40 protein-coding genes and 1 tRNA gene (1 of these 41 only partly in view) are annotated in these 45,375 nt (G+C 65.2%); 21 read left to right on the plus strand and 20 right to left on the minus strand.

The features are described from left to right. Nucleotides 1-201, plus strand: the 3' portion of a protein-coding gene (locus tag AC0L3A_RS07055; protein WP_473253907.1) for a hypothetical protein. 627 nt of this gene lie to the left of the window's left edge; the window shows 201 of its 828 coding nt (coding positions 628-828); its start codon lies off the left edge, out of view; the stop codon is at nucleotides 199-201. 101 nt (nucleotides 202-302) lie between these two features. Further along, complete coding sequence (locus tag AC0L3A_RS07060) at nucleotides 303-899, plus strand: glutathione S-transferase family protein (protein ID WP_007598352.1); 597 nt, start codon at nucleotides 303-305, stop codon at nucleotides 897-899. Here AC0L3A_RS07060 and fabI read toward each other — a convergent pair. The 3 genes from fabI to fabA form a co-directional block, all read right to left on the minus strand. Further along, on the minus strand, nucleotides 896-1,696 hold the full coding sequence (gene fabI, locus AC0L3A_RS07065; protein ID WP_007598353.1) for an enoyl-ACP reductase FabI: 801 nt from the start codon (nucleotides 1,694-1,696) through the stop codon (nucleotides 896-898). The genes AC0L3A_RS07060 and fabI overlap by 4 nt on opposite strands. Before the next feature lie 156 nt (nucleotides 1,697-1,852). Further along, nucleotides 1,853-3,076: a beta-ketoacyl-ACP synthase I gene (fabB, locus tag AC0L3A_RS07070; protein ID WP_007598354.1), complete on the minus strand. Its 1,224-nt coding sequence runs from the start codon at nucleotides 3,074-3,076 to the stop codon at nucleotides 1,853-1,855. Between the two features lie 39 nt (nucleotides 3,077-3,115). Continuing rightward, nucleotides 3,116-3,637, minus strand: a complete 522-nt coding sequence (gene fabA / locus AC0L3A_RS07075) for a bifunctional 3-hydroxydecanoyl-ACP dehydratase/trans-2-decenoyl-ACP isomerase (RefSeq protein ID WP_007598355.1) — start codon at nucleotides 3,635-3,637, stop codon at nucleotides 3,116-3,118. 354 nt (nucleotides 3,638-3,991) lie between these two features. Here fabA and irrA point away from each other — a divergent pair, with 354 nt between their 5' ends. Then, the gene (gene irrA, locus AC0L3A_RS07080; RefSeq protein ID WP_007598357.1) at nucleotides 3,992-4,483 is read left to right on the plus strand and encodes an iron response transcriptional regulator IrrA; all 492 of its coding nucleotides are present in this window, start codon (nucleotides 3,992-3,994) and stop codon (nucleotides 4,481-4,483) included. A gap of 152 nt (nucleotides 4,484-4,635) precedes the next feature. Here the strand turns inward: irrA and AC0L3A_RS07085 are convergent, their stop codons facing one another. Beyond that, nucleotides 4,636-5,166 carry an SH3 domain-containing protein gene (locus tag AC0L3A_RS07085; RefSeq protein WP_007598358.1) on the minus strand — a complete coding sequence of 177 codons (531 nt, stop codon included), beginning with the start codon at nucleotides 5,164-5,166 and terminating at the stop codon, nucleotides 4,636-4,638. Nucleotides 5,167-5,493: 327 nt separating this feature from the next. On the opposite strand from AC0L3A_RS07085, the gene AC0L3A_RS07090 reads away from it, so the two are divergent. Continuing rightward, nucleotides 5,494-6,495 carry a 2-hydroxyacid dehydrogenase gene (locus tag AC0L3A_RS07090; RefSeq protein ID WP_007598360.1) on the plus strand — a complete coding sequence of 334 codons (1,002 nt, stop codon included), beginning with the start codon at nucleotides 5,494-5,496 and terminating at the stop codon, nucleotides 6,493-6,495. 140 nt (nucleotides 6,496-6,635) lie between these two features. Here AC0L3A_RS07090 and AC0L3A_RS07095 read toward each other — a convergent pair whose 3' ends face one another. Then, entirely contained in the window at nucleotides 6,636-7,544 is a 909-nt protein-coding gene (locus tag AC0L3A_RS07095) for a LysR family transcriptional regulator (protein WP_007598362.1), read from the minus strand. Between the two features lie 115 nt (nucleotides 7,545-7,659). On the opposite strand from AC0L3A_RS07095, the gene AC0L3A_RS07100 reads away from it, so the two are divergent. Then, nucleotides 7,660-8,667, plus strand: a complete 1,008-nt coding sequence (locus tag AC0L3A_RS07100) for an aldo/keto reductase (RefSeq protein WP_007598364.1) — start codon at nucleotides 7,660-7,662, stop codon at nucleotides 8,665-8,667. Nucleotides 8,668-8,676: 9 nt separating this feature from the next. On the opposite strand, the gene AC0L3A_RS07105 is transcribed toward AC0L3A_RS07100, so the two are convergent. Continuing rightward, entirely contained in the window at nucleotides 8,677-9,480 is an 804-nt protein-coding gene (locus AC0L3A_RS07105; protein ID WP_007598366.1) for a HesA/MoeB/ThiF family protein, read from the minus strand. 250 nt (nucleotides 9,481-9,730) lie between these two features. Between AC0L3A_RS07105 and AC0L3A_RS07110 the strand changes: the two genes are divergently transcribed. Further along, complete coding sequence (locus AC0L3A_RS07110) at nucleotides 9,731-11,089, plus strand: serine protease (RefSeq protein ID WP_473253910.1); 1,359 nt, start codon at nucleotides 9,731-9,733, stop codon at nucleotides 11,087-11,089. 280 nt (nucleotides 11,090-11,369) lie between these two features. Continuing rightward, nucleotides 11,370-12,113: a ParA family protein gene (locus tag AC0L3A_RS07115; RefSeq protein ID WP_007598370.1), complete on the plus strand. Its 744-nt coding sequence runs from the start codon at nucleotides 11,370-11,372 to the stop codon at nucleotides 12,111-12,113. A 191-nt stretch (nucleotides 12,114-12,304) separates the two neighbouring features. Here AC0L3A_RS07115 and AC0L3A_RS07120 read toward each other — a convergent pair whose 3' ends face one another. Continuing rightward, nucleotides 12,305-12,874 carry a GNAT family N-acetyltransferase gene (locus AC0L3A_RS07120; RefSeq protein ID WP_007598372.1) on the minus strand — a complete coding sequence of 190 codons (570 nt, stop codon included), beginning with the start codon at nucleotides 12,872-12,874 and terminating at the stop codon, nucleotides 12,305-12,307. A 6-nt stretch (nucleotides 12,875-12,880) separates the two neighbouring features. Beyond that, nucleotides 12,881-13,762, minus strand: coding sequence for a bifunctional DNA-formamidopyrimidine glycosylase/DNA-(apurinic or apyrimidinic site) lyase (gene mutM, locus AC0L3A_RS07125; protein ID WP_007598373.1), 882 nt, complete (start codon nucleotides 13,760-13,762; stop codon nucleotides 12,881-12,883). 81 nt (nucleotides 13,763-13,843) lie between these two features. Between mutM and ubiE the strand changes: the two genes are divergently transcribed. From ubiE to AC0L3A_RS07185, 12 genes are all read left to right on the plus strand, one after another. Next, a complete protein-coding gene (gene ubiE, locus AC0L3A_RS07130; RefSeq protein WP_007598374.1) occupies nucleotides 13,844-14,605 on the plus strand; it encodes a bifunctional demethylmenaquinone methyltransferase/2-methoxy-6-polyprenyl-1,4-benzoquinol methylase UbiE in 762 nt (253 codons plus the stop codon). Next, a complete protein-coding gene (ubiB, locus tag AC0L3A_RS07135; RefSeq protein ID WP_473253911.1) occupies nucleotides 14,602-16,176 on the plus strand; it encodes a 2-polyprenylphenol 6-hydroxylase in 1,575 nt (524 codons plus the stop codon). Before ubiE ends, ubiB begins: the two co-directional genes overlap by 4 nt. Nucleotides 16,177-16,232: 56 nt before the next feature. Then, nucleotides 16,233-17,696 carry a bifunctional phosphopantothenoylcysteine decarboxylase/phosphopantothenate--cysteine ligase CoaBC gene (gene coaBC, locus AC0L3A_RS07140; protein ID WP_007598388.1) on the plus strand — a complete coding sequence of 488 codons (1,464 nt, stop codon included), beginning with the start codon at nucleotides 16,233-16,235 and terminating at the stop codon, nucleotides 17,694-17,696. Then, the gene (dut, locus tag AC0L3A_RS07145) at nucleotides 17,693-18,151 is read left to right on the plus strand and encodes a dUTP diphosphatase (protein WP_007598390.1); all 459 of its coding nucleotides are present in this window, start codon (nucleotides 17,693-17,695) and stop codon (nucleotides 18,149-18,151) included. Before coaBC ends, dut begins: the two co-directional genes overlap by 4 nt. 376 nt (nucleotides 18,152-18,527) lie before the next feature. Beyond that, complete coding sequence (locus AC0L3A_RS07150) at nucleotides 18,528-21,032, plus strand: sensor histidine kinase (protein WP_007598392.1); 2,505 nt, start codon at nucleotides 18,528-18,530, stop codon at nucleotides 21,030-21,032. Continuing rightward, nucleotides 21,029-22,561 carry a bifunctional tRNA (adenosine(37)-N6)-threonylcarbamoyltransferase complex ATPase subunit type 1 TsaE/phosphotransferase gene (locus tag AC0L3A_RS07155; RefSeq protein WP_007598393.1) on the plus strand — a complete coding sequence of 511 codons (1,533 nt, stop codon included), beginning with the start codon at nucleotides 21,029-21,031 and terminating at the stop codon, nucleotides 22,559-22,561. The genes AC0L3A_RS07150 and AC0L3A_RS07155 overlap by 4 nt, the downstream gene beginning before the upstream one ends. Nucleotides 22,562-22,690: 129 nt before the next feature. Further along, nucleotides 22,691-23,008 (plus strand): PilZ domain-containing protein, encoded by a 318-nt coding sequence (locus tag AC0L3A_RS07160; protein ID WP_007598394.1) that lies wholly within the window; start codon nucleotides 22,691-22,693, stop codon nucleotides 23,006-23,008. 124 nt (nucleotides 23,009-23,132) lie between these two features. Beyond that, a complete protein-coding gene (locus tag AC0L3A_RS07165) occupies nucleotides 23,133-23,855 on the plus strand; it encodes a nucleotidyltransferase family protein (RefSeq protein ID WP_007598395.1) in 723 nt (240 codons plus the stop codon). Nucleotides 23,856-24,074: 219 nt separating this feature from the next. Then, nucleotides 24,075-27,221, plus strand: a complete 3,147-nt coding sequence (addB, locus tag AC0L3A_RS07170; protein WP_007598396.1) for a double-strand break repair protein AddB — start codon at nucleotides 24,075-24,077, stop codon at nucleotides 27,219-27,221. Next, complete coding sequence (gene addA, locus AC0L3A_RS07175) at nucleotides 27,215-30,724, plus strand: double-strand break repair helicase AddA (RefSeq protein WP_007598397.1); 3,510 nt, start codon at nucleotides 27,215-27,217, stop codon at nucleotides 30,722-30,724. Before addB ends, addA begins: the two co-directional genes overlap by 7 nt. 63 nt (nucleotides 30,725-30,787) lie before the next feature. Further along, on the plus strand, nucleotides 30,788-31,108 hold the full coding sequence (trxA, locus tag AC0L3A_RS07180; protein WP_007598398.1) for a thioredoxin: 321 nt from the start codon (nucleotides 30,788-30,790) through the stop codon (nucleotides 31,106-31,108). A 145-nt stretch (nucleotides 31,109-31,253) separates the two neighbouring features. Beyond that, on the plus strand, nucleotides 31,254-32,267 hold the full coding sequence (locus AC0L3A_RS07185; protein WP_007598399.1) for an ATP-dependent DNA ligase: 1,014 nt from the start codon (nucleotides 31,254-31,256) through the stop codon (nucleotides 32,265-32,267). Between the two features lie 101 nt (nucleotides 32,268-32,368). Here AC0L3A_RS07185 and AC0L3A_RS07190 read toward each other — a convergent pair whose 3' ends face one another. The 12 genes from AC0L3A_RS07190 to aroA form a co-directional block, all read right to left on the minus strand. Next, the gene (locus tag AC0L3A_RS07190; protein ID WP_007598400.1) at nucleotides 32,369-33,109 is read right to left on the minus strand and encodes a metallophosphoesterase family protein; all 741 of its coding nucleotides are present in this window, start codon (nucleotides 33,107-33,109) and stop codon (nucleotides 32,369-32,371) included. Nucleotides 33,110-33,211: 102 nt separating this feature from the next. After that, the gene (locus tag AC0L3A_RS07195) at nucleotides 33,212-34,555 is read right to left on the minus strand and encodes a bifunctional folylpolyglutamate synthase/dihydrofolate synthase (protein ID WP_007598401.1); all 1,344 of its coding nucleotides are present in this window, start codon (nucleotides 34,553-34,555) and stop codon (nucleotides 33,212-33,214) included. Next, on the minus strand, nucleotides 34,552-35,493 hold the full coding sequence (gene accD / locus AC0L3A_RS07200) for an acetyl-CoA carboxylase, carboxyltransferase subunit beta (RefSeq protein ID WP_007598402.1): 942 nt from the start codon (nucleotides 35,491-35,493) through the stop codon (nucleotides 34,552-34,554). The genes AC0L3A_RS07195 and accD overlap by 4 nt, the downstream gene beginning before the upstream one ends. A 137-nt stretch (nucleotides 35,494-35,630) precedes the next feature. Continuing rightward, a complete protein-coding gene (gene trpA / locus AC0L3A_RS07205; RefSeq protein ID WP_007598403.1) occupies nucleotides 35,631-36,467 on the minus strand; it encodes a tryptophan synthase subunit alpha in 837 nt (278 codons plus the stop codon). Further along, complete coding sequence (trpB, locus tag AC0L3A_RS07210; RefSeq protein ID WP_007598404.1) at nucleotides 36,464-37,681, minus strand: tryptophan synthase subunit beta; 1,218 nt, start codon at nucleotides 37,679-37,681, stop codon at nucleotides 36,464-36,466. Before trpB ends, trpA begins: the two co-directional genes overlap by 4 nt. Next, entirely contained in the window at nucleotides 37,678-38,349 is a 672-nt protein-coding gene (locus AC0L3A_RS07215) for a phosphoribosylanthranilate isomerase (RefSeq protein WP_007598405.1), read from the minus strand. The genes trpB and AC0L3A_RS07215 overlap by 4 nt, the downstream gene beginning before the upstream one ends. An 81-nt stretch (nucleotides 38,350-38,430) precedes the next feature. Further along, the gene (locus AC0L3A_RS07220) at nucleotides 38,431-38,823 is read right to left on the minus strand and encodes a lipopolysaccharide assembly protein LapA domain-containing protein (protein ID WP_007598407.1); all 393 of its coding nucleotides are present in this window, start codon (nucleotides 38,821-38,823) and stop codon (nucleotides 38,431-38,433) included. A gap of 71 nt (nucleotides 38,824-38,894) precedes the next feature. Further along, nucleotides 38,895-39,200 carry an integration host factor subunit beta gene (locus AC0L3A_RS07225; protein ID WP_007598410.1) on the minus strand — a complete coding sequence of 102 codons (306 nt, stop codon included), beginning with the start codon at nucleotides 39,198-39,200 and terminating at the stop codon, nucleotides 38,895-38,897. 171 nt (nucleotides 39,201-39,371) lie between these two features. Next, nucleotides 39,372-40,352 (minus strand): signal peptide peptidase SppA, encoded by a 981-nt coding sequence (gene sppA / locus AC0L3A_RS07230; RefSeq protein WP_007598412.1) that lies wholly within the window; start codon nucleotides 40,350-40,352, stop codon nucleotides 39,372-39,374. Nucleotides 40,353-40,617: 265 nt separating this feature from the next. Beyond that, nucleotides 40,618-42,324: a 30S ribosomal protein S1 gene (gene rpsA / locus AC0L3A_RS07235; protein WP_007598413.1), complete on the minus strand. Its 1,707-nt coding sequence runs from the start codon at nucleotides 42,322-42,324 to the stop codon at nucleotides 40,618-40,620. Nucleotides 42,325-42,591: 267 nt separating this feature from the next. Continuing rightward, the gene (gene cmk, locus AC0L3A_RS07240; protein WP_007598415.1) at nucleotides 42,592-43,230 is read right to left on the minus strand and encodes a (d)CMP kinase; all 639 of its coding nucleotides are present in this window, start codon (nucleotides 43,228-43,230) and stop codon (nucleotides 42,592-42,594) included. Next, nucleotides 43,227-44,564 carry a 3-phosphoshikimate 1-carboxyvinyltransferase gene (gene aroA, locus AC0L3A_RS07245; protein WP_035993851.1) on the minus strand — a complete coding sequence of 446 codons (1,338 nt, stop codon included), beginning with the start codon at nucleotides 44,562-44,564 and terminating at the stop codon, nucleotides 43,227-43,229. The genes cmk and aroA overlap by 4 nt, the downstream gene beginning before the upstream one ends. A 172-nt stretch (nucleotides 44,565-44,736) precedes the next feature. Here aroA and AC0L3A_RS07250 point away from each other — a divergent pair, with 172 nt between their 5' ends. Together AC0L3A_RS07250 and AC0L3A_RS07255 are read left to right on the plus strand one after the other, a co-directional pair. After that, on the plus strand, nucleotides 44,737-45,147 hold the full coding sequence (locus tag AC0L3A_RS07250) for a TIGR02300 family protein (protein ID WP_007598417.1): 411 nt from the start codon (nucleotides 44,737-44,739) through the stop codon (nucleotides 45,145-45,147). 66 nt (nucleotides 45,148-45,213) lie between these two features. Beyond that, nucleotides 45,214-45,289: transfer RNA gene (locus tag AC0L3A_RS07255), tRNA-Ala, on the plus strand. Nucleotides 45,290-45,375: the final 86 nt, after the last annotated feature.

Genomic DNA, 45,375 nt, shown 5'->3' on the forward strand with positions numbered 1-45,375 from the left:
AAGCGCCCCTTTGTGAATTTCGGCGCGAACTTCGCCGCAAGTCTGCGGCTGACCGAAGACCCGCTCACCAAGCTCGACAACTCGCTGTTCCCCGAGCCGCCCGCGGCAGCTTCAGCCAACGCGACGCTGCGCGAGAGGACACGAACACTCGTCGCAGATAGGCTCGACCGCGGACTCCCCGGCTATCTCAAGGAAGATTGAGCCGGAGCATTCCATACCTGGCGTAGTGCATTGCGGATTCGCTGCGGACGCGCCATGAAATTGCGCGCTGTTCGGCTGCCACCGATGAAAGGTCCGCTTCCATGATCAAGCTCTATTGGTCGCCCCGTTCGCGCTCATTCACGACGCTCTGGCTGATGGAAGAGAGTGGCCTGCCGTATGAGCGCGTGCTGACGGACATCTCGACCGGCGCACAGAAGGCGCCGGACTACCTGAAGGTCAATCCGATGGGCAAGGTTCCGGCGCTGACCGACGGCGATGCCGCGCTCGGCGAAGCCGCCGCCATCTGCGCCTACATTGCCGATCGCTATCCCGAGACCAGGCTAGCCCCAGCCGTGACGGACCCGCGCCGTGCGCGTTACCTGCAATGGCTGTTCTTCTCGCCGGGCTGCATCGAACCCGCCATCATCCAGATCTTCACGAAGATCGAGATCCCGACATCGACCGCGGCCTGGGGCAGCGCAACGCAGGTCTTCGACGTGCTGGAAGCCGCGCTTGCCAAGGGGCCGTGGGTCCTCGGGGAGGAATTTTCCGCCGCCGACATCACGATCGGCTCGGGCCTGAACTTCGCGGTGCGCCTGTTCAAGATGGTGCCGTCGCGCCCGGCCTTCGAGGCCTATCTCACCCGCTGCATGGCACGGCCGGCGTTCCAGCGCGCGGAGCAGATCGCGGCGGGTTAGTCCTGCGTCTTCATATCATCCGGCCTCGGCATCAGGACGATGTTGTAGCCGCTATCGACATAGTGGATCTCGCCGGTCACGCCGCCGGAGAGATCCGACAACAGATACAGCGCCGAGCCGCCGAGCTCGTCGAGCGTGACGCCGCGGCGGAGCGGGGAATGCTTTTGCATGAAGGCGAACATCGCGCGCGCCTCGCCGATGCCGGAGCCGGCGAGCGTGCGGATCGGGCCGGCGGAGATCGCGTTGACGCGGATGCCGCGCGGTCCGAAGTCGGAGGCGAGATAGCGCACCGAGGCTTCCAGCGCCGCCTTGGCCACGCCCATCACGTTGTAGTTCGGCATCGCGCGTTCCGAAGCGCCGAAGGTCAGCGTGATCATGCTGCCGCCCTCCGTCATCAGCTCGGCGGCGCGTTTTGCCACTTCCGTGAAGGAGAAGCAGGAGATCACCATGGTGCGCGAAAAATTCTCGCGGCTGGTGTCGGCGTAGCGGCCCTTGAGCTCGTTCTTGTCGGCGAAGCCGATCGCGTGGATGACGAAGTCGAGCTTGCCCCATTTTTCGCGGAGCACATCGAAGGTGGCATCGACGCTGGCGATGTCCTCGACGTCGCAGGGCAGCACCATGTCGACGCCAAGCTGCTCCGCCAACGGCTTGACGCGCTTGCCCAAGGCCTCGCCCTGGAAGGTGAAGGCAAGCTCGGCGCCATGGGCATGCAGCGTCTTCGCCATGCCCCAGGCGATCGAATGATCATTGGCGATGCCCATGATCAGACCGCGCTTGCCTTTCATCAAACCTTCCATTTCACGGTCACCTTTCACTTTCCGCTTTCGTCATGCCCGGGCTTGTCCCGGGCATCCACGCCCTTCGAAGCCGGAGGCCAAGACGTGAGCAAAGACGTGGATGGCCGGGACAAGCCCGGCCATGACGAGAAAATTACCAGCGCGTCCGCAAGGACCTCACGCATCAAGCCGGCTGAACACCAGCGTGGCGTTGGTGCCGCCGAAGCCGAAGGAGTTCGACAGCACGGTGCCGATCTTGACGTTGTCGATGCGCTTGCGCACGATCGGCATGTCGGCGAACACGGGGTCGAGCTCCTGGATGTGGGCGCTCTCGCAGATGAAACCATTGTTCATCATCAGCAGCGAATAGATCGCTTCCTGCACGCCGGTTGCGCCCAGGGAGTGGCCCGTCAGCGCCTTGGTCGCCGAGATCGGCGGGCACTTCTCGCCGCTTCCGAACACCCTGCGGAGCGCGTCGATCTCCGGCGGATCGCCGGCCGGCGTCGATGTCGCGTGCGGATTGATGTAGTCGACCTTGGTCTTCACGGTCGACATCGCCATGCGCATGCAGCGCTCGGCACCCTCGCCTGATGGTGCGACCATGTCGTAGCCGTCGGACGTCGCGCCGTAGCCGACGATCTCGCCGTAAATGCGCGCGCCGCGCGCCTTGGCATGCTCGAGCTCTTCCAGCACCAGCACGCCGGCGCCGCCAGCAATCACGAAGCCGTCGCGGTTGACGTCGTAGGGACGCGAGGCCGTGGAGGGCGTGTCGTTGTACTTCGAGGACATCGCGCCCATGGCGTCGAACAGCACCGACAGCGACCAGTCCAGCTCCTCGCAGCCGCCAGCGAAGATGACGTCCTGCTTGCCGATCTGGATCGTCTCATAGGCGTTGCCGACGCAATGGTTCGACGTCGCGCAGGCCGACGAAATCGAATAGTTCACGCCCTTGATCTTGAACCAGGTTGCAAGCGTCGCGGAGGCCGTGGAGGACATCGCCTTCGGCACTGCAAACGGCCCGACGCGCTTCGGTCCCTTGGTGCGGGTGATGTCGGCGGCCTCGACGATGGTGCGCGCGGACGGACCGCCGGATCCCATGATGATGCCGGTGCGAATATTGGAAATTTCGTCAGGCGAAAGACCGGAATCCTGGATCGCCTGTTCCATCGCGACGTGATTCCACGCCGCGCCCTGACCGAGGAAACGCATGGCGCGGCGGTCGACCACCGTCGAGGGATCGAGCGTCGGCGCACCCTGCACCTGCGAACGGAAGCCGAGCTCGGCATATTTCTCAGCCCGCGAAATGCCCGACTTCGCCTCGTGAAGGCTCGCAAGCACTTCCTGGGTGTTGTTTCCGATGGAAGAGACAATGCCCATCCCGGTGACCACAACCCGCCTCATGACAGCCTCGCCTCAATCGTTATCTTCGTGGTGATGCGCTCAGCCCAGGCTCGTGCCCTGCTTGAACAGGCCGACCTTCAAATCCTTCGCGCGATAGATAATCTGGTCATCGACCGAAAGCCATCCGTCGGCGATACCGAGCACCAGCTTTGAACGCATCACGCGCTTGATATCGATGTTGTACACAACCTTGCGGGCCTCCGGCAGCACCTGGCCGCTGAACTTCAGCTCGTTCAGGCCAAGCGCGCGACCGCGACCTTCACCGCCGCTCCAGCCCAGATAAAAGCCGACCATTTGCCACAGCGCATCGAGGCCGAGGCAGCCGGGCATCACCGGATCGTTCTTGAAGTGGCAGCCGAAGAACCAGAGGTCGGGCTTCACGTCGAGTTCGGCACGCACTACCCCCTTGCCGAATTCGCCGCCGGTCTCGCTGATGTCCGAAATGCGGTCGAACATGAGCATCGGCGGCAGCGGCAATTGCGCATTGCCAGGGCCGAACATCTCGCCGCGGGCACATGCCAGCAGATCTTCATATTCGTAACCGTTGCGCCTGTTCAGCATGCGGAAGCCTTTGTGTTCTAACCCCGACTGAGCGGCGTTTCCGGCGAAAATGGGCCCCATCCTGTTCGAAAAGCAACATCTGTTGCCATTCTCAGACGAGAATAACGAAGGACCCCGGATAGATAGCGAACGGCCTTCAATGCCGGGTCGCGCCAAAATCGGTTAAGCGGAACCGCGGGCTCTCTAACACAGGCCATTTCGGGTAGCAAAGCGCTCTCATGAAGGTAAAATGACGGGCCGCCGGCCCGGTTCCCCTGCTAATTAGAACCACTCTAGTTGCGAGAAACTTGCATCTGCATCTATCTCTCCATATATGTTGGAGACCACAGTGTTCACGCGTGCCCGAAGCTGGAAATGAACGAAAATAACGCGCCCCATCGCGACGACGAGGCTCATGCGGCGGCTCTTATGTCGGGCCGCCAGCCGGCTTTGACCGGTTGCCCGTGGCACGACGTCAACGAAATGCTCCAATCCGCCGGGCTTCGCCCGACGCGCCAGCGTATGGCGCTCGGCTGGCTCCTGTTCGGCAAGGGTGCGCGACACCTCACGGCTGAAATGCTTTACGAGGAAGCGACGCTGGCCAAGGTGCCGGTCTCACTTGCCACCGTCTACAACACGCTGAACCAGCTCACCGACGCCGGTCTGCTGCGTCAGGTCAGCGTTGACGGCACCAAGACCTATTTTGATACCAACGTCACGACCCACCATCACTATTATCTCGAGAACAGCCACGAGCTGGTCGACATCGAGGATCCGCATCTGGCGCTGTCCAAGATGCCGGAGGTGCCCGCGGGTTACGAGATCGCCCGCATCGACATGGTCGTACGGCTGCGCAAGAAGCGCTGAGATCGTCTTACATCACTGATTTGATTTTCATGGCCGGGATTTCCCGGCCATATTGTTTTACGCCGTCATTCCGGGGCGGTACGCAGCACCGAGCCCGGAATCTCGAGATCCCGGGTTCGATGCTGTGCATCGCCCCGGGATGACCCGTTGGGTCAGTTCACCTGCTCGTCCGAGTAGACGCCCCAGAGGCGCTCCTGCTGAATCCAGCCGTCAAAGCCGTTGCCGGTGACGTGGCACCAGTTTGTGGTGCACTTTTTCACCTGCGTGACGACGCCGGCCTGGAGCTTTGCGGCCACCGCGCTGTCGGGATCGGCGCGGTCATAGATCGGCGCAAGCTCGTCCTTGTGCTTCATCGTGACGACGGCGGTACGGCGGCCCGACAGCAGCGAGTGATAGACCCAGCCCTCGGCGCCCTCGGAATCGCGGACCCGGCGCCAGTTCTCGAACTCGGCGGTGATTTCGACCGGCAGGCCGGAGCGGGTGTAGACCCAGGCGACGTCATTGTCCTTGGTCGGGCCGGCGCGGACGTTGACGTGATCCGATTTCAGGCTGACGTAGCGCGGCACCGGGAGGCCCGAGGCAGTCTGGGGTGTGCTGTCCTTTGCCGAATGCCCCGGGCTGACCGAAGCGCTCAACCAGGTGCAAACGAGCGCCATCACCGAACAAAAACGCCCCAACGCCATCAACCCGTCTCCTGTCGAAGGTCCGGCCGAGCCGGGCCCTCGCCCCAAAATTCCAAAACCAGGCCGCTGCCGCCCCTGTGACCCGCCTATGCGGGTGTTCCCGAGCCCTTTACCCGTGGTTCTTGTCTTGGCCCGGCCTTCTGCTAGAGAGGACGGGCATCTGAACAACCGGTTTGTCCCGATTTTCCGGCCGGAAATGTCGGGAGAGCTTGAAGGAAACGCCGGGGACGACACGGCAGTTGCAGTGTCGAACAACCGGGTTAATGAGGCCTCAACGGCCGGCCTTTGGCGACAGAGGCGGCTCGCAACGCCTCATGAGGGCAGGACATGTCGGTGAAGAAAAAGCCCCTCGTCGTGGTGACGCGCAAGCTTCCGGACTCGATCGAGACCCGGATGCGCGAGCTATTCGACGCGCGGATCAATCTCGACGACGCGCCGATGTCGCCCGAGCAGATCGCGGAAGCCGCCCGCACGGCCGATGTGCTGGTCCCAACCGTGACCGATCACATCTCCGCCGACATCGTCAACCAGCCCGACTGCAGGCTGAAACTGATCGCGAATTTCGGCAACGGCGTCGACAACATCGATGTCGAGGCCGCGCATGCCCGCGGCATCACCGTCACCAACACACCGAAGGTTCTGACCGAAGACACCGCCGACATGACCATGGCACTGATCCTCGCCGTGCCCAGGCGGATGATCGAAGGCGCCTCGATCCTGACGGAAGGAAAACCCTGGCCGGGCTGGTCGCCGACCTGGATGCTCGGCCATCGCATCGGCGGAAAGCGCCTCGGCATCATCGGCATGGGCCGCATCGGCCAGGCGGTCGCACGCCGCGCCCGCGCCTTCGGCTTGCAGATCCACTATCACAACCGCCGGCCGGTGGCGCCGAAGATCGCCGAAGAGCTGGGCGCGACCTATTGGGAAAGCCTCGACCAGATGCTGGCTCGAATGGACATCATCTCGGTGAACTGTCCGCACACGCCGGCGACCTACCATCTGCTGTCGGCGCGCCGGCTGAAGCTGATCCGCAAGGACGCCTACATCGTCAACACCGCGCGCGGCGGGGTCACTGACGAGGACACGCTGATCAAGCTGATCGAAGGCGGCGAGATCGGCGGCGCCGGCCTCGACGTCTACGAGCACGAGCCCGCGGTGAACCCGAAGCTGGTGCGGCTCGCCAAGGCCGGCAAGGTGACGCTGCTGCCGCATATGGGCTCGGCCACGATCGAGGGCCGCGTCGAGATGGGCGAGAAGGTGATCATCAACATCCGCACCTTCCTCGACGCGCACAAGCCGCCGGATCGCGTGCTGCCGAGCATGCTCTGAGTTCAACTTTCTGCGCGATAAGCTCTCCTGCCTCATCCTGAGGAGACCGCGTAGCGGTCGTCTCGAAGGATTGCCGCAGGCGAGATCCGGGCCTTCATGGTTCGAGACGCGCGTTCCGCGCTCCTCACCATGAGGGTCTGCTATCCTCGGGCGTTTCGCTTGCGCCAGTCGGCGACGAAATCGATGAAGGCCCGCAGCGCCGGCGGCGTCTGGCGCCGGCTTGGATAGTACAGGAACGGTCCGGAAAACGGCTCGCACCAGTCTTCAAGCAGCCTGACCAGCGCGCCCGACTTCAGGGCTTCGCCGACGTAACCATCAAGCGTCGCCCAGATGCCGGCTCCGTCGAGCGCCGCGCGCATGGAGAGGCCCATGTTGGTCGAGATCAGCTTTGCCGGCGGGTCGACTTTCACCAGCTGACCGGCCTTCTCGAACTCCAGATCATGCATGACACCGCTGGAGTAGCGGGCGCGGATGCAATCGTGGTCGAGTAGATCCTTCGGATGCTCAGGCTTGCCGCGGCGTGCGAGGTAATCGGGCGAAGCGACCACGACATAGCTCTGCGGGCCGCTCAGCGGGATCGCCACCATGTCCTGCGCGAGATGCTCGCCATAACGCACGCCGGCATCGAAGCCCGCGCTGACGATATCGACGAACCCGCTCTCGGAGACGATGTCGAGGTCGACCTGCGGATAGGCCTTGAGGAACGGCCCGACCATCGGCGCCAGCACGAGATCGACCGCAGGCGGCGGCGCGTTGATGCGCAGCCGGCCCGAGGCCACCTCGCGCAGGCCCCGGACCTGATCCAGGGCGTCGCCGACATCGCGCAGCGCCGGCGCCACGCGCGACAGCAGCAACTCACCCGCCTCGGTCAGGGCGACGCTACGGGTCGTGCGGTTCATCAGGCGGACGCCGAGGCGCTCCTCCAGGTCCCGCAATCGCTGGCTAAGGCTCGACACCGACACGCGAATATCGATCGCCGCACGCCGGAAATTGCGGGTGCGGGCGACCGCCACGAAGACGTCGAGATCACGCAGGTCGGGCTCGGGCATTGTTCGCCAATGTGAACAAGCCATTCTCGATTGTCCAGCTTATCGGCGTAATCGATCAGGCGCATATCTGGCCTCGTCACGCGGCGCAGTCACCGCCTTTTCGAGGAGAGCCATCATGGAACAGCGCAAACTCGGTTCAACCGGCCCCACCGTCTCAAGCCTCGGCCTCGGCTGCATGGGCATGTCCGAGGTCTACGGCCCCGCCGATCGCGGCGAGAGCATCGCCACGATCCACGCGGCGCTGGATGCCGGCATCACCCTGGTCGACACCGGCGATTTCTACGCCATGGGCCACAATGAAATGCTGGTGCGCGAAGCGCTCAAGGACGTGCCGCGCGACAGGGTGCAGATCAGCGTCAAGTTCGGTGCGCTGCGCGGTCCTGCCGGCGAATTCACCGGCATGGACACGAGGCCGGCCGCAACGAGGAACTTCCTGGCCTATTCACTGCAGCGGCTCGGCACCGACTACATCGACATCTACCGTCCGGCGCGGCTCGATCCCAACATTCCGATCGAGGAAACCATCGGCGGCATCGCCGATCTCGTGAAGGCCGGCTACATCAAACATATCGGCCTGTCCGAGGTCGGCTCCGACACCATCCGCCGCGCGCATGCCGTGCACCCGATCGCCGATCTCCAGATCGAATATTCGCTGATCGAGCGTGGCATCGAACGCGACATCCTGACGACCTGCCGCGAGCTCGGCATCGGCATCACGGCTTACGGCGTGCTGGCGCGCGGCCTCATCAGCGGTCATTGGTCGAAGGACTCCGGCAAGGCAGGCAAGGATTACCGGCTGATGACGCCGCGCTTCCAGGGATCGAATCTCGAGGTCAATCTGGCTCTGGTGGAGCAGCTGCGCACCATCGCCGCCGAGATTGGCGCGACGCCGGCACAGGTCGCGATCGCCTGGGTGGCGGCGCAAGGGAAGGAGATCGTGCCGCTGGTCGGCGCCCGCACCCGTAACCGCCTCAGCGAGGCACTTGGTGCGGCCGAGGTCACGCTGACGCCGGCTCATCTCGCGGTGCTGGCAAAGGCCTTCCCGCCCGATGTCGCCGCCGGTACGCGTTACGCGGCCGAGCAGATGGCGCATCTCGACAGCGAGAAGCCGGCCACGGCGTAGCGGCTGCGATCAGGTGCGATGGGCGCTGAGATCGGTGATCACAGGCCCATCGCCATTGAGCGGATTGGCCGGATCGCGCGCGTAACGCAGCGTCTCGAAGCGCATCGCGCGCGCATCGATCATGAGGAGACGGCCAACCAGGCCGTCGCCAAAGCCGACGATCTCGCGGATCGCCTCCAGCGCCATCATCGAGCCCATCACGCCCGCGAGCGCGCCCATGACGCCGGCTTCGGCGCAGGCCGGCACGGTCCCGGGCGGCGGCGCCTCCGGGAACAGGCAGCGATAGGTCGGATTGAATTCGCCCTGCTCGTTCTTCTCATGCGCACGGATGGTGGTCAGCGAGCCATCGAAGGTGCCGAGCGCCGCCGTGATCAGCGGCCTCTTGGCGAAGAAGCAGGCGTCCGAGGCCAGATAGCGGGTCGAGAAATTGTCGGAGCCGTCAAGCACGAGGTCATAGTCGCCGATCAGCGCCAGCGCATTGTCGGCATTGAGCCAGGTGGCGTGGCCGACGAAGCGGACATGCGGATTGAGCGCCGTGATCCGTTCGGCCGCGCTCTCGACCTTGTGCCGGCCGATATCGGGCGTGGTGTGAATGACCTGGCGCTGGAGGTTCGACAGCGACACCACATCGTCATCGACCACGCCGAGCGTACCGATGCCGGCGGCCGCCAGATACATCAACGCGGGCGCACCGAGCCCGCCGGCGCCGATCACCAGCACGGAGGCCCGCTTCAGCGCAGCCTGGCCGGGACCACCGACATCGCGCAGCACGATATGGCGGGCATAGCGTTCGAGTTCGTCCGGGCTCAGCATCGTCCTACGCCTCTCCTACTACGCTCTTGCTGTCGATCCTCATGGTGAGGAGCGCGGAACGCGCGTCTCGAACCATGCAGGCCCTGCTATCGCCGCGGGCGATCCTTCGAGACGCGGCCTTGAGGCCGCTCCTCAGGATGAGGGCCTGAGTCCACGGCTTCTATCGCCGGCCTGAACCACCGCAACATTGTTCGCGACCAACGAGATGTGCTTCAATGGCATTGCGTTCAATGGGCTGGCTGGATTTGTCATGAGATCGATGCTTGCGGCAACACTGATGTTTGCGGCTGCGACAGGCGCGAACGCCCAGATGACGACACCGCAGATGCCCGGCACCAAGCCGAAGCCGGTCCAGACCGTTCCGATCCGGCCTCCTGCATTGCAGACGCCGGCTGCGACGGCCGATGCCATGGCGCAGGCGGAGCGGCTGTCGCTGCAGTCCGACCTCGCCTGGGTCGGCCAGTACAACGGCGCCATCACCGGTGACGTCAGCGCGCGCCTGGTCGAGGCGATCAAAGAGTATCAGAAGGCCAAGGGCGGCAAGCCGACCGGCGTACTCAATCCGCAGGAACGCGCCGCGCTCGCCGAGACGGCGCGGCGGAAGCAGGACAGCGTCGGCTGGAAGATCGTGACGGAAATGACCAGCGGCGCGCGGCTTGGCATTCCCTCAAAGCTGGTGCCGCAGCAGGCGACCGACGCCAACGGCTCGAAATGGACCTCGCCCAATGGCACGGTGCAGGTGCTGCTCAGCCGCCGCAAGGAGGCGAGCCCGACCACAGCCAAGCTTGCCGAAGCGGAGAAGAAGGAGCCGGGTCGCAAGGTCGACTACACCGTGGTCAAGCCCGGCTTCTTCGTGCTGTCGGGTCTGCAGGGCCTGAAGAAATTTTACATGCGCGGCACTTCTCGGGGTGATGAAGTCCGCATCATGACGATCCTCTACGATCAGGCGACCGAGAACACGGTCGAGCCGGTCGTGATCGCGATGTCGAGCGCGTTCAACGCGTTTCCGTCAGGGCCGCAAGCCGGGCCGCCGCCGCGCAAGACCGTCGAGTATGGCACCGGTCTCGTCGTCAGCGACGATGGCGCGATCGTCACCGACCGCCTCGTCACCGATTCCTGTCTCGCGATCACGATCGCCGGCTATGGCAGCGCCGACCGGCTCGCCGAGGACCGGGAACACGACCTCGCGCTGCTGCATATCTACGGTGCCCGCGGCCTGAAGCCCTTCAGCCTCGCCGCCGGCGCGGCAAAGACGAGTATCGATGTCATCGGTATCGCTGATCCGCAGAGCCAGGGCGGAGCCGCCGGTGTGTCAAGCCTCAAGGCCGCGCTGGCATCTGTCGGTGGCGGCGATTCCCCGCTCTCACCGCCGCCGGCCGTCGGCTTCTCCGGCAGCCCCGCCATCGACACCGACGGCAAGTTCGCAGGGATCGCACTGTTGAAGCCGGCGATGGTCGCAGGACCCGCGACAGCGGTGCCGGCATCGCAGGCGGTGATGGTCTCCGCGGAGACGGTGCGTGATTTCCTGAAAGCGAATGGTGTCGCGGCGAACGGCACTTCCACAGATGCGACAGCCGCCGTTGTGCGCGTGATCTGCGTGCGCAAGTAACTCTCGTGTCACGGGCGCGGTGCGGCATGAGATGCCGCTGCGCTGTGTCCGGGGCACGCGATCAACTCGTCAGCGCACACAGCACACGTACGAGTACGGGTCCAGTAATGGTACGGATTCGCTGGCTTTTCCGATTCCGCCATCATCGTGACTGCTGATTCGGACCTCCGCGATCCCCTTTGGATCGGGCCGGCACGTCCTGAGCGAGAAGAGCTCAGCATCGAGATCGATGCACGTTCGCGTGGCGTTTCCCTGACCCGAGCACTCCAAAGGACCTTCAATGCACACGATCGTACTGGCCACCCAAAAGGGCGGCAGCGGCAAGAGCACGCTCGCCATCGGCCTCGCGCTGGCAGCCAAGCAGGCCGGCTTCACCGTTCGCCTCATCGAAACCGACCCGCAGGGCACACTGTCCAACTGGCAGCGCCGCCGCACCACCGACGATCTCGTCGTCGAGCCGATCTATCACGCCGCCGACATCGAGCCGCGCCTGAAGATGCTGGCCGACAGCGGCCTCCAGCTCGCGATCGTCGATACCGCCGCCGGCCTCAGCGCCGCGACCACCGCCGCGATCCGCCATTCTGATCTCTGCCTGATCCCGGCCCGCCCGAGCGTCGCCGACATCGAGGCGACCGTTTCGACGCTGAGCGTCGCGCGTGCCTGGAAGCGGCCTTACAGCTTCGTCCTGAACCAGACTCCGATCCGCGGTCAGCGCATCGACAATGCCGCCAACACCCTCGCCGAGGAAGCAGCGCTCGATCTCGCCGAGGTGCTCGCGCGCCCGCTGATCGGGATGCGCAACGACCACCAGGACTCGCTCGCGAGCGGCCTTGCGGTGAGCGAATTCGCGCCGAACGGCAAGTCGACCGAGGAGATCCGCGGCCTCTGGCATTGGATCGAGACCCGGCTCGAGCTCGCCGCCACCACCAATGTCCTGATCGACCAGGTCATCGCGGCCGCGGACGGAATGTTGCACGTGGCCGCCGAGCTAGCGGCCGACGAGACCACGACACTGGCGTCCTGAGCGGGGCAATCGCTCAGACGCCAGCCGGCCCTTCACCATCCGGAAGGGCCCCAGCGACGGAGCAATCCGGCCACCAGCCCGGCCGGATTGCTTCGCTTCGCGTTTTTGAGAGGACTCCATCCATCGGCATTGCGAGCACGACGAATTCGCTTTCGTAGCCTGGATGGATCGCACCATCGCGCCCCTCTGGCTCAATCCAACCGCACATTGCCCTTATCGCGCAGCCAGGCTTCACGCCGCACGATCCATTTCTCTGCTTTCGACCGTCCGCCGTGATGCGCGAGCTCGACGAAGCCGACGAACTCTGCACCGGTCTTCTGCTTGACCCGGCGTGAGGCCTCGTTGGTGGCCGCGTTGCAGACGTAGAAATGATCGAGGCCCAGTGTAACGAAGGCGAAGTCGTTCACCGCGGCGACCGCTTCCGTCATCAACCCGCGGCGCCAGTAAGGCTCGGCCAGCCAAAAGCCGCGATGGCCTTTCAGGCCTTCGGCACGGGGCCGGAAATGAATGTTTCCAATCGCCTCATCATCGCCGCCCTTCAGCACCAGCACCCAGAGATAAATCTCCTCTCCGGCTGAGACCTTGTCGAACTGCAGCTGGACGAAAGCTTCTGCGCCATCGGCTGGATACGGCCAGGGTACGACGGTGGAGAGATGCCGAATGATATTCCAGTTGTCGAAATGGCGCTGGATCGCCGGCGCGTCGGATAGCGCGAGCGGACGCAGGATCAGCCGTTCGGTTTCAAGTTGCGGCGTCTGCATGAGCAGCTATTTTTGACATTTCGGACACCAGAAGGTCGACCGGCCGTTCTGCGTGAAACGCTTGACGATGCCGCCGCATCGCGGCGTGGTGCATTTCTCGCCCTCGCGGTCATAGACCTTGAACGAGTGCTGGAAATAGCCGAGCTCGCCCGAGGTCTGGCGGTGGTCGCGCAATGACGATCCGCCGGCTTTGATCGCATCGTTCAGCACGGTGTGGATCGCGCCGACCAATCGCTTTGCGTGGTCCGTCGTCTCGCCCTTCTTGGTCGAGAGTGTCGCCGCGATCCGGCGCGGCGACAGATGCGAGCGATGCAGGGCTTCGCAGACATAGATATTACCGAGCCCGGCGACCACGCGCTGATCGAGCAACGCGGCTTTCAGGCTCGTGGTCTTGCCTGCGCAGGATCGCGCCAGCATCGCAGCGTCGAATTCGTTGCCGAGCGGCTCGGGGCCGAGCCCGCGCAGCAGTGGCTCGTCGTCGAGCGCACTGCGCGCGATCACTTTCATGTAACCGAAGCGGCGCGGATCGTTGAAGATGATGTCGGCGCCGGAGGACATCCGAAACAGCACGTGATCGTGCGTGGAGTCCTTGGCTCGCGGATAGTGAAACTCGCCGGGCGCTACCTCGTTGTCCGGCTTGATGACGCGAAACGAGCCCGACATGCCCAGATGCATCAACAGCACGTCGCCGGAGGCGAGATCGGCCATGAGATATTTTGCACGGCGGCCGAGCCCCGTGACGACCTGCCCCTTCAGTCGGGCCACGAAATCCGGCTGGAAGGGAAAGCGCAAATCGGGCCTGCGGGCCTCCGCGACCAGGATTTTTGCGCCCTCCATGACAGGCTGAAGGCCGCGGCGGACGGTCTCGACTTCGGGCAATTCGGGCATGGTCAGGCATTCACCTTATGAGGGCGGTGTGATAGCGCCATTGCGGCGGGCGCGCTATGGTCCGCCTCGTGGAGTAGAGTAATGGATCGGCCGGGCGAAACCACGCATTTTGGCTTCAGGGACGTGCCCCTGGGCGACAAGCAGACGCTGGTGAACGATGTGTTTCACAGCGTGGCGTCGCGCTATGATTTGATGAACGATTTGATGTCCGGCGGCCTGCATCGGGTCTGGAAGGACATCATGATCACCGCGCTCGACCCGCCGCGAGGCGACCGGCCGTTCGCGCTGCTCGACGTCGCCGGCGGCACCGGCGACATCTCCTTCCGCGCCGCCAACGCCGCAGGCCCCGGCTTCCATGCCACCGTCTGCGACATCAATTCCGGGATGCTGGAGGTAGGCCGCGAGCGCGCCGCCAAGCGGCATCTCGAGACCCAGGTCGATTTCGTCGAAGGCAATGCCGAAGCGCTCGCTTTCGCCGACCGCAGCTTCGACGCATATACGATCGCTTTCGGCATTCGCAATGTGCCGCGGATCGATCTCGCGTTGGCCGAAGCCTATCGCGTGCTCAAGCCAGGCAGCCGCTTCCTCTGCCTGGAATTCTCCACCGTCGAGATGCCCGGGCTGGATCGCCTTTATGACCTGTTCTCGTTCAAGGTGATCCCGCCGCTCGGGCGCATGATCACGGGTGACGCCGAGTCCTACCAATATCTGGTCGAGTCGATCCGCAAGTTTCCAAGACCCAACGCCTTCGCCGACATGATCCGTGACGCCGGCTTCGCCCGCGTGAACTGGCAGATATTGTCCGGCGGCATCGTCGCACTGCATTCGGGCTGGCGTTTGTGATCTCTGCCATAACCCATAGTGCGCGCCTGATGCGCGCCGCGTTCGTCTTTGCGCGCGAGGGCGTGTTCGGCGCCGTCGATCCGAGCCTGGTGCCGCCGCCCGGGCAGCTCGCGCTGAAGCTTGCGCGCATCATCGAGCGGCGCGGTCCGAAGCACGGCCCGCGGCTGTCGCGTGCGCTGACCCGGATGGGCCCGGCCTATCTCAAGCTTGGGCAATTTCTGGCGACCCGCCCCGACGTCGTCGGCGTCATCATGGCGCGCGACCTCGAAAGCCTTCAGGACCGCCTGCCGCCGTTCTCGCAAGCCGAAGCGGAAGCTGTGATCGCGACCTCGCTGGAACGGCCGCTGACCGAGTTGTTCGCGAGCCTCAGTGCGCCGGTCGCAGCCGCCTCGATCGCACAGGTACATCGCGGCGAAGTCCTGCGCGACGGCATCCGCAAGGCGGTCGCCGTGAAAGTGCTGCGGCCCAACGTGGCCGCACGCTTCCGCCGCGACCTCTCCGACTTCTTCTTCGTCGCATACAAGGCCGAATCCTATTCGTCCGAGGCGCGGCGCCTGCGCCTCATCGAGGTCATCAACACCATGTCGCGTTCGGTCGCGATGGAGATGGACCTGCGCCTCGAGGCCGCGGCGCTGTCGGAAATGGCGGAGAACACGCGCGACGATCCTGATTTCCGCGTACCGACCGTCGATTGGGACCGTACCACGCATAACGTGCTGACGATGGAATGGATCGACGGCATCGCGCTGAACGATCACAAGCGCCTGGCAGAATCGCAGGTCGACCTGCCCGATCTCGGCCGCAAGGTGATTCAGAGCTTCCTGCGCCACGCGCTGCGCGACGGCTTCTTCCATGCCGACATGCACCCGGGCAATCTGTTCCTGGATGACGCGGGTCGCCTCGTCGCGGTTGATTTCGGCATCATGGGCCGGCTCGGCATGAAGGAGCGGCGCTTCCTCGCCGAAATCCTGCTCGGCTTCATCACCCGCGACTATCGTCGCGTCGCGGAAGTGCATTTCGAGGCGGGCTATGTGCCCGCGCATCACTCGGTCGAGAACTTCGCGCAAGCGATCCGCGCCATCGGCGAGCCCATTCACAACCGCACGGCGGAAGAGATCTCGATGGCGCGGCTGCTGACGCTGCTGCTCGAGGTCACCGGCCTGTTCGACATGACCACGCGGCCCGAGCTGATCCTGCTCCAGAAAACCATGGTGGTGGTCGAGGGCGTGGCACGCGGCTTCGATCCCAAGCTCGACATCTGGAAGGTCGCCGACCCCGTGGTGCGGGAATGGATCGAGCGCAATCTCGGCCCGATCGGCCGGGTCCAGGGCGCGATCTCCGGGACCGGCGATCTCGCGCGCATCCTGATGCGTCTGCCTGACATCGCCGAGCGCTCGGTTGCGGTGCTCGAACAGCTGGAGACCATGACCCGGGAGGGCATCCGGCTGTCGCCGGAGAGCATCGCGGCGATGGGCCGCAGCGAGGGCCGCAAGAACCGTTGGCGCACCGTGGCGCTCTGGATCATTGCCGCGACCTTCATCGGCATCCTGATCGCCGTCCGGAATCTTTGATTGCAGTGCAATCACACAAATGATAGCATCGCTATCATTTGTGCTGGAGGGGCGTCATGGCGAGCCTGACCATTCGCAAGCTCGATGAAGGCATCAAAACTTACCTCAGGCTGCGCTCGGCCAAGAACCGCAGGTCGGTCGAGGAAGAGGTCCGGGTCATCCTCGGAGAGCTGATCGAAGGCCGTGAGGAGCCCCTGACGCCGTTCACGGCGCCGCCCGCGGCCTTCACCACCCCGATTCCTCAACGCACCGGCGCCGTTCCAGAAGCCAGCGTCACCCTGATCATCGGAGGCGGGATCGCGGCGTACAAATCGCTCGACCTGATTCGAAGGCTCAAGGAGCGGCGGATCGAGGTCCGCTGCGTGCTGACCAAGGCGGCGCAGCAATTCGTCACCGCGCTGGCCGTGAGCGCGCTCTCGCACGAGCGCGTCTACACCGACCTGTTCGATGCCCAGAGCGAGTTCGACGCCGGTCATATCCGGCTGGCGCGGGAGTGCGACCTGATCGTGGTGGCGCCTGCGACCGCGGATTTGATGGCCAAGATGGCCAACGGCCATGCCGACGATCTCGCCAGCGCCATCCTGCTCGCGACCAACCGCAAGGTCCTGCTCGCGCCGGCCATGAATCCGCTGATGTGGAACAACGCGGCGACGCGGCGCAATGTCGCGCAGCTTCAACGCGACGGCGTGATGTTGATCGGGCCGAATTCCGGCGAGATGGCGGAAGCAGGTGAAGCCGGCATCGGCCGCATGTCCGAAGCGATCGAGATTGCGACCGCCGCCGAGCGGCTGCTGCGGCCGCCGGTGCCGCGCCCACTCGCCGGCAAGCGCGTGCTGATCACCGCAGGCCCGACCCACGAGCCGATCGACCCGGTGCGCTACATCGCCAACCGATCCTCCGGCAAGCAGGGTTTTGCGATCGCCGCCGCCGCACAGGCCGCGGGCGCTGAGGTGATCCTGGTCAGCGGCCCGGTCGATCTCAGCGATCCCCAGGGCGTGACGGTCAAGCATGTGGAATCGGCGCGGCAGATGCTGGAGCAGGTGCAGGCCGCGCTTCCCGCTGACATCGCGATCTTCGCCGCCGCAGTCGCCGACTGGCGGGTCGTCAATGAAGGCGAGCAGAAGCTGAAGAAGACCTCGGCCGGCATGCCGCCGCTCCAGCTGGTCGAGAACCCCGATATCCTCGCGACGATCTCGAAACTGACCGACAAGCGTCCGCCACTGGTGATCGGCTTTGCCGCCGAGACCGAGCACCTCATCGACAACGCGAAGTCGAAGCTTGCCCGCAAGGGCTGCGATTGGATTGTCGCCAACGACGTCTCTCCCGCAACCGGCGTGATGGGCGGGGACCGCAACACCGTGCACCTCATCAGCCGTAACAATGGTGAGAAGAACGATAAGAAGGATGGCGAGATTGCAGTTGATTCCTGGCCGGCGATGACCAAGGAACAGGTCGCCATTGAACTGGTCGCGCATATCGCAAAGAGCGTGACCGGCAAATCCCGGGAGCCCGCATCTTGAGCACCAAAGTCACCGTCGAACTGCAACGCCTGTCCCACGCGGAAGGGCTGCCGCTGCCGGCCTATCAGACCAATGATGCCGCCGGTCTCGATCTGATGGCGGCGGTGGCCGAGAACGAGCCGCTGACGCTTGCGCCCGGCCAATATGCGCTGGTGCCGACGGGCCTCGCGATAGCGTTGCCGCCCGGGTACGAGGCGCAGGTGCGGCCGCGTTCGGGCCTTGCCGCCAAGCACGGCGTCACCGTGCTGAACTCACCGGGCACGATCGACGCGGACTATCGCGGCGAGATCAAGGTGATCCTGATCAATCACGGCCAGACCGCCTTCGTGGTCAAGCGCGGCGAGCGCATCGCACAGATGGTGATCGCGCCAATGGTGCAGGCCGCGCTGGTTCCCGTGGCGACCCTGTCCGCGACCGACCGCGGTGCCGGCGGATTCGGCTCGACCGGCCGCTAAGACGGGGTGAGCGTTGGGTGTGCACCTCTCCCGCTTGCTTGCGGGAGAGGTCGCGCCGAAGGCGCGGGTGAGGGTTCTATCCTCTGGGGGATTGTCCCGTTGCCGAGATACCCTCTCCCCAACCCTCCCCCGCGAGCGGGGGAGGGAACGCACCGGCTTCGCGGTAAGCTCCGCATGACGCGCGATCACACGGCAATTCCACTCGAATCACCCGAGGAACTACGTGAATTGGAACACCGCGCCCCGCATTTTTTTGGGGTCGCCGTTGCGTTCACGGTCTGGACTCTTACCGGTGGAGTCACGGTGAGGGTATTGTCGTTTGATTCGCGCGCGACGGGGGTCGCCGCGCGCAAATTCGTGCGATCTTGGGGCAACTATGTCAGGCGTGATCGTGTCGATGCGTCGGACGCTGCTGTCGTGCACATCGCTCGTGCGCAACGGCTTGTTGGGAAGCGCTCTCGCAGCGCTGCTGCCGGCTGCGCCGGCTGAGGCCGCCGACCTCGTCGACACACTCTCAGCATTGCTGGATTTCAACCGGCAGGAGCTCGCGGTGCTGGCCACCGCGCTGGCCTTGCTCGGCTTCTCGGTGGTCGCCGCGATCCTCCTGATGCGCACGCGCGTGCGCACGGCGAAGAATGAGGCGCGGCTGCGCGCCCGGATCGGGGAACTCCAGCTCCAGGCCGACCGCTTCGGCGCACTGCTGTTCGCCGAGCCGCAGATCCTGATCTCCTGGCCGGCCGGCGACAATCGCGCGCAGATCTCCGGTGACATCTCCATGGTGCTGCCGCGCGACTCCTCTCCACAGCGCGTGCTCGCGTTTGGAACCTGGTTGCCGCCGGAACCGGCGCTCCGGATGGATCACGCCGTCGATGCGCTGCGCGACCGCGGCGACGGGTTCCAGCTGACGCTCACCACCGCGCATGGCCACACGCTGGAGGCTATCGGCCGCGCCATCGGCGGCCAGGCCATCGTCAGGATTCGCGAGCTCTCAGGGCTCCGCCGCGATCTGGCCGAGACCAATCTGCGTTACAAGGCCCTCTCCGACGAGACGGAAATGCTGCGCGGCTTCGCGACCGCCGCACCCTGGCCGATCTGGGCCAAGGGCGAGAACGGCGCGCTGGCTTACGCCAACCCCGCCTATGTCCGTGCGACCGAGGCGGCCAGCATCACCGACGCCCAGGAGCGCAAGCTCGAGCTGCTCGACAGCGCCGACCGCACCGCGATGGAGCGGGGGCTGAAGGAAACGGCCAATTTCACCTCGCGCCTGCCGATCGTGATCGGCGGCGAGCGGCGCATCTACGACGTGCGCGCCGTCAATGTCGGCGGCGGCAATGTCGGCGTTGCCATTGATGCCAGCGAAGCGGATGCCTTGAGCTCGGCGCTGGTGCGGATGGCGGAAGCGCATCGCCGCACGCTCGACCAGCTCTCCTCCGGCGTTGCCGTGTTCGACGGCCAGCGCCGACTGGCCTTCTACAATGATTCCTACCGTCAGCTGTGGGACCTCGACCGCAGCTTTCTCGACGCCAACCCTGACGATTCCAGCGTGCTCGACAAGCTCCGCGCCGCGCGCAAATTGCCGGAGCAGCCGGACTTCCGCGCCTGGAAGGCGAAGCTGCACGAGGCCTATCGGGCGGTCGAGGCTGCCAAGGACACCTGGTACCTGCCCGACGGCCGCGCGCTCTCCGTCGTCACCACGCCGAACCCCGAAGGCGGCGTCACTTATCTGTTCGACGACGTCACCGAGAGCCTCGAGCTCGCCCGCCGCTTCGACGGCATGATCCGGGTCCAGCGCGAGACGCTGGACAGCCTCGCCGAGGGCGTCGCGGTGTTCGGCAGCAACGGCAAGGCGCAGCTGTTCAACCCGGCCTTCGTCCGGATGTGGAAGCTGTCCGCTGACGCCATGCGCGACGAGCCGCACATCCAGACGGTCGAGGGCTGGTGCCATCAGCTGTTCGACGACGCGATCGTCTGGCGCCAGATCCGCGAGGCTGTCACCTCGATCGAGAGCCGCGCCGACGTTCCGCTGAAGCTGGAGCGCAAGGACGGCAGCGTGCTCGACGGCATGATCCGGCCCCTGCACGACGGCGCAACGATGCTGACGTTCCAGGACATCACCGACACCGAGAACGTCGAGCGCGCGCTGCGCGAGCGCAACGAGGCGCTGGAGGCCGCCGACCAGATGAAGGTGGATTTCGTCCACCATGTCTCCTACGAGCTGCGCTCGCCGCTCACCACCATCATCGGCTTCGCGCATTTCCTCAGCGATCCCTCGACCGGGCCGCTGACGCCGAAACAGGCCGAATATCTCGACTACGTCACCAAATCGACCAATGCGCTCCTGGCGCTGACCAACAACATCCTGGATCTCGCCACCATCGACGCCGGTGCCATGAAGCTGGAACTCGGCCCGGTCGACGTCAGCAAGACCATCGAGCTTGCCGCCGAGGGTCTCCAGGACCGGCTCGCCACCGACCGCATCCGCCTCAAGGTCGAGATCGCGCCCGATGTCGGCAGCTTCACCGGCGACGAGAAGCGCGTGGTGCAGGTGCTCTATAACCTCCTTGCCAATGCCGTCGGGTTTTCTCCACCGGATTCCACCGTCGGCATCAGCGCCCGCCGCACCGAACGCAGTGTGGTCTTCACGGTGACAGATTCCGGGCCTGGAATACCTGCCGACATGAAGGACAAGGTGTTCAACTGGTTCGAGAGCCGCTCGCAGGGCTCGCGTCATCGCGGCGCCGGGCTCGGCCTGTCGCTGGTGCGCTCCTTCGTCGAGCTGCATGGCGGCAACATCCGGGTCGATTCGATCGTGGGCAGGGGCACGGTCGTGATCTGTGATTTCCCGACCGACCAGGCGGCGCATCGCGACGCCGCCGAATGACTGCGCCAGCCACATTCTGCGTCGCGCTCCACAACGAGACGGCCACTGCGCAACTGATGGCCGACCTCGCGCTGCTGGTCGGCCCCGGCGACGTCATCACGCTCACCGGCGATCTCGGGGCCGGCAAGACCGCGGCGGCGCGGGCCATGATCCGCTACCTCGCCGGCGACGATGCACTGGAAGTGCCGAGCCCGACCTTCACGCTGGTGCAGGGCTACGAGCTGCCGCCATTCCCGGTGATGCATGCCGACCTCTACCGCGTCGAGGACGAGAGCGAGCTCGAAGAGATCGGGCTGTCGCCGCTGCCGGAAGCAACCCTCGTCCTGATCGAATGGCCGGAGCGCGCGCCCTCGGCGATGCCTCAAGACCGCATCGACATCGCGCTGACGCACCGGCCGGCACTGGGCTCGAACGCACGCGCCGCCGACATCACCGGCCATGGCAAGGCTGCCGCCATCGTCGCGCGGCTAAAGGCGCTGCGAGAATTCCTCGATGCATCCGGCTACATGGAGGCAACGCGCAAGCGGATGGCAGGCGACGCCTCGACGCGCTCCTATGCGCGGCTGCTGCGCGACGACGAGATCGTCATCCTCATGAACTCGCCGCAGCGCCCGGATGGCGCTGCGATGTACAACGGAAAATCCTACAGCGCCGCGGTGCATCTCGCCGAAAACATCAAACCCTTCGTCGCCATCGATGAGGGCCTGCGCGCGCAGGGAATCTCCGCGCCCGCGATCCATCATTCCGACCTCGACCACGGATTCCTGATCAGCGAAGACTTCGGCAGCGAAGGCGTGATTGAGGGCGATCCGCCCCGCCCGATCACCGAACGCTACGAAGCCGCCGTCGATTTGCTAGCCGTGCTGCACGGCAAGACGCTGCCGGAGACGCTGCCGCTCGGGGGGCAGACCTACGCCATTCCCGTCTTCGATACCGAGGCACTGCTGACCGAAATTGGGTTGATGCCGGAATGGTACCTGCCCGATCGCAACGCGCCGCTGGACGACGGGAAGCGCGCCGAATTTTTCGCGATGTGGCGCGAGCTGCTGCAGAAGCCGCAGTCCTCGCCGAAGACGTGGATCATCCGCGACTATCACTCGCCGAACCTGATCTGGCTCGGGAATCGCACCGGCATCGAACGCGTCGGCGTGATCGATTTCCAGGACACCGTGCTGGGGCCGCAATCCTACGACGTGGTGTCGCTGCTCCAGGACGCCCGCATCGATGTGCCCGAGGCGATCGAACTGACGCTGCTGTCGCGCTACATCAAGGCGCGCCGCGCCAGCGCCGCGAGCTTCGACGCGGCCGGCTTCGCGGAGCTCTACGCCATCATGTCGGCGCAGCGGAACACGCGTCTGCTCGGCACCTTCGCCCGCCTCAACCGCCGCGACGGCAAGCCGCATTATCTGCGTCACCAGCCGCGGATCTGGACCTATCTCCAGCGCTCGCTGGCGCATCCCGCGCTCGCCCATCTGCGCGACTGGTATCTCGCCAATGTCCCGCCACCCCAAAGGCCGGCCCAAGGCTGAGGCCCAAGGCTGAAAAGGCTAGCAGGGGCGGAAAAGGCTGATTCGGGGCCCGATTTACCGGCTGTTAGCCAAGACACCGGTAATCTAGCGGCGAGGCAGCCGGATGATTACGGGGCTGGAGCAGGGCAGATGGCGGTGAAGACGGACCAGCGCGGCAACAGCCGGGTTGTTTTCGAACGCGGGATCGCGGCCCAGATGATGGGTATCGACGGCACCTGGCGCCGCGACTGCACCATGGAGGACGTGTCCGACAGCGGCGCCAAGCTGACCATCGACGGCTCGGTCGAAGGCCTGCATCTGAAGGAATTTTTTCTGCTGCTGTCGTCCACCGGACTTGCGTACCGACGCTGCGAGCTCGCCTGGGTCAATGGCGACCAGATCGGCGTCAACTTTCTCAAGCTCGGCGACAAGAAGAAAAAGACGCGTTCCACATCCATCGGGGCGTAACGGCAACACCCGTCGTACAAGCGTCACGGCAGGTGGTTAAGGCGATTAAGACGCGGTGCGGTCAGTCGAACCTCGTGTTAGGATTGCTGCGAACGCGAAATCAGTAGGTCTGAGAAAGCGAAGGATGTCCGTCAAACCGACCAAAGCCATGGTGCTCGCCGCAGGGTTCGGCCTGCGCATGCGTCCGTTGACGGACAAGATGCCGAAACCGATGGTTCCGGTGGCCGGCCAGCCGCTGCTCGACCACGTGCTCGACAAGCTCGCCCACGCCGGAGTGAGCGAGGCGGTGGTCAACGTGCACTATCTGCCGGACCAGATCATCGATCACACCGCATCCCGCCAGCATCCGCGCGTGACCATCTCGGACGAGCGCAACCAGGTGCTCGGCACCGGTGGCGGCGTGGTCAAGGCACTGCCGCTGCTCGGGGACGCACCGTTCTTTCACGTCAATTCCGACACGCTGTGGATCGACGGCGTGCGCTCGAACCTGACGCGGCTCGCCGAAAACTTCGACCCTGAGCGCATGGACATTTTGCTGCTGATGGCGCCGACGGCGACCAGCATCGGCTATAGCGGCCGCGGCGATTACGGCATGCTGGCGGACGGCGCCCTGCGCAAGCGCAAGGAAAAAGAGGTCGTTCCGTTCGTCTATGCCGGCGCGGCGATCCTGTCGCCGTCGATCTTCGCCGATGCCCCCACGGGCGAGTTCTCGCTGACCAAGATGTTCGACCGTGCCAACGAGCAGGAGCGGCTGTTCGGCCTTCGCCTCGACGGCGTCTGGATGCATGTCGGCACGCCTGATGCCGTCCACGCGGCCGAAGAGGCGTTTCTGGAGAGCGTGGCGTAGGGCCGCTCTCGCGCACGGTGCCGTAGGGTGGGCAAAGCGAAGCGTGCCCACCATCTAAGCTGAAATTCGCGGAAACATGGTGGGCACGGCGCGTTGCGCCTTTGCCCACCCTACGGCACCTGTTCTGGTCCGGCGAACAGCGGGGACTATCTCCCTCCACCCATATCCATTTGAGTCCGCCTCCCTATATTGGCGCCTGATTCCCGAATCAGGCAGCTCATGCGCGTTTTCAGCGTTCCCATCTCAGTTCCGTTCCTGCGCACCGTCGTCTCCAGCCTGCTCGACGGCCGGCTGGTCGAGGGCTTTGAGGCGCGCAAGGAACCGGCGCGGCTGGCGGACGCCACGCTGTACCTGCCGACACGGCGCGCCATGCGCGTCGTCCGCGAGATCTTCCTCGACGAGATGAAGGCGGATGCGGTCGTGCTGCCGCGCATCGTCGCGCTCGGCGACATCGACGAGGATGAGCTCGCTTTCGCCGATGAGGGCGAACAGTTTTCCGGCGCAACGCCGCTCGACATTCCGCCGCGGCTCGGCGAGCTCGAACGGCGGCTGACACTGGCGCAGCTCGTCGCGGCCTGGGCCAAGGGCCCGGTGCTGTCTCCGCTGGTCGTCGGGGGCCCCGCCTCGACGCTGGCGCTGGCTTCCGATCTCGCGCGTCTGATCGACGACATGGTCACGCGCGGCGTCGACTGGAGCGCGCTCGATGGCCTCGTACCTGATATGCTCGACCGGTACTGGCAGCACTCGCTTGAATTTTTGCGTATCGCGCGCATCGCTTGGCCGGGTCATCTCGCCGAAATCAAACGCATCGAGCCCGCTGCCCGCCGCGACCTCCTGATCGATGCCGAAGCCAAGCGGCTGACCGCGCATCACCAAGGCCCCGTGATCGCGGCCGGTTCGACCGGCTCGATGCCGGCCACGGCAAGATTTCTCCATGCAGTCGCCTCGCTGCCGCATGGCGCCGTGGTGCTGCCCGGCCTCGACACTGATCTCGACGACGATGCATGGCGCAGCATCGGCGGCGTACGCGATTCGCTCGGCAAGTTCGCTGAGCACCCGGTCTCGAACCATCCGCAATATGCCATGCACGCGCTGCTGGATCGGTTTGGCATCAAGCGCAGCGACGTCGATAGTCTCCAGCCACCGGCGGAAGGCGGTCGCGATCTGCTGGCGTCGGAATCGATGCGGCCCTCGGCCAAGACCGAGATATGGCACGACCGGCTGAAGCAGCCGGATGTGGCCGCGAAGATCACCGGCGGCATGAAGAACCTCGCGGTTGTCGAAGCCCCCAACCCGGAAATGGAAGCGCTCGCCATCGCCATCGCGATGCGCGAGGCGCGGCACCTCGACAAATCCGCGGCGCTGGTCACGCCCGATCGCGCGCTGGCGCGGCGGGTGATGGCTGCGCTGACACGATGGGATCTCGCATTCGATGATTCCGGCGGCGATGTCCTGATGGAAACCGCCGCCGGCGTCTTTGCGCGACTGACAGCGGAGGCTGCGACCAAGGGATTGGAGCCGCCGACGCTGCTGGCGATGCTGAAGCATCCGCTATGCCGGATCGGCCGGGCGTCTGGTGCATGGAAGGCGGCGATCGAAGACCTGGAGCTCGCTTTGTTGCGCGGCACGCGCCCGCCCGCGGGCACCGCCGGCCTGTTGCGCGAATTCAATCGCTTTCGCGAGGAACTGGCAAAGCTGTGGCGCAGCGAGGTCTCCGCGCTGCACAAGGCCGAGCCGCGTGCACGTCTCAAGGCCGAAGACCTCGATCGCATTCAGGTGCTGATCGATGGCTTACGACAAGCCTTGGCGCCGATCGAGAGTCTTGCATCATCAAGACCATATGACTTCGCCGAACTCGCGCATCGGCATCGCGAGATCATGATCGAGCTGTCGCGCGACGAGCAGGGCATCCCGCTGGCGTTCGAGGAGCGCGAAGGCCTCGCGCTCGCGAGCGCCTTCGACGATCTCCTGCGCGGCGGCACGACCAGCGGATTGATGGTCACGCTGCCCGACTACGCAGACGTCTTCCAGACCGCGTTCAGCGATCGCGCGGTGCGGCGGCGGGACAGGCCGGGCGCGCGCTTGCAGATCTACGGCCCGCTGGAATCGCGCCTGATGCAGGCCGACCGCATCATCGTTGGCGGCCTGATCGAGGGGGTCTGGCCACCGGCGCCGCGGATCGATCCGTGGCTGAGCCGACCGATGCGGCACCAGCTCGGCCTCGATCTGCCGGAACGCCGCATCGGCCTCTCCGCCCACGATTTTGCGCAACTGCTCGGTGGCGACGAGGTCATCCTCACCCACTCCGCCAAGGCCGGCGGTGCGCCGGCGGTCGCCTCGCGCTTCCTGCATCGGTTAGAGGCGGTCGCGGGCGATGCGCACTGGAAGGCCGCGATTCGCGCGGGCGAGAAATACGTGCGGTTCGCAGCCGCGCTGGACCAGCCCGACGAGGTGAGACCGATCAAGCAGCCCGAGCCGCGACCGCCCCGCGCGACCCGGCCGCTCAGGATGTCTGTGACCGGGATCGAGGACTGGCTGCGCGATCCCTATACGATCTACGCAAAACACATTTTGCGGCTCGACGCGCTCGATCCCGTCGACATGCCGCTGTCGGCCGCCGACCGCGGCTCGGCAATCCATGATGCGCTCGGCGAGTTCACGGAACGCTACGCCACCGATCTGCCAGATGATCCCTCACGCGTGCTGCGCGCGATCGGCGAAAAATACTTTGCGCCATTGATGGAGCGACCCGAGGCGCGGGCGCTGTGGTGGCCGCGCTTCCAGCGCATCGCGCGCTGGTTCGGCGAATGGGAGACGGCGCGGCGCGGCGCGATCGAGGTGATCACCGCGGAAACCCGCGGCGAAATCTCGATCCCGCTCGACCATGGGCGCAGCTTCCGTCTCTCCGCTCGCGCCGACCGCATCGAACGGCGCCAAGGCGGCGGCTACGCTATCCTCGACTACAAGACCGGCCAGCCACCGACCGGCAAGCAGGTCCGCATGGGCCTGTCGCCGCAGCTCACGCTGGAAGCCGCGATCCTGCGCGAGGGCGGTTTTCCCGACATCGATGCTGGTGCGTCCGTGAGCCAGCTCGTCTATGTTCGCCTGAGCGGCAACAATCCGCCGGGCGAGGAGCGCGTTCTCGAGCTCAAGTATAGGCAAGGCGACGAGCCGCAGCCGCCGGACACCGCGGCTGCTGAGGCCAGGGCCAAGCTCGAGGCGCTGATTCGCGCCTTCGACGACGAGAACCAGCCCTATACCTCCTTGAACCTGCCGATGTGGACCAACCGCTACGGCGCCTATGACGATCTCGCCCGGATCAAGGAATGGTCCGCGGCCGGTGGATTGGGGATCGAGGAATGGTGAAGGCACCGCGCCCCATCCCGGATGAGTTGCGCGCGCGACAGGCGCGCGCATCGGATCCGACCGCGTCGGCCTTCGTGTCGGCCAATGCCGGCTCGGGCAAAACGCATGTGCTGGTGCAGCGCGTGATCCGCCTGCTGCTCTCGGGCGTGCCGCCGGAAAAGATCCTCTGCATCACCTTCACCAAGGCGGCTGCCGCCAACATGGCCGAGCGCGTGTTCACCACGCTCGGGCATTGGGTGACGCTCGACGACACCGCGCTCGATGCGGCGATCCGTGACGTCGGCATTCCCCATCCGGACCGAAAACTGCGGCGCGAAGCGCGCAAGCTGTTCGCCTGCGCGCTGGAGACGCCGGGCGGGTTGAAGGTGCAGACCATCCACGCGCTGTGCACGCGCCTGCTCCAGCAGTTTCCGTTCGAGGCCAATGTCCCCGCGCGCTTTGCCGTGATCGACGAGCGCGACCAGACCGACATGATGGAGCGCGCCAATCTGAAGGTGCTGCTGGAGGCCGCGCGCGACCCTGAAAGCATCACCGGCCGCGCGCTGCAGACCGCGATGGCGAGCGCCGCCGACGTCACCTTCAAGGAGGTCGTGCGCGAGGCATGTCTCAGCCGCGACCACTTCATGGCCTGGACCGATGAGGCCGGCAACGCCGAGGCCGCTGCTGCGCAGATGGCGGCCGTGCTGGGCGTGGACGCAAACGACCGCATCGAGGATGTCGAGACGGAGATTCTCGACGGCCCGTATCTGCCGCGATCGCGCTGGGACGACATCGCCTTCGCGCTGGAAGACGGCAGCAAGTCCGACAACGACCAGGCCAGCCGGCTCCGCGAAGCAAAGGCGTTTTCCGGTGCCGCGCAGGTCGATGCCTATCTCTGCGTCTTCCTGACCGACGAAAAGCTGCCGCGCAAGGCGGTGCTGACCAAGAAGTTCGGCGAGCAGAAACCATCCGTCGCCCGCCTGTTCGAGAACGAGGCGCAACGCCTGGCAGGATTGATCGAGAAGCGCCGCGCGGTGACCATGCGCGACCGCAGCGCGGCCCTGCTGCATATCGCAACCGCCGCCGCCGCAAACTACCGTCGCGAGAAGCAGGAGCGCGGCCTGCTCGACTATGACGATTTGATCGACAAGACGCTGGCGATGCTCGACCGCGTTTCCTCGGGCTGGGTGCATTACAAGCTCGACCGCGGCGTCGATCACGTGCTGATCGACGAAGCCCAGGACACCAGCCCGCGGCAATGGGACATCGTCGCGCACATCATCTCGGAATTCACCGCCGGCGAAGGTGCGCGCGAAGGCCTGAATCGCACCGTCTTCGCTGTCGGCGACGAGAAGCAGTCGATTTTCTCCTTTCAGGGTGCTCAGCCCCGGGAGTTCGACGCACGCCGACGCGAGCTGCACCGCAAGTTCACGGCGGCCGGACTGAAATTCGATCCGGTCGCCTTCACCTATTCGTTCCGCTCCGGCGCCGCGATCCTGCATTCGGTGGACCACGTCTTCCGCGAGCCCGCGATCTACAAGAGCATCCATTCGCTCGAGACCGGTCATCCCCTGCACAACGCTCTCGGCGATGCAGGTCCCAGCGTGATCGAGCTCTGGGACCTTGCGGAAGCCGACGACAGGCAGGAGATCGAGGGCTGGCGCGCGCCGTTCGACGGCGTCGCCGCCACCAGCCCAGAGGTGAAGCTCGCGCGCCGGATCCAGACCGAGATCAAGCGGCTGGTCGAGAGCGGCACGCTGACGGGCCACGAGGGCGAGCGGCGTCCCCTGCGTTATGGCGACATGCTGATCCTGGTGCGCCGCCGCGGCAACGCGTTCGATGCAGTGATCCAGGCGCTGAAGCACGCCAACGTTCCGGTCGCCGGCGCCGATCGGCTCAAGCTCACTGAGCACATCGGAATCATCGACCTAATGAATCTTGCGGACGCGCTGCTGCTGCCGCAGGACGATCTCGCGCTCGCGGTGGCGCTGAAGAGCCCGCTGTTCGGGCTCGATGACGACGATCTGTTCCAGCTGGCCCATGACCGCAAGGGATCGCTGCGCCGCGCGCTCGGCGAACATGCCCCGACAAGCGAGACATTCACTGCGGCGTTGCGACGCCTCGAAGCCTGCGAAACCCGAGCCCGCGAGGAGACGCCGTTCGCCTTTTACGCCTGGTTGCTCGGGGGCGACGGCGGACGCGCGCGCATGCTGCGCCGGCTCGGCCATGAGGCCAATGACGCGCTCGATGAGTTCCTGGAGCTGGCGCTGAATTACGAGCGCAAGGCGCCGGCCTCGCTGCAGGGTTTCATGGCCTGGCTGCGCTCGGCCGATACTGAGGTGAAGCGCGACATGGAGATCTCGCGCGACGAGGTGCGGGTGATGACCGTGCACGGCGCCAAGGGCCTGGAGGCCTCGGTCGTGTTCATGGTCGACACCACATCGTCGCCCGCGGATTCGCAGCGGCTCCGGCTGATCCAGGTCCCGCGCGGCAATGGCGGCGAGGTGGTGGTCTGGGCCGGACGCAAGGCGGACGATCCCAAGCCCGTCGCCGACGCCCGCAAGGCGATGCTCGAGGAGACCGAGGACGAATACCGCCGCCTGCTCTACGTCGCGATGACGCGCGCCGCCGACCGGCTCATCGTCGGCGGCTGCATGCCCGGCAACATGAAGACGGTCCGCAAGCTGAGCTGGTACGATCTGGTCGACACCGGGCTCGCCGGCTCGGGCCTGGCGAAAGAGACGATCGAGACGCCGCTGGGAAAGGTAACGCGCTTCTCCCGACCGGAGGATGTCGTGGCGCTGGGCACGCCCGCGATCTCGTTGGACCAGACGACCGCGCTCCCGGTCTGGCTGCGGACGCCGGTACCGCCCGAGACCATCGAAGACGATCCGGTGCGCCCCTCCGGCCAGCCGTCCGGGGAAGGCCGCACCGTGCTGTCGGGCGAATCAGTGCAGTCCCGCGCGCTCGCGCTGCAACGCGGCACGCTGGTGCACCGGCTGCTGCAATCGCTCCCCGACATCCCCACCGAGCGTCGGCGCGAGGCCGCGCTCGGCTTCATGGCGCGCAATGCCGCGGACTGGGCGGAGGCCGACCGGGCCGCGCTGGCCGACAAGGTGCTCGCCTTGATCGCCGAACCACGGTTTGCCCCCGTGTTTGCCGCCGGCAGCCGGGCGGAGGTCGCGATTGTCGGCAGGCTGGAACGGCCGGGCCACGCTCCCGCGCTGGTGTCCGGCCAGATCGACCGGCTGGTCGTTCGGCCGGATGAGGTCTTGATCGTCGATTTCAAGACCAATCAGGCGGCTTCCAAGAGCGCCCATGCGGCGCCCGCCGCCTATGTCCGGCAGCTGGCGCTGTACCGGGCGGTGCTATCGAGGCTTTATCCCCAAAAGCCGATCCGCGCCGTCCTGCTCTGGACCGAGGCCCTTGAATATATGGAGATTTCGGCTCCCGCGCTGGACGCGGCGCTGGCATCTCTTCATCTCGGTGTGAGCGTCCTTGACCCGGCAAGGAGCCATTCATAGGTTGGCGCCATGATCTCGGGCGCGATTCCCGTCGCGCCCTTCTCTCAGGTACGAGGTACTCCCATGGCCGTTGGTAAGGTTTCTGACACCGATTTCGAAGCCGAAGTGCTCAAGGCAAACGGCCCCGTGGTCGTCGATTTCTGGGCCGAATGGTGCGGCCCCTGCCGCATGATCGCACCCGCGCTCGACGAGATCGCCGGCGCGATGGGCGACAAAGTCAAGATCGTGAAGCTCAACGTCGACGAGAGCCCGAAGACCGCGTCGAAATATGGCGTGATGTCGATCCCGACCCTGATGATCTTCAAGGGCGGCGAGATGGCCTCCCGCCAGGTCGGCGCGGCGCCGAAGGCGAAGCTGCAGCAGTGGATCACTTCCGCGGTCTGATCCGGCTCGCACAAGAATATTTTTGGAAACGGCCGGCGAAAGCCGGCCGTTTTGCGTTGATGGGACATGTCCAGCGTATGATGAGTCCCGCCTGTTGCCTCCTCCTCCCGCAAAGTGCGCGCGAAAATCGACGTCCCTCGTGGCGATGGAGGCGCGCTCGGTCGACGAGATCCCGCGCGGCAAGGAGTGGCAATACGAGCCGAAATGGGATGGCTTCCGCTGCCTGCTGTCGCGCAACGGCGGCAGCATTGATCTGCGCTCGAAATCCGGTGAAGACCTCGCGCGCTATTTCCCTGAGATCGTCGCCGCGGCGCTGAAGCTGAAGGCGGATCGCTTCACGCTCGACGGCGAGATCGTCGTGCCGCACGGCAAGGGATTTTCCTTCGACGCGCTCCTGCAACGCATTCACCCTGCGGCGAGCCGCGTGAAGAAGCTCACGGAGGAGACGCCGGCGCTCTATCTCGCTTTCGATCTGCTTGCGACGGCCCGGGAGAAACAACTTGCCGAGCAGCCGCTGAGCGAACGACGGCCGGCGCTGGAAGCGTTTGCCAAGGCCCATCTGAAAGGCAGCATCTTCCGCCTCTCACCGGCGACCACGAGCTACGCCATTGCGAGGAAATGGCTGGCGCAATCCGGCGGCGGCTCGGACGGCGTCATCGCCAAGCGCATCGACCTGCCCTACCAGGCGGGAAATCGCGACGGCATGCAGAAGATCAAGAAATTCCGCAGCGCCGATTGCGTGGTCGGCGGCTTCCGCTATGCCACCAACAAGATCGCCGGCCGGAAGGTGGTGGGATCGCTGCTACTCGGACTCTATGACGACGAAGGTCTCCTGCATCATGTCGGCTTCACCTCGGCGATCAAGGCGACGGACAAGCCCGGTCTGACCGATCGGCTGGAGGCGCTGATCGGCGAGCCGGGCTTCACCGGCAACGCGCCGGGCGGGCCGAGCCGCTGGTCCACCGAGCGCTCGGCCAAGTGGTGTCCGCTCAAGCCGAAGTTGGTGATCGAGGTTTGCTACGACCATTTCAGCGGCGAGCGCTTTCGCCACGGCACCTCGATTCTGCGCTGGCGTCCCGACAAGGCCCCGCGGCAATGCAGCTTCGAGCAGCTGAAGCAGAAGGTGGCCGATCCGATGAAGCTGTTGAAACAGCCGTAACCGGTAGCCCGGATGGAGCGCAGCGTAATCCGGGGCCGTCGTCATTTGTGGCACGATTCCTGGATTGCGCTTCGCTCCATCCAGGCTACGAGGCGACGGCGCTAGGCAATCCATCCCGTCGCCAGCGCGTTCGCCAGCTCCGGCTGGCCGTTGCGGCGAGCAAGCGCGGCCATCGCCTCATGATCGTAGACGACATGGTGGAACGTGACCTGCCAGGCACCATCGGCCAGCTCGAGGATCGCGTAACGCGCGTGCGGCGTACCGGCCTCCACGACATGCGGGAACGGATGCTTGTCGCGATAGCCGGGGCTGCCGACGCTGCCGGGATTGACGATCAGCCTTCCATCTCGAAGTCGCACGGCACGGGCGAGATGGGTGTGGGCGCACAGGATCAGCGATTGCGTGATGCCTTGCGCAAATTGCTCGATGCGATCGAGCGGCGACAGCGCCACCGCGCCGTCGGGATGCACGGTATCGAGCCAATAGACTTCGTCACTGTCGGGCGTCGCGTGGCAGAGGAACACCTGCTCGCGAAAGACGCGCGTCATCGGCTGGGCACGCAGCCAGTCGAGTTGCGCGGCGTCGAGCGCTGCATGGGCCGGACGATCCCACGAACCCATCTTCTCCGGAGGACGGTCGAGCAGATAGCGGTCGTGATTGCCGAGCACGTGCACGGCATCGAGCTGCATCAGGATTTCGATGGTCCGGCCGGCATCGAGCGGACCGCTCAGCATGTCGCCGAGATTGACGATGTCGGAGACGCCTTGCGCGCGGATGTCGGCGAGCACAGCTTCCAGCGCGAGGTAATTTCCGTGGACGTCGGCAATCGCTGCAAAACGCATGGGTCTTCCTGTAGCCCGGATGGAGTGAAGCGTAATCCGGGGCCTTTGTCGCTTTTGGTACAATCCCGGATTGCGCTTCGCTCCATCCGGGCTACCCAACCTCTATGCAGGAGGCGTGCCGTTGATGGCGAGCACGTGGCCGGCGAGATAGAGCGAGCCGGTGATCAGGATGCGCGGCGGCACTTCGTAGGCGAGCTTCGCCAAGGCGCGCAGTGCGGCCTCGACGCCGGGCGCGGGCTCGACGCGCATGCCGAGGCTGCGGGCGGCATCCGTGAGGCGGTCGACCGGCATCGCGTTGTCGGTGTCGGGAATCGGCACCGCGATGATGTGACGGGTCAAACCGGCGAAATTGGCGAGAAAAGCCTGCGCGTCCTTGTTGGCCATCATGCCGGCGATCACGACCAGCGGCCGCGACACCCGCTCTTCGAGATCGCCGAGCGCGGCCGCCGCAACGCGGCCGCCTTCCGCATTGTGGCCGCCGTCGAGCCAGATCTCCGAGCCCTGCGGGCCGAGAGCGAGCAACTCGCCCGAAGCGATGCGCTGCATCCGTGCCGGCCATTCCGCACCGACGATCCCGGCCTCGAACGCCGCTTGGTTGATCTTGAAGGCGTTGGTGGCCCGCAGCGTTGCGATGGCGAGACCGGCATTGTCGAACTGGTGGCGACCGAACAGGCGCGGCGCTGTGAGATCCATCAAGCCGCGCTCGTCGGAATAAACCAGGCGCCCGTGCTCGACGTTGACATGCCAGCTCTCGCCCGCGGCAAACAACGGCGCCCGCATGCGCTTGGCCTGCGCCTCGATCACGGCCATCGCCTCACCCGGCTGCTCGGCGCACACCACGGGCACGCCCTGCTTGATGATTGCAGCCTTTTCGCCGGCGATCGACGTCAAAGTATCGCCGAGGAAATCCATGTGGTCCATGCTGATAGGCGTGATCACGCAGGCCGCCGGCGCGTCAACCACATTGGTTGAATCAAGCCGGCCCCCAAGGCCGACCTCCAGCAGAACCACATCGGCCGGGTTCTGCGCGAACAGGTGAAATGCAGCCGCCGTCTTGAGCTCGAACAGGGTGGCCGGCTCACCGGCATTGACACGCTCGACCTCTTCCAGTGCCGCGCGCAACTCGTCGTCATCGACCAGCACGCCGCCGCCGACGCGGCCGAGCCGGAAACATTCGTTGATGCGAACGAGATAGGGCGATGTGTAGGCGTGGACGCGCAGGCCTGCGGCTTCCAGCGTCGCGCGCAGATAAGCCAGCGTCGAGCCCTTGCCGTTGGTACCGGCGATGTGGATCACCGGCGGCAGCTTGCGCTCGGGGTGACCGAGCCGCTCGAGCAGGCGGTGCATCCGATCCAGCCCGAGATCGATGCGTTTCTGATGCAGGGCCGACAGCCGCCCGATCAATTCGCCGAGCGGCGGCTTTGCGCTGTCAGAGGAAGCGTTCACGCGTGCGGCGCGGCCGGCGCCGTTTCGGGAGCCGATACGATCTGCGCCGGGCTCACGACCGGCTGCACCGGTTTGGATCCACTCTCCAGCGCCGGCGCCCTGGTCAACAGACGGCAGAGCCGCGCCAGGGTCGGGCGCAATTCGTGGCGATGCACGACCATGTCGACCATGCCGTGCTCCTTGAGATATTCGGCGCGCTGAAAACCCTCGGGAAGTTTTTCGCGAATGGTCTGCTCGATCACGCGCGCGCCGGCAAAACCGATCAGCGCACCGGGCTCGGCGATCTGCACGTCGCCGAGCATCGCGTAAGACGCGGTGACGCCGCCGGTGGTCGGGTTGGTCAGCACGACGATGTAGGGCTGTTTCGCTTCACGCAGCATCTGCACCGCGACCGTGGTGCGCGGCATCTGCATCAGTGACAGGATGCCTTCCTGCATGCGCGCGCCACCACTGGCGGCGAACACGATGAAGGGTGATTTCTTCTCGACCGCAAGCTCGAGCCCGCGCACGATGGCTTCGCCCGCGGCCATGCCGAGCGAGCCGCCCATGAAGTCGAAATCCTGCACGGCGACGACGACGGCGGCACCTTCGAGTTTGCCGTAGCCGACCTTGATCGCGTCGTTGAGGTTGGTTCGCGCGCGCGCATCCTTGATGCGATCCACGTACTTCTTCTCGTCACGGAACTTGAGCGGATCGGGCGTGACGTCAGGCAGCGCGACGTCGTACCAGGTCTCGTTGTCGAAAATCGACTTCAGACGCGCCACCGCGTTCATGCGCATATGATAGTTCGAGCCGGGGATGACGAACTGGTTGGCCTCGACGTCCTTGTAGAACACGAGCTGTCCGGAATCCGGGCACTTGATCCACAGATTCTCCGGCGTCTCCCGCCGCAGCATGTTGCGGATCTTCGGCCGGACCACATTGGTAAGCCAGTTCATGGTTTGCTCCGATGTGCGATCCCGCCTGGGGACCGCCTGAAGAGATATATGGCGGCCGGGACCCGGCCCGGCAAGCCGCCATATCGTCGGCCTTGCTCGTCGGACTTGCTCGCCGGACTTGGCAGCGAAATTGTGGCCTATTCCGCCGCCTGTTGCGCGCCTTTGACGCCCTGCGCGAGTGCCGCCGTCAGCTCAGCGACGGCGTTGACGGTTTTGCCGGTGGCGTGCCCGTCCGCATCGAGGCTGTTCTTGAGGGCATCGACCAGCGCGGTGCCGACCACGGCGCCATTGGCATGCGAGGCAATCGCGCGGGCATTCTCCGGCGTGCGGATGCCGAAGCCGACGCAGACCGGCAGCTCGGTGTGCCGCTTGATGCGGATAACGGCCTCGCCGACGGCGGAGGCGTCCGCAGCCGCCGCACCGGTGATGCCGGTAATCGCGACGTAGTAGACAAAGCCCGAGGTGTTGGCGAGCACGGCCGGCAGGCGCTTGTCGTCGGTGGTCGGCGTCGCCAGGCGGATGAAATTAAGGCCGGCCTTCATCGCGGGCAGGCAGAGCTCGTCGTCCTCTTCCGGCGGCAAATCGACGATGATGAGGCCGTCGATGCCGGCGGCTTTCGCATCGACCAGGAATTTGTCGACGCCGTAGATGTAGATCGGGTTGTAGTAGCCCATCAGCACGATCGGCGTCGTGTTGTCGTCCTTGCGGAAGCCGCGCACGAGATCGAGCGTCTTCTTCAGCGTCATGCCGGCCTTGAGCGCGCGCAGACCTGCCGCCTGGATCGAGGGACCGTCGGCCATCGGATCGGTGAAGGGCATGCCGAGTTCGATCACGTCGGCGCCCGCTTTCGGCAGCGCCTTGATGATCTCGAGCGAGGTCGCCGGATCGGGATCGCCGGCCATCACGAAGGTGACGAAGGCCGAGCGGCCGGCTTTCTTCAGCTCTGCGAAACGGGTGTCGATACGCGTGGTCACTTGCTCTTGCCCCTCAGGATGTCGCCGACCTGCGGGACGTCCTTGTCGCCGCGGCCGGAGAGGTTGACGACCATCAGGTGATCTTTTGTCCGCTTCGGCGCGAGCTCCATCACCTTGGCGATGGCATGTGCCGGTTCGAGCGCGGGGATGATGCCTTCCAGCTTTGACAGCAGCTGGAACGCTGCGAGCGCCTCGTCGTCGGTCGCGGAGAGATAGTTCACGCGGCCGATCTCGTGCAGCCAGGAGTGCTCGGGGCCGATGCCGGGATAGTCGAGGCCGGCGGAGATCGAATGCGCGTCCTGGATCTGGCCGTCCGCGTCCATCAGGAGATAGGTGCGGTTGCCGTGCAGCACGCCGGGACGGCCGCCCGCGATCGATGCCGCATGCAGTTGCGTCAGCCCGTGGCCCGCAGCTTCGACGCCGAAGATCTCGACCGAGGAATCGTCAAGGAACGGATGAAACAGGCCCATCGCGTTGGAGCCGCCGCCGATGCAGGCGACCAGCGAATCCGGCAGGCGGCCTTCGATCTCCTGCATCTGCGCCTTGGTCTCATTGCCGATGATCGACTGGAAGTCGCGCACCAGCGTCGGATAGGGATGGGGCCCTGCGACCGTGCCGATGCAGTAGAACGTGTTGTGCACGTTGGTGACCCAATCGCGCAGCGCCTCGTTCATGGCGTCCTTCAGCGTGCGCGTGCCCGACTGCACCGGGACCACCGTTGCGCCCAGCATCTCCATGCGGATGACGTTGGGCTGCTGCCGCTCGACGTCGACGGCGCCCATATAGACGATACATTCCAGGCCGAAGCGCGCGCACAGCGTCGCGGTGGCGACACCGTGCTGGCCGGCGCCGGTCTCGGCGATGATGCGCTTCTTGCCCATCCGCCGCGCCAGCATGATCTGGCCGAGCACGTTGTTCACCTTGTGCGAGCCGGTGTGGTTGAGCTCTTCGCGCTTGAGATAGATTTTGGCGCCGCCGAGATGTTCGGTCAGACGCTCGGCGAAATAAAGCGGCGAGGGCCGGCCGACGTAATTCTTGAGATAGCCGTTCATCTCGATCTGGAAGGCCGGATCGGCCTTGGCATCGGTGTAGGCTTTCTCCAGATCGAGGATCAGCGGCATCAGGGTTTCGGCGACGAAGCGTCCGCCGAAAATGCCGAAATGGCCGCGCTCGTCGGGGCCGCTGCGATAGGAATTGGGTTTTACAACATTCATCGGACGCTCAACTCTTGACTTGCATCTTGGCTTGCGCGCGCGGCGCGAATGAAGGCCTTGATCATCCCGGGATCCTTCACGCCCGGGGCGCTCTCGACACCGGAGGAGACGTCCACACCACCGGCGCGGGTGACGCGAACGGCTTCGGCGACGTTGTCGGCGCTGAGGCCGCCCGAGACCATATACGGCAACGCAAGCTCCAGGTTTCCGAGCAAATGCCAATCGAACGGTGCACCGAGGCCGCCGGGCCGGGTCGCGTCCTTCGGTGCGCGCGCGTCGAACAGGATGCGTTCGGCCACCTCTGCGTAGCCGGGCAGCACGGCGAGATCGGCTGACGTTGCGACCGGCACGACCTTCATCACCGGGCGACCGAACCGCTGCTTGATGTCGCGCAGCCGGGCCACGCTTTCCGTGCCATGAAGCTGGAAAATGTCCGGCGACAGCGCGTCCATGATGTTGTCGAGCGTGGCGTCGTCGGCATCGACGGTGAGGGCGACCTTGAGCGCGCGCCGCTTCACCTGCCGGCCGAGCCCCCGGCCGGCTTCCAGCGACAAATGCCGCGGGGACGGCGGGAAGAACACAAAGCCCACCATGTCGGCACCCGCCTCGAGCGCCGTTTCGAGCGTCTCGGGCGTGGACAGGCCGCAGATTTTGACGAGCAGGGACATGTTCTCGACGGATATGGGCTCAAAGCAAATGGAGGCCGCAGGTCCGCGGCCGGAAAACGGGCTTTTCGGTCGCGGCCGCTTCTACAACGTCGCGCGCTGCTTGTCTCGCCCGACGGGCCCGTAAAGCCCCACCCCGGAGGGAACGGGGAGGCGCTGGGACTCGGGCCTTGCTGCGGCCGCCTGGGCCCGCAGATCGGCCAGCTCGCCTCGCGCGGCCCGGGCATCCGCGTCATGCCGGCGCGCCGCACGCCGCCAGTGCCGCTGGCCGAACCAGACGGCACAACCGCCCGCGAGAACCCCGAGCGCGGCCACCACGATCAGGAGCAGGAACAGCGGCAGCGTGACCGAGAATGACGGGTCGTTGGACACGAAGGGATCGAACGAGACCGTGACGAAATGCCGGTTGGCGACGGCAAAGATCATCAGGATCAGGCCCAGCGGAATCACGACCAGCGCGGTCAGGAATTTTCGCATCTCGGCTCGCTCGCCTTGAATCAAAGTTGCGGCCGCATCGGTGGCGACCGCCGGAAACCCTGAGGTGGACCTCAGTCTGGCGCGCCTGGATCCGGATGGTCGCGATTCAACCGTTCGCGCATTTCCTTGCCGGTCTTGAAGAACGGAACGCTCTTCTGATCGACAGGCACATGGGCGCCGGTGCGCGGATTGCGCCCTGCGCGCGCAGGGCGATGCTTGACCGAGAAGGCACCGAAGCCGCGCAACTCGACGCGGTCACCGCGCGCGAGAGCCGCTACGATCTCTTCGAGAATCGCATTCACAATGTTCTCGACATCCCGCTGGTACAGATGCGGGTTGTGCTCGGCGATACGCTGAACAAGTTCGGATTTGATCATCGAGAGATAGGACCCGGGAGCGTGCGGACGACCATTTCCGTGAAAATACCGTGATCTGTCAAGACGCTAAATGAAGGTTGAGCGTCGTGAAAATACGTGACAAATGCCAAAAAAGCAGGCTGGCCCTGCACGCGCCGAACGGGAAAAACCTCCGGGGCTCGCCCGGTTCCGTCAGTTCGACGCCGCCGGCTGCCACAAGGCGAGCATTCCATCCATTCCGAGCCGATCGACCGCCTGTGCGACGCCGGTTTGTCCGATTTGATGCGCAATCGAGCCTAAACCCAGTGCTTCCAGCGTCACTGCGGCCGCCGTCTTGAGGAACGGCAGATCGCTGAAGCGCGGCTGCAGCTTGTAATCGCGCACGGAGAGCCCCTTCTTGACGCCCTTCTGCTCGACCAGCCAGGTCACGGCGGTCTTCTCGTCGCCGATCTGGTCGATCAGCTTGAGATCGATGGCCTGGCGTCCGGTGAAGACACGGCCATCAACCACTTTCTCGAGCTGCGTGTCATCCATGCCACGCCGATCCTTCACCAATCCCTTGAACCAGGCATAGGAATCCTTCACCAGCGCATCGAGCGCGGCCCGTGCCTCGGGGCTGGTTGGCTCGAAACCGTTGGGCGCGGCCTTCAGCGGCGTGGACTTTACCTCCTCGACCTTGACGCCGACGGTCTTCAACAGCTCCGAGACGTTCGGAAACTGGAACAGCACGCCGATCGAGCCGACCAGCGAGCTCTGCTGGGCGATGATGTGATCGCTGGCGATCGCGGTGATGTAGCCGCCGGAAGCCGCGAGGCCTTCGACGACGACTACGAGCGGTTTCTTCGCCTTCAGACTCACAAGGGAATCGTAGAGCTGCTCGGAGCCGGCGGTGGTGCCGCCCGGCGAGTTGATGTGGACGATGACGGCGGCAGCCTGCGAATTCTCCAGCCGCTCGAGCGCCTGCGTGCGATCGGAATCGCTGCGGATCAGGCCGTCGATCTGGACCCGCGCGATCGAGCCGGCGGACGCGAACGTGCCGCGCGCACCCGGCGTCGCGACCAGTGCGAAGCCAGCGATCGCCGCGATCGCGATCAGCGCGGCCAAGACGCGCCAGAACGTCAGCTTGCGGCGGATCCTGCGGCGATCGACGATGATGTCCGAATCGAGCGACATCGAGATATCTCCAAATGAAAGGCCAGGCGCGTTGTGCCGTCGCAGCGTCACCATTGGCTTATCTGGATACATCAATTGCGGCGCAATTAGAAGAAAACAAGGCCGGTAGCGGCGTAGCCCGGATGGAGCGCAAACGTAATCCGGGGTTCTCGCCTCACGGAGAGGCTTTCCCGGATTGCGCTTCGCTCCATCCGGGCTACGACCTCAACAACAAAAAAGCCCCGGCTCGCGCCGGGGCTTTGGTGCAGCGAAACCTGCGTTTCGCTTACTTGGTGTCGCGGTTCTTGAGCGCGGTGCCGAGAATGTCGCCGAGCGTCGCCCCCGAATCGGAGGAGCCGTACTGCGCGATGGCTTCCTTCTCTTCGGCGACTTCGAGCGCCTTGATCGACACCTGGACCTTGCGGGCCTTCTTGTCGAACTGGATCACCCGGGCATCGACCTTCTCGCCGACGGCAAAGCGTTCGGCGCGCTGATCGTTGCGGTCACGGGCGAGCTCCGAGCGCTTCACGAACGTGGTGAAGTCGGTACCGGTGATCTTCACCTCGATACCGCTCTCCTTCACGTCGATCACTTCGCAGGTCACGACAGCGCCCTTCTTGACGTCGCCCGGCTCGGCGAAGGGGTCGCCTTCGAGCTGCTTGATGCCAAGGGAGATGCGCTCCTTCTCGACGTCCACATCGAGCACCACGGCCTTCACCATGTCGCCCTTCTTGTAGTTGTCGATCACCTGCTCGCCCGGCTGCTTCCAGTCGAGGTCGGAGAGATGGACCATGCCGTCGACGTCGCCTTCGAGGCCCAGGAACAGACCGAACTCGGTCTTGTTCTTGACCTCGCCCTCGACCGTCGAACCGGTCGGGTGACCTTCGACGAAGACCTCCCACGGGTTGCGCATGGTCTGCTTGAGGCCGAGCGAGATGCGGCGCTTGACGGAATCGACTTCGAGCACCTGCACTTCGACTTCCTGCGAGGTCGAAACGATCTTGCCGGGGTGCATGTTCTTCTTGGTCCACGACATCTCGGAGACGTGGATCAGGCCTTCGATGCCCGGCTCGAGCTCGACGAACGCGCCGTAGTCGGTGATGTTGGTGACGCGACCGGTGAAGCGGGCACCCAGCGGGTACTTGGCTTCGATGCCCTGCCACGGATCGTCCAACAGCTGCTTCATGCCCAGCGAGATGCGGTGCGTCTCGTGGTTGATCTTGATGATCTTGACCTTCACGGTCTGGCCGATCGAGAGCACCTCGGTCGGATGGTTGACGCGGCGCCACGCGATATCGGTGACGTGCAGCAGACCGTCGATGCCGCCGAGATCAACGAACGCACCGTAATCGGTGATGTTCTTGACCACGCCGTCGATGACCTGACCCTCTTCGAGGTTCTGCACCAGCTCCTGACGCTGCTCGGCGCGGGTCTCTTCGAGAACCGTGCGGCGGGACACGACGATGTTGCCGCGGCGACGGTCCATCTTGAGGATCTGGAACGGCTGCGAGTTGTTCATCAGCGGCGCAACGTCGCGGATCGGACGGATGTCGACCTGCGAACGCGGCAGGAAGGCCACGGCACCGTCGAGGTCGACGGTGAAGCCGCCCTTGACCTGGTTGAAGATGACGCCGTTGACCTTCTCGTTGTTCTGGAAGGCCTTCTCGAGCTTGCCCCAGCTCTCTTCGCGGCGCGCCTTGTCGCGCGACAGCACGGCTTCGCCGAGGGCGTTCTCGATCCGATCGAGGAACACTTCCACCTCGTCGCCGACCTTGAGCTCGCTGTCACGGCCGGGGCCGGAAAATTCGCGCAGGGCAACGCGGCCCTCGGTCTTCAGGCCGACGTCGATGACGGCCATGTCCTTTTCGATTGCAACAACCTTGCCCTTGATGACTGAGCTTTCCTGCAGGTTGCCGCCTGCGAAGGACTCGTCGAGCATCGCGGCGAAATCGTCGCGCGACGGGCTATAGGTATCAGCAGAAGTCGAAGCCATTTGTTCTCCAGTTGCGGATGTCGTGCCGGCCGTTGGGTTCTTGGGCGCATCGTACGCGCAGTGTCGGAAGGTCCGCAGAACCTTCGAGCGACCGCTCGCTGCTCCGACCTGGAGGACGGAACAGCGGAAGCGGGCCGGCTGAGGCCCGCGCGTGCGATACGTGGAAATCTTTTGTCCGGAGCCTGGATCGCGTCGGCCCCAAGCAGGGACCGAGAGTATCGACCTCAAAGAGCGGGAGCGGGCGCTTCCTCCAATGACGGCAGCGGCTTAACCCCGCGACCGGCCCGCTCGGACGGCCTCGATAATGTCGATGGCGGCCCGGACGCCGCCTTCTATATCCAGTTGGGAGTTATCTAGCAAGTAAGCATCCGCGGCCGGCTTCAGGGGCGCGATCGCCCGGTTCTTGTCGCGTTCGTCGCGCTGGATGATGTCGGCGAGTACGGCGGCCTCATCGGCCTCCTCACCCCTCGCCTTGGCCTCCATGGTCCGGCGGCGGGCGCGGACTTTGGGGTCGGCGACGACGAAGATCTTCACGTCGGCATGGGGGCAGATCACGGTTCCAATATCCCGCCCATCGAGCACGGCGCCCGGCGGATCGGCGGCGAATTGCCGCTGAAAACTGATCAGGGCTTCGCGCACCCTTGGGATCGCCGAGACGATGGAGGCGCCCTCGCCGGCCTTCTGGGTCTTCAGGGCGGGATTGCCGAACTTCTCGGGATCGAGTTCCAGCGCCGCAGCGACCGCCGCCGCCTCGTCCCGGAGATCATGACCGGACTGCATCAGGGAATAGGCCACCGCGCGATAGATCACGCCGGTATCAAGATGACGGTAGCCGTAATGGTGGGCGAGGCGCTTGCCGAGCGTGCCCTTGCCCGACGCCGCGGGCCCGTCGATGGCGATGATCATGAAAAATCGGCCCCAAGCGAACGCATCATCGGAATGAAATCCGGAAAACTGGTGGCGATGAAGGCGGTGTCGTCGACGGTCACCGGCTGGTCGGACGCGCAGCCCATCACCAGCGCGGACATCGCGATGCGATGGTCCATGTGGGTGGCCACGACGCCGCCGCCGGGAACATGGCCGCGGCCTTCGACGATCAAATCGTCGCCGGAGACCTCGACCTTGACGCCGTTGACGCGGAGCATCGCGGCGGTGGCTTCAAGACGGTCGGATTCCTTGACGCGCAGCTCCTGGAGGCCGCGCATGATGGTCGTGCCCTCGGCAAAGGCGGCCGCCACCGCCAGCACCAGATATTCGTCGATCATCGACGGTGCGCGCTCCGGCGGCACCTCGACACCGCGCAATTTCGAGGCGCGTACGCGCAGCTTCGCCATCGGCTCGCCGGCGTCGCTGCGAACTTCACTTTCCTCAATCGAGGCACCCATTTCGCGCAGCGTGGTGAAAAGACCGGTGCGCAGCGGATTGGTCATGACGTCGGACAGAACGATTTCGGAACCTTCGACGATCAGCGCGGCAACGATGGGGAACGCCGCCGATGAGGGATCGGCGGGCACGACGACATTGGCGCCATGTAACTCCGGCTGCCCCACGAGCGTGATACGGCGGCCGTGCTGACCTTCCCGCACCGAGGTGATCTCGGCGCCGAAATGCTTGAGCATCAGCTCGGTGTGGTCGCGGCTGGCCTCGGTCTCGATGACCGTGGTGATGCCGGGCGCGGCCAGGCCCGCGAGCAGCACGGCGGATTTGATCTGCGCCGAGGCGACCGGGGTCTTGTAGGTGATCGGCAGCGGATCGCGCGCACCCTGGACCGTCAACGGCAGACGGCCGCCCTCGCCGCCGGCGACGACCTTCGCGCCCATCTTTTCCAGCGGGTCCAGAATCCGGCGCATGGGCCGGGTGCGCAGCGAGGCATCGCCGTCGAAAATCGCAGAGATCGGGCAGCCGGCGACGGCGCCCATGACGAGCCGGCAGCCGGTGCCGGAGTTGCCGAAATCCAGCGGCGCTTTGGGCTCCGCGAAGCCTGCGACACCCACGCCGTCGACTTTCCAGGCGAAATCTCCGGTGCGCTCGACCCTGGCGCCAAGCGCCTGCATGGATTTGGCGGTGTTAAGGACGTCCTCGCCCTCCAGGAGGCCCGAAATCCGTGTCTCTCCGACCGCGAGCGCGCCGAGGATGAGGGCACGGTGGGAGATCGACTTGTCTCCGGGCACCCGTACTTTCCCGGTCAGGGGACCGCTGGCGCGCGACTGGAGCGGCGTCGGCTTGTCGGAATCGGTCAAGTTTGTGTCCTTGGATAGGCCCGAAACGTCCCTGCGGGACTCGCGGGGCAGGTACCACACGGTCTCCCCGCCGTCACGGGCATGTCGTTCTCCCGTAATGCGCTATTGACAGCGGGCCGCCAACTAGCCAAGTGAAGCACCGCTTTTCAGACATTTCCAGGATTCCTCTGCCGTGGCCAAGTCCGAACTCGGAACTAAACGTATTTGCCCGACGACGGGCAAAAAGTTCTATGACCTCAACAAGAATCCGGTGATCTCGCCCTATACCGGAGAAGTCGTGCCGATCGCGCCCATCGCGCCGGCGCGCGCGCCCCGCGGCGCCGAAGCCCGCCACGCAGCCGCTGCCGCCGACGCCACGCCGGAGCCGGCGGAGGTCGAGGAGGTCTCGCTCGAGGAGGCCGATGCCGAGGAGAACACCGGCAAGGTCAAGGCCGTCGTGCCCGAATCCGAGGACGACATCGAAGTCGATGAGACCATCGAGGACGATGACGACGATGATTCGACCTTTATCGCCGACGACGAAGAGGGCGATGAGGACGTCACCGACATCATTGGTGATGTCGGCGGTGACGAAGAGACTTGAGATAATTCCAGAACTGTGGTTCTGGGTCTTTCCCGACGCGTCGCCCAAGGCGCGTCGGACGGTTAAGGGGCCATAGCTCAGCTGGGAGAGCGCTTGCATGGCATGCAAGAGGTCGGCGGTTCGATCCCGCCTGGCTCCACCACGCTTCGCCCCTAGGGGGTCCCGGGGCGCCCCCGCGCCCCCCCCCCAAGGCGGAGCGGGGGGTGCGGCGCAGCCCCCAGGGCCCAG

The organism is Bradyrhizobium sp. MI1.3, assembly GCF_055811695.1.

Coding starts and splice junctions, on each gene's coding strand:
- AC0L3A_RS07060 (WP_007598352.1), top strand. CDS start 303: ATGATCAAGCTCTATTGGTCGCCCCGTTCGCGCTCATTCACGACGCTC.
- fabI (WP_007598353.1), bottom strand. CDS start 1,696: ATGGAAGGTTTGATGAAAGGCAAGCGCGGTCTGATCATGGGCATCGCC.
- fabB (WP_007598354.1), bottom strand. CDS start 3,076: ATGAGGCGGGTTGTGGTCACCGGGATGGGCATTGTCTCTTCCATCGGA.
- fabA (WP_007598355.1), bottom strand. CDS start 3,637: ATGCTGAACAGGCGCAACGGTTACGAATATGAAGATCTGCTGGCATGT.
- irrA (WP_007598357.1), top strand. CDS start 3,992: ATGAACGAAAATAACGCGCCCCATCGCGACGACGAGGCTCATGCGGCG.
- AC0L3A_RS07085 (WP_007598358.1), bottom strand. CDS start 5,166: ATGGCGTTGGGGCGTTTTTGTTCGGTGATGGCGCTCGTTTGCACCTGG.
- AC0L3A_RS07090 (WP_007598360.1), top strand. CDS start 5,494: ATGTCGGTGAAGAAAAAGCCCCTCGTCGTGGTGACGCGCAAGCTTCCG.
- AC0L3A_RS07095 (WP_007598362.1), bottom strand. CDS start 7,544: ATGCCCGAGCCCGACCTGCGTGATCTCGACGTCTTCGTGGCGGTCGCC.
- AC0L3A_RS07100 (WP_007598364.1), top strand. CDS start 7,660: ATGGAACAGCGCAAACTCGGTTCAACCGGCCCCACCGTCTCAAGCCTC.
- AC0L3A_RS07105 (WP_007598366.1), bottom strand. CDS start 9,480: ATGCTGAGCCCGGACGAACTCGAACGCTATGCCCGCCATATCGTGCTG.
- AC0L3A_RS07110 (WP_473253910.1), top strand. CDS start 9,731: ATGAGATCGATGCTTGCGGCAACACTGATGTTTGCGGCTGCGACAGGC.
- AC0L3A_RS07115 (WP_007598370.1), top strand. CDS start 11,370: ATGCACACGATCGTACTGGCCACCCAAAAGGGCGGCAGCGGCAAGAGC.
- AC0L3A_RS07120 (WP_007598372.1), bottom strand. CDS start 12,874: ATGCAGACGCCGCAACTTGAAACCGAACGGCTGATCCTGCGTCCGCTC.
- mutM (WP_007598373.1), bottom strand. CDS start 13,762: ATGCCCGAATTGCCCGAAGTCGAGACCGTCCGCCGCGGCCTTCAGCCT.
- ubiE (WP_007598374.1), top strand. CDS start 13,844: ATGGATCGGCCGGGCGAAACCACGCATTTTGGCTTCAGGGACGTGCCC.
- coaBC (WP_007598388.1), top strand. CDS start 16,233: ATGGCGAGCCTGACCATTCGCAAGCTCGATGAAGGCATCAAAACTTAC.
- AC0L3A_RS07150 (WP_007598392.1), top strand. CDS start 18,528: ATGTCAGGCGTGATCGTGTCGATGCGTCGGACGCTGCTGTCGTGCACA.
- AC0L3A_RS07155 (WP_007598393.1), top strand. CDS start 21,029: ATGACTGCGCCAGCCACATTCTGCGTCGCGCTCCACAACGAGACGGCC.
- AC0L3A_RS07160 (WP_007598394.1), top strand. CDS start 22,691: ATGGCGGTGAAGACGGACCAGCGCGGCAACAGCCGGGTTGTTTTCGAA.
- AC0L3A_RS07165 (WP_007598395.1), top strand. CDS start 23,133: ATGTCCGTCAAACCGACCAAAGCCATGGTGCTCGCCGCAGGGTTCGGC.
- addB (WP_007598396.1), top strand. CDS start 24,075: ATGCGCGTTTTCAGCGTTCCCATCTCAGTTCCGTTCCTGCGCACCGTC.
- addA (WP_007598397.1), top strand. CDS start 27,215: ATGGTGAAGGCACCGCGCCCCATCCCGGATGAGTTGCGCGCGCGACAG.
- trxA (WP_007598398.1), top strand. CDS start 30,788: ATGGCCGTTGGTAAGGTTTCTGACACCGATTTCGAAGCCGAAGTGCTC.
- AC0L3A_RS07185 (WP_007598399.1), top strand. CDS start 31,254: ATGGAGGCGCGCTCGGTCGACGAGATCCCGCGCGGCAAGGAGTGGCAA.
- AC0L3A_RS07190 (WP_007598400.1), bottom strand. CDS start 33,109: ATGCGTTTTGCAGCGATTGCCGACGTCCACGGAAATTACCTCGCGCTG.
- accD (WP_007598402.1), bottom strand. CDS start 35,493: ATGAACTGGCTTACCAATGTGGTCCGGCCGAAGATCCGCAACATGCTG.
- trpB (WP_007598404.1), bottom strand. CDS start 37,681: ATGAATGTTGTAAAACCCAATTCCTATCGCAGCGGCCCCGACGAGCGC.
- AC0L3A_RS07215 (WP_007598405.1), bottom strand. CDS start 38,349: ATGTCCCTGCTCGTCAAAATCTGCGGCCTGTCCACGCCCGAGACGCTC.
- AC0L3A_RS07220 (WP_007598407.1), bottom strand. CDS start 38,823: ATGCGAAAATTCCTGACCGCGCTGGTCGTGATTCCGCTGGGCCTGATC.
- AC0L3A_RS07225 (WP_007598410.1), bottom strand. CDS start 39,200: ATGATCAAATCCGAACTTGTTCAGCGTATCGCCGAGCACAACCCGCAT.
- sppA (WP_007598412.1), bottom strand. CDS start 40,352: ATGTCGCTCGATTCGGACATCATCGTCGATCGCCGCAGGATCCGCCGC.
- rpsA (WP_007598413.1), bottom strand. CDS start 42,324: ATGGCTTCGACTTCTGCTGATACCTATAGCCCGTCGCGCGACGATTTC.
- cmk (WP_007598415.1), bottom strand. CDS start 43,230: ATGATCATCGCCATCGACGGGCCCGCGGCGTCGGGCAAGGGCACGCTC.